Below are 57421 nucleotides of genomic sequence, written 5' to 3' on the forward strand. Positions count from 1 at the left end.
ACAGCCAACATGCGTCCCCGTCAAAGACAAATGATCCCGCAAAAAACCAGACAATAACGTCCGACCCTCAACATCACCGCTCACAGACAGACCATTCACAGTCAGCGATATTTTCATCACATTTTCCTCCCTTAAATCCGTAGCTCAACCGCCCAATACGCGCTTGAGCCAGCCTTTCTTTTCGGTTGCCTCTTCCGCTTGTTGTTCGGGTTCAGCTGCCGATTCGTCGGCGGGGGCCTCTGGCTCGACCTCGACCGCGCTTTGGAAATTCTGAAAGAACTGATCCGCCATTTTCTTGGCGAATCCGTCCACGACACGGCCACCCAGCTGGGCCAGCTTACCGCCCACGCGTGCGTCCACATTGTAGGTCAGCAAGGTGCCTTCGGGGACATCGGACAGCGTGACATCTGCTGCACCCTTGGCAAAACCGGCAGCGCCGCCTTTGCCTTCGCCCGACAGTTTCAGGCTTTCTCCGGACACCATGTCGGACAGGGTCACTTTCCCTTTGAACGTGGCTTTGACGGGGCCGACTTTCTGCACCACGGTGGCGTCGAACCCGTCCTCGGCGGTGCCGGTCATCTCCTGGCAGCCAGGGACGCATTCGCGCAGAACATCTGCCGACAGCAGAGCATTCCAAACCTCGGACCGTGGCGCGGCTATTGTGCGGCTGTCATGTAACTCCATGTCACTCCTCCAGAGTTTTTTCCAACCTAGGGCGTCGGGGCCGCAAAGCATATGCGACCTTGGGCGTAGTCAGCGCAGTTCCGGAGGGGTGTGCGTCAGCCCGTAATCCGCGAAGATTTTGGCGATGCGGCCATCCTGAAGCGCAGCATAGATCGCGTCATCGACCGCGTAGCTGAGGCCGCGATAGGCAAAATGCACGGCCACGCCGCTGGTCCAGGTGCTGACGGCAAAGCCGGGCAGCGGAGGGGTGTGGATATCCAGATCCGGGGTCAGCCCGGCCTCTAACTGGGCGCGGGGGCCCATCGCGGCCATCGTATCACCTGCGGCCAAAGCCTCCATGGCCTGATCTGCGGTTGGGAACCGGCTGACATTCTGCGACAATTGTCCGCCGGGAAAAGACGACAGGTAGAAATCGGCAATCGAATCGTTTTCAACCGCGACGGTGTCAAAACGGAAATAGGCCGGAACCGGAGGGTCTTCGGGATACGCATCGCGGCGAAAGGCGATGGCGATTTTCTCGTCATGATACTGGCCGGTGAACACCACCTGTTCGACCCGGCAGGCGAATTCGCTGTCATAGGGAATGTGCAGCATGACGTTGGCCACGCGCCCGTTGATCAGCGGGCCCTTCCAAATCCAGTTGCGCAGATCGGCCTCAAGGTTTTCTCCTGCCGCGACCAGATTGAACCGAGGCTCGACCCCCAGATCCTGCGCGATCAACTTGCCGATTTCGATGTCCACGCCCTGTATTTTGCCGTCCTTCTCAAAGGACCAGGGCGCGAAATCTTCATAGGCCGCGAACTCGATGTAGCCGCGCTCGACAATGGTATCGAGGTCCGCGCCGACGATATCGCGACTGGCATTCTGGGGTTTGGGTTGGGGCACATGGTCTTCACACCTGGCCAGAGCCGACCCGGTGAACAGGGCGGCGACCAACAGGGAGAGAATGAAATGGCGTCCGATCATGTGCCCCAGTCTGCCGTTCTATTGCGCGGCAGACAATCCGATAGTCAGCTGCTCCGCCGCTTGTGCAAAATCCGGGGCCTCGCCCGAGATCAGCACCGCAGCGCGCAGGGCCACCGAGTCGGCCACAGGCGCGCCTGAGCCGGTTTCGATTGTACCCGCGATCTCGGTCAGTTCGGATTGCAGGGCGGCAGTGTCCCCATCTGCGCCCTCTGCCATAGCGGCCAGCTCGTCGCGGATTTCCTTCAACCGGTCCGAATAATCATCCAACGCGCCGTCATCGGGGCGGGTTTCGATATAGGTGCGGATGGCCCAGGCCGCCTTTTGGCCCAGCAGATCGCCAAAGGCGGGCATCTTGGTGATACCGTTCTGGGTATAGCCCTCGCGGAAGCGTTCGATGTACCACTCATCGCCGTATTCCTCGGCCTCGAGGTAGCGCAGGTCAGGCGCCAGTCCGCCCGATACGACGCCCAGACCGTGGCAGCGCGCGCAGTTCTGGTTGTAGCCGGAATCGCCGATTTCGATTGCAGCCTGCCAGACCTCTTCGCCCTGATCGCGATAGGGGTTTTCGATCAGCCATTCCTCGCTCACGTCGGGAAGGGCATCCGTATTTACCGGCTGGGGCGCGACATCACCATGTGCCAGCGCCATTCCCGCTGTCACCATTGCCGCAAGCGCCGCGCTGTAAAAACCAAGACGCATCTCATCCTCCTATTGAAGCTTTCCCCGGTCATAGCGCAGGCAAAATCATCGCGACATTCGACCTTGGTTGCAGATGGGCGAAATCTGCGACTAAGGTCGAATGGCTTTCCCATTTTCGACCGGCTTTTACTTTTAGGGCCGGAGAGGAGGCGCAGACATGTTCAGATTTCCCTTTGTTCTTGCAGGTTTGGCGCTGGCAACTGGCGCTGCGCAGGCCGAGGTCGCGATTGCAGTGACCTATCTGCAGCAAGAGGTTGAACGTCCTCCTGTTCTGTCCAACCTCGACCCGATTCCCGAAGATCTGGGCATGGCAGGGGCTGAGCTGGGTCTGGCCGACAATCTGACGACGGCCAAATTTCTCGGTCACAAATATCATCTGACGGTGACCACGGTGCCCGAAGGTGGGGACTGGGCCCAAGCCGCGCGGCAGGCCTTGGCCAATGGTCCATTCGTCATTCTGGACGCGCCTGCGCAAGCGCAGCTTGAGGTCGCTGATCTACCCGAAGCGGCGGGTGCGGTGTTGTTCAACGCCTCGGCCCCCGATCTGTCGCTGCGCGAGGACGAGTGCCGCGCCAACCTGTTGCACACCTTGCCATCGGACGTAATGCGCACTGACGCTCTGGCGCAGTTCCTGGTCAAACGCCGGTGGGAAGATATCGTCCTGATCTCGGGCGAGCATCCGGGGGATCAGGCCTTTGCCGAGGCGCTGAAACGGTCGCTGCAAAAGTTCCGGTTGGAGTTGCAAGCAGAAAAGACATGGGTGTTCGATGCCGACCTGCGGCGCAACGCAGCGCAAGAAGTGCCACTGTTTACGCAGGATTTCGGCGACTATGACGCGCTGCTTGTCGCCGATGAGCTGGACGATTTCGGCCGCTATATCCCCTTCAACACATGGGAGCCGCGCCCCGTTGCCGGGTCAGAGGGCTTGCAGCCCGTCACTTGGTCGCGCGTGGTCGAACAATGGGGCGCCGTGCAGATGCAGAACCGTTTTGCCGATCAGGCAGGGCGGGCGATGCGCCCCAAGGACTACGCCGCCTGGGCGGCCTATCGGGCCTTGGGCGAGGCGGTGACGCGCACCCAATCAGATGATCCGGCGGTTTTGCGCGACTATATCCTGTCGGATGATTTCGAACTGGCGGGCTTCAAAGGCCGCGCGATGAATTTTCGTGCCTGGAATGGCCAGTTGCGGCAACCAATCCCGCTGGTCACGGATCGCGCCGTGGTGGCGATGGCCCCGCTCGAGGGGTTTCTGCATCAACGTACCGAACTGGACACGCTGGGCATTGATGAGGCCGAAAGCCAGTGTCAGGCATTTAAGGAGTAGTAGCGATGAGACTAGCAGCACTTCTGGCAGCGACCGCGCTCTGCGCTCCGGCCATTGCGGATGAAATCTGGATCAGCAATGAAAAGGACGACACGCTCAGCGTGATCGACATCGAAACGCTTGAGGTGATCCGCACCATTGAGACCGGCGAGCGCCCACGCGGGATCACGTTTTCCAAGGACTACTCAGTTCTGTATATCTGCGCGTCCGACAGTGACTCGGTTCAGGTAATGGACCCCGAAACGGGCGAGATTCTCCATGACCTGCCCTCGGGCGAGGACCCCGAACAGTTTGTGCTGCACCCAAATGACAAGCATCTCTACATCGCCAACGAGGATGACGCGATCACCACGGTGGTGGATACGGAATCGCGCACGGTGATTGCGCAGATCGACGTGGGGATCGAACCCGAAGGGATGGCCGTGTCGCCCGATGGCAAGATTGCCATCACTACGTCCGAAACCACCAATATGGCCCATTGGATCGACACCGAGACACAAGAGCTGTTCGCCAATACTCTGGTCGATTCCCGCCCGCGCCATGCCGAGTTCCTGAAGGACGGGACCGAGCTGTGGGTCAGCTCAGAAATCGGCGGCACCATCACCGTGTTCGACGTGGAAACCCAGACCGAAAAGGCCAAGATCGAGTTCGAGGTCGAAGGCGTCCACCCCGACCGGGTGCAACCCGTGGGTTTTGAGCTGTCCAACGGCGATGAGACAGCCTTTGTCGCGCTGGGACCGTCGAACCATGTGGCGGCGGTGAATGCCGAAACCTATGAGGTTGAGGATTACATCCTCGTGGGTCGCCGCGTCTGGCACATGGATTTCAACGCCGACAAGTCGCTGCTGTTTACCACCAATGGCGTGTCTGGCGATGTGACCGTGATTGATGTGGCCAAGCGCGAACCGATCAAGACGATCAAGGTTGGGCGTTTCCCCTGGGGCGCGGCCTTCCGTCCGACCAACTGACACGATTGAGGAGACTTAAGAGATGAAGCGACTGATATGCGCGGCCGCGATGTTGGCTGTGGCTTTGCCCGCTGCGGCTTTGGCCGACGATGATGATGACGACGGCTTTGGTCTGGCCGGTATCCTGTCGGCCAAGAACAAGGAAGACCTGCCTCCGATCATTCTCTCCGCCGGTGTCCCCTTGGCCGAGGCCCCGTGGGAGCTGAAATCCGGCACCTATTATGAGTTCGAAATTCAGGGCGACGGCAGTCAGGAACTGGCTCTGGTCGGGCCTGAGTTCTTCCGCGCGATCTGGGTGGATGAGATCGTTGTCGAAGGGTTGGAAATCAGACCTCTGGGTGTCGATTCCGTTGAGTTTGACGAGGCGGGCGAGATGGAAATAGGCTTTGTCGCGATCAAGCCGGGCAGCTACTATCTGAAAGTACCGGGCAGCACCGGCGAAACGCAGCGGCTGGAGATTACCATTAAGTGACAGGGCTTTCGGTCCGCAATGTCAGCTACGCCTATGGCGACAAACGCGCCCTTGATGACGTGAGCTTTCACGTCCCGCAGGGCGCGTTTTGCGCGTTGCTGGGGCCTAATGGCGCGGGGAAATCGACGCTGTTTTCGTTGTTGACCCGCCTGTTCACCACCGCGCAGGGGGTGATTGAGGTGGCGGGGTTCGATATCTCGAAACAGCCCCGTCAGGCCTTGGCGCAGATCGGGGTCGTGTTTCAGCAGCCGACGCTGGATCTGGACCTCACTGTTCATCGCAACCTCAGCTACTTCGCCGCTTTGCATGGCCTGTCAGGTCGCACAGCCGAGAGCCGCATCGCCGCCGCTTTGGAACGTCTGGATATGGCCGAGCGCGCAAGCGAACGCACCCGCGATCTGAATGGCGGCCACCGCAGACGGCTGGAGATCGCGCGTTGCCTGATCCATGCGCCCTCGGTCCTGTTGCTGGACGAACCGACAGTGGGGCTGGACGCAGCAGCCCGCAGCGCCATCACCCAACATGTGCATGATCTGTCGGCGCAGGATGGGTTGACCGTGTTATGGGCCACCCATCTGACCGATGAGATCACCCCCGACGATCAGCTTGCCATTCTGCATCGAGGCAAGATGCTGAAACAAGGCACCTGCCGGGACATCACCGGCGACCAACCCCTGCAACAGGTGTTTCTGTCGATGACCGGAGCCTCCGCATGACGGGCGCGCTGCTCGCCCTGCGCGCGATCCTGATCCGCGAGGCGCTGCGTTTTGTGCGTCAACGAAGCCGGTTCATCGCCGCTTTGGTACGCCCACTGGTCTGGCTGATCGTCTTCGCCGCCGGGTTCCGCGCGGCCTTGGGCCTGTCAATCACGCCGCCCTATCAGACCTATATCACCTATGAGATCTACATCGTGCCAGGCCTGTGCGGCATGATCATGCTGTTCAATGGAATGCAAAGCTCCCTCAGCCTTGTTTATGACCGTGAGATGGGATCGATGCGGTTGCTTCTGACCAGCCCTCTGCCGCGATGGTGGCTCTTGTTCTGCCGCCTGCTGGCCAGCACCACGATCTCGATTCTGCAGGTCTATGCCTTTCTGGCGGTTGCCGCGATCTACGGGATTGATATGCCTTGGTACGGATATCTGTGCGTCTTTCCCGCACTGATCATTGCCGGGCTGATGCTCGGCGCTCTCGGTTTGGCTTTGTCCTCGGCCATCAAGCAGCTTGAGAATTTTGCCGGGGTGATGAATTTTGTCATCTTTCCAATGTTCTTCCTGTCCTCGGCGCTTTACCCGCTTTGGAAGATGGCTGAAAGCTCGGCCCTGTTGCGTGATATCTGCGCGCTCAACCCCTTTACCCACGCCGTTGAGCTGATCCGCTTTGCGCTCTATGGTCAGTTCAACGGCCCGGCCCTTGGCTGGACCATCCTTGCCGGTATGGCGTTTTTGGGCCTCGCGCTGTGGGGCTACGACCCGGCCCGCGGGATCAAACGCCCCGGTCGCTAAGCCGTCTACGACCATGGCAGAGGTGAAATGCGCCCCTCGATGCGCTAGTATGCCTTTCAAACGGAGGGTTCATTCATGGTCCGTATCGCAATTGCATTACTGTTTTTGGGCACAGCCGCCTCGGCCCAGACGGTCGAGGATGAGTACGGCACGCTCAACCCGCAGGACACGGGATTTGGCCGTGTCATGAGCAATATTGACAATGGCGTCACCGATATGACGACCTGCGCGACCGGCTACTACATCACCAAATCCGGCCGGCACGAGATGGCGCGCAAGCTGTTCGAAAGCTGCGCCAATGCCGGGTATACCGGCGCGATGACATGGATGGGGCAGTTGGACAATAATGGGCTGGGCGGAGACTACGATCCCGATGCCGCCGCCGCATGGGACAAACGCGCCGCTGATTTGGGCGATCCGGTGGGCAAGTTTAACTACGGCCTCAACCTGCTGCGCGGCCACGGGGTGGCGCAAGACCCCGAGCTAGGCCGCGCCTATGTGGATGAAGCTGCTCGCGACGGCCTTAAAATCGCCAAACGTCTGCAAGATTCTGGCTATGATCCGAATGAGGTCACACCGGATGCAGATGAATGGAAATACGCGCCCTTGTTCTGAGTTTAGTGAGGTGACGTAGTCGGGCACTGGAAAAGGCGCAGGCGCCAGATGGTGCGGCGTTTCCCAAGCCGAAGCCCAACCTCTGATCAGTCGATCACGACCTGAGGCAGCCAGTGGCTATCGGGATCGGCCTCGTGGATATCTGCCTCAGATACGGGCCTCAGATCTCCGTCTTCGGGTGGGGCCGATAGGATGCCCATGTCCATTTCATGCAACTGTCCGATCAGGCGGTCGCCATCGCGCTGCAGGCGATAATAGACCCCGTTCCACATATCAATGCCGTATTCGGTGGCGCCCTTGTGGATAAACAGCAGGTCGTATTCCAGATCGGTCAGATCATCGTCCGAGACCTCGCGCCGCAGAGCATAAGGGTAGGGGACATGGCACCAGTGTTTGACCGCCCCCTCAAGGCAGCGAAACGGACGCATGGACAGGAAATGGTCTGCGAATGGTCCTGCGCCAAGATCGATATGATAGGCTAAGGCGTCGCCCTCTGGTTCGAAATACACGTTTCCTATCAATAGCTTGCTGCCATTTCCGTCTACTAGAGAAATTGTCTTTTGCCCGGACAGCGGATCGGCCAGCGCAGGCTGCGCGCAGATCAAAACCGCAGGGACAAACCAAGTGAAAAGCCGCCGCATCATCGCCTCGCGCATCAAAAAAGATGGCTCAACCTAGTTGAAATCGGCTGATAGCGCCCTACGACCAATGTGCAATTCCAACACCGGTGCCTGCCTGCGAATAATACTCTCGCCAACAATCCCGACGCGTCGGAGATTCGGCGTGGAGGAAAGACATAAGTCTAGGGAGGATACCGATGAACCGGTTTATCATGGCCGCCGCTGCGAGCATTGTCGCAACCGGCGCAGCCTATGCAGAAGTTACCGAAGACGATCTGGCCAATGACCAAACGATCACCACTCAGGTTGTGACCAATGGTATGGGGCGGCATTTGCAGCGCTACAGCCCGCTGGACATGCTGAACAAGGACAACGTCAAGAACCTGCTTCCGGCCTGGGCCTTCAGTCTTGGCGGAGAAAAGCAGCGCGGGCAGGAAACCCAGCCACTGATCTATGACGGGATGATGTATATCACCGGGTCTTATTCACGCCTCTATGCAATTGATCTGGAGACCGGCAAAGAGGTCTGGCAATACGATGCGCGCCTGCCCGAAGGCATTCTGCCTTGCTGTGACGTGGTCAACCGGGGTGCCGCCATCTATGGCGACAAGGTCATTTTCGGTACGCTGGACGCGCGGATCGTAGCGCTGAACAAGGACACGGGCGATGTGGTCTGGCGCGATAAGATTGCAGACTACAAGGCGGGCTATTCCTACACCGCGGCACCGCTGATCGTTGATGGCCTAGTCATCACCGGTAACTCGGGCGGTGAGTTCGGCATCGTCGGCGCGGTTCAGGCCCGGGACGTCAATACCGGCGATCTGGTTTGGGAACGCCCCGTGATTGAAGGTCACATGGGAACGCTGAATGGCGAAGAAAGCACCATGACAGGTGAGCTGAACGCGACCTGGCCCGGTGACATGTGGAAAACCGGCGGCGGCGCGACCTGGCTGGGCGGCTCTTACGATGCTGACACCGATACGCTGGTCTTCGGTGCAGGCAATCCGGCCCCGTGGAACAGCTGGCTGCGCAATGCCGGCACCCCCACCGAAGGCAACAAGGGCGACAACCTCTATGCCGCCAGCCGCATCGGGATCGACCCCAAGACCGGCGAGATCAAGTGGCATTTCCAGACCACCCCGCGTGAAGGCTGGGACTATGACGGTGTGAACGAAGTGGTCGCTTATACCGACCGCGAGGGTAACCAGCGCTACGCCACTGCCGACCGGAACGGGTACTTCTATGTTCTGAACCGTGAGGATGGTGGGTTCGTCTCGGCGACACCTTTCGTCAAGGATATCACATGGGCCGACGGAATTGATGAGACCGGCCGTCCGATCTTTGTCGAAAACAACCGTCCCGGTGACCCGGCCGCTGCGGCTGATGGCAACAAGGGTGAGGTCATCTTTGCCTCGCCGTCCTTCCTGGGCGGCAAGAACTGGATGCCAATGTCGTTCTCGCAGAACACCGGCAATTTCTATGTGCCTTCGAACGAATGGGGCATGGATATCTGGAACGAGCCGATCACCTACAAGAAAGGTGCCGCCTATCTGGGCGCGGGCTTTACCATCAAGCCGAACTACGAAGATCACATCGGCTCGCTCAAGGCCATCGACCCCGATACCGGCGAGTGGAAGTGGGAATATAAGAACGATGCCCCGCTGTGGTCGGGCGTGATGACCACGGCTGGTGGCCTGGTATTCTTCGGTACCCCCGAGGGCGAGTTTATCGCGCTGGATGACGAAACCGGTGAGAAACTGTGGTCGTTCCAGACTGGCTCCGGCATCGTCGGTCAGCCTGTGACCTGGGAACAGGACGGCGAGCAATATGTCTCGATCATCTCCGGCTGGGGCGGTGCGGTTCCGCTGTGGGGCGGTGAAGTGGCCAAGAAGGTCAACTATCTGAACCAGGGCGGTACCTTGTGGACATTCCGCCTGCCTAAAGAGCTGGCCTCGGCGAACTGAGGCGGGTTCTGACCCCAAAGATCGCGCGCTCGATATCCGGGCGCGCGTTTTCTTTGGTCTACGACCTTCCGCCAGTAGGCGTATGCTGACGGTGTTGCTAGACTCAGAGCAAAGAGAGTTTCATTGCAAAGGCGACCTTGATGCTTGCAGAACCCGCCAGACAGACTGACTTTGAGAATGTTCTGATTGTCGACGATCACCCGCTGTTCTGCGACGCCTTGTCGATGACCCTGCGCAGTGTGGCCGAGATCGGCGAAATTCACACCGCAGACCGTTTGGAAAACGCAATGGAGCTGGTGGCTAAAGGGCTGAAACCGGATGCGGTGATGCTGGACCTGAACCTGCCGGATGTGGATGGCCTGGATGGTCTCGTGCGTTTGAAATCCGCGGCGGATGCGCCGGTGATTGTTGTGTCCTCGCTGACCGACAACCGTGTGATCAGCCAGGTGATCAAGGCAGGTGCATCGGGGTATGTGCCCAAGCATAGCCAGCGCGATGTGTTCCGCACCGCGTTCGAGACGGTGCATGCGGGGGGGATCTTTGTCCCCGATGGCTGCGTTCTGATCGAAGATGAGGAAGAGGATGAACATAGCGATGCGGTCAACCGGCTTGCCGCGTTGACCAATCAACAGGGCCGCATCCTTCAACTGATCTGCGAGGGTAAGTTGAACAAGCAGATCGCCTATGACCTGTCGATTGCCGAAACCACGGTTAAGGCGCATGTCACTGCAATCATGCGGAAACTTGGCGTTCAAAGCCGCACTCAGGCGGTTCTGATTGCCAAGAAAGCATCCTTTGCCAGCGTATTGCAAGAATAGGGTCAGATACTCTAACCTCTCAGCAATCGTCGGGCTTTAGGGAGGAGTCGCGATGAACCAAGCATTCGGATGGGCCAGCGCCCAGTCCGTCAGGCCAGGCATCGTAAAGACGGCATTTGCGGAATGCAGCGCCGACAACACAGTCAGGGAACTGTCCAAGTCGTTGGGGGATGACCCCATGGCGCTTGTCATTCTGTTTGTCAGCCCCAATGCCGATCCTAAGGCGGTGATCGCCGAGGCTGAACAGGAATTTGCGCCCACGATGGTGGTCGGATGCACCACCGCCGGAGAGCTTGCCGAAGGTGGCTATAACGAGGATCAAATCGTCGCGCTTGCCTTGCCGCGCTCACATTTTGAAACGCGCACCATTCTGGTACCGGATCTGGATGTTTTTAGCGCGCAAGACATCATTGCCGAAATGATCCACAACCGAACGGCAATGACGCGCAGCTTTCCCGCTTGGGAAAACGAATTCACATTCCTGATGATCGACGGGCTGTCCACGAAAGAAGACGAACTGACATCCGAGTTGGCGATGGGGTTGGGGCCGGTGCCTTTGTTCGGTGGGTCAGCCGGCGACGGGACCGAGTTCGGCCACACCTATGTTCTGCATGGATCACAGGCGTTGGAGAACGCGGCCATTTTGGTGCAAGTACGAACCTCTTGCCCGATCAAGGTGTTCAAGACCGATCACCTTGTTCCGGCCGCGCATCGCATGGTCGTGACCAAAGCCGACCCGGTCAACCGCATCGTTCAGGAAATCAACGCGGAACCCGCAGCGCGGGAATATGCGCGCATCCTTGGCAAAGACCCCGAACAGCTGACCCCCTTTACCTTCGCGGCCCATCCGGTCGTCGTCCAGATCGGAGGTCAGCACCATGTGCGGGCCATTCAGCAGGTCGCGGGCAATGGCGATCTGGTGTTCTTTTCAGCCATTGATGAGGGGCTGGTTCTGACCCTGGCCGAACCGCGAGACATGGCGGTGCATCTGCGGGAAGAGATCGCAGCGCTGAACGAGAAGCAAAAACCCGATACGATCCTGGCCTGCGACTGTATCCTGCGGCGGCTCGAGGCGCAGGAGAAACAGAAGACGCACGAAATCTCGCGCATTCTGTCGGACAATCATGTGGTCGGGTTCTCGACCTATGGTGAGCAGTTCAACTCGATCCACGTCAATCAGACGATGACCGGGGTGGCGATCTATCCGCCCAAGGACGACTAGCGGATGATCGAGCATCTGACCGACCCGCTGGATCCGATCGAGCGCCAGAATGAAAAACTGCTGAGGATCGTCGAGGCGCTGATGCGCCGGGTCGAGGAATCCACCGATGCCTCGGGCGCTGCTTATGCGCAATTTCAGCGCGCCGCGGTCTTGGAACAAGAGATCCGCACCCGCACGGATGATCTGGAGCGCGCTCTGGACCTTCTGAACGCATCCAACGCGCAATTGGCCAAGGCCAATGAGGAAACCGAGGCTGCTCGGGCCAATTTGGCGAATGCGATTGAGGCGGTGCAGGATGGTTTTGCCTTGTTTGGGCGCGATGAAAAACTGGTTCTGTGTAACAGTCGCTTCGGGTTGCATATGCCCGATATCCAGGGCCGGCTGAGGCCAGGCCTGCGTTTTATCGAATACGTCGAGCTTGTCAGCCGGTCTAGCTCTCTGCTGCTGCCGGAGGGGGTTGCGCCTGCGGACTGGGCCGAGCTTCGGCTGACGCGTCATGCGGACGACCATGTGGTGTTCAATGTGGGATTGAGCGGAAATCGCTGGATGCAGGTCTCTGAACATCGCACGAAGGATGCGGGCACGGTTATCTTGCAGACGGATGTGACCGATATCATGCGGGTCGAGCGGCTGGAACGCGACCGCATTCTGGATGACAAATCGCGCCTGATCCGCGCCACGCTGGAACACATCGACCAGGGTGTCTGCATTTTTGACAACAAGCACCGTTTGATCGGCTGGAACAACCGGGCCAGCGAACTGCTGGCGATCCCGGTCGGGCAATTCCAGATGGGCACGCAGTTTGAAACGCTCTATGACCGGCTCGGTTCGAATATGAGTTTCCAACCGGGGATGAGCTGGGGTGATTTGTCCGACTGGACTAAGCGGCACACCTCCCGGCGTCCCTTGCGGTTTCTGCTGCATCGGGGGCGTTCGAAAATCCTGTCTGTCTTTGCGCAGGAAATGCCCGACAAGGGCTATGTGATTTCATTTACCGATGTGACGGCAGAACGAAAATCGGCGCAGGCGCTTCAGGACGCTAAGGAATTGCTGGAAAAGCGGGTTGAAGCGCGCACCGTTGAATTGGCCGACGCGCTGGGCGAGGCGGAACGGGCCAATGCGTCGAAGTCCCGCTTTGTTGCCGCTGCAAGTCATGATCTGTTGCAACCTTTGTCAGCCGCCAAGCTTTATGTGGCTTCGCTGAAAAACGGGTTGGATCAGTCGGAAACGCACGATGTGGCCACAAAGGCGGAAAGTGCGCTCAACAGCGTGGAACATATCCTTGAAGCACTACTGGATATTTCGAAGCTGGATTCCGGTAGCGCGACGGTCCACCTCTCGACCGTGTCGGTTGGTGATATGTTCAAGCAGATGGAGGACGCTTTCCGCCCGGTTGCGCAGGCCAAAGGGTTGGAATTGCGCGTGGTGCCGACCAGCGCGCTTGTGGCCAGTGATGCTAGCTACTTGCGGCGCATCCTTCAGAACCTGCTGTCCAACGCAATCCGTTATACCGACGCCGGCAAGGTTCTGGTCGGGGTGAAGCGGCGCAAAACCCGCGTTTCGATCGAGGTGCTGGATACCGGAATAGGCATCGCCGCCGATCAGCGCGACATGGTTTTTCAGGAATTCAAGCGGGTGCAATCCGACGCAAGCGCCGCCGAAGGTATGGGTCTTGGTCTCGCCATCGTCGAGCGCGCCTGCGGGTTGCTCAACCACCCGATTCATCTGCGCTCCGAGTTGGGAAAAGGCACGGTGTTTTCCGTCGAAATCCCTGTGGTGCAGGACCAAGGGCAGTTCAGTGAAGGCCGTCCCGCTGCTGCCGACAGGAAAACGGGTCAACTGGCGGATATGATCGTTTTGCTGATTGAAAATGACGCAAATCTCAGAAATGCACTGATGCTAACGCTCGAGTCCTGGGGCGTTCATGTGCTGGAATGTAGCAGTGAGGATCAGGCCGTGGACCTGCTGCGCGAGATCGGTATCACACCCGATGCGATCGTCGCGGACTACCAGCTGGATAGCGGAAAAACCGGGACTGAGGCGGTGCGTCGGATCAGCGCGGAATTCAGCGATGTGCCCGCCTGCATCATCTCGGCCAACCGGTCGCCTGAAACGGCGGAAGAATGCAAGGCGAACGGGTTGGAGTTAATACACAAACCCATCGACGCCAAAGAGCTTAGATACCAGTTGGTCAGCTTGATTTCGCTTTGATCCCTGCACGGGTCTGCTCGCGGACCGTGATAGCTGAATCTTGACGTTGATGGTGCTGAAGATCGACCCGCGCTGAATGAAGGACAGTTGGGTCGCCGAATGCGGTGCCGGTTCGATCATGGGGAGTGATGCATTGCGTGGTGTGAATTGGTGTTTGCCGAAATGGAGTATTCTGGCGCGATTCTCTTTTGGTAATTTTTGGTGAATAAAATCGCATTTAAGTTAAGAACCATTGAGTGTTTTTGAGTATCTCACTAGGGTGCGCGCCATGACCCAGACAACGAAAACAATCGGTACGACCTGCTATCGCCATCTTGGCAATGAAGGGCTGGAAACCGCCAAGTTCGATGATGAAACTTTCCTGCGGGTGTCGTCCGAGGCTATCAGCAATTTGACCTCAACCGCCTTTGCGGATGTCTCGCATCTGTTGCGCCCCAGCCATCTTGCCCAGCTACGCGAGATTCTCGATGACACGGATGCTTCGGCCAACGATCACTACGTGGCGCTGGAACTGCTAAAGAACGCGGTGATCTCTGCCGAGCGAGAATTCCCGAGCTGTCAGGACACCGGAACGGCCGTTATTCACGGTAAGAAAGGCCAGAACGTTCTGGTCCAGGGCGATCTGCATGCGGCGGTCGAGCAGGGGGTCAAGGACACCTGGGAAACGCGTAACCTGCGTTTTTCGCAAATGGCCCCGCTCAGCATGTACCGCGAACATAACACCGGTACCAACCTGCCCGCGCAGATCGACATCGAGGCCCTCAGCGGGGATGCTCTGGAGTTCCTGTTCATGGCCAAAGGAGGTGGCTCGGCCAACAAGACGTTTCTGTATCAGGAAACAAGGCGACTGCTGGAACCCGAGCGGATACTGGCATTCTTCGACGAAAAGATACGGACTTTGGGTACGACGGCTTGCCCGCCATACCATCTGGCGATTGTCATTGGGGGGCTTTCGGCTGAACACTGTCTGAAAACGGTCAAGAAGGCCTCGGCCAAGGAATTGGATGATCTACCCACGACCGGTAGCCCCGATGGGCGCGCCTTTCGCGATCAGGAGCTTGAGGCGCAGATATTGGAGCTGACCCGCAACACGTCGCTGGGTGCCCAGTTTGGCGGAAAATATTTCTGCCATGACGTGCGCGTCATTCGCCTGCCGCGCCACGGAGGAAGCCTGCCGGTTGGTATGGGTGTCAGCTGTTCGGCGGATCGCCAGATCAAGGGGCGAATCGACCGGGATGGGATCTGGGTCGAGCAGTTGGAACATGATCCGGCTCGGTTCCTGCCCGCGCAGGATGTCGCGGCGCAATCCGCAACGCGGATCAACCTAGACCAGCCGATGGATGATATCTGTGCCGAATTGTCCAAGCTGTCCGTCTCCAGCCCAGTTTTGCTGTCCGGCACCATGATTGTCGCGCGCGATCTGGTGCATGCTGAACTGGCCCGGATGATCCGAGAGGGTCAAGAACTGCCGGACTACATCCACAATCACCCGGTCTACTACGCGGGCCCGGCCAAGACGCCCGAAGGTTATGCCTCAGGCTCGTTCGGGCCAACCACAGCCGCGCGGATGGACCCTTATGTGCCGGAACTGCAAGCGCTGGGCGCGTCCCGTGTGATGATCGCCAAGGGCAACCGCGCGCCCTCGGTCGTGCAAAGCTGCAAGGAGCATGGCGGGTTCTTTCTGGGCTCGGTCGGCGGGGCGGCCGCGGTTCTGGGTAAGGACGTCATCAAGAACATCGAAACGCTGGATTTCCCCAACTTCGGGATGGAGGCCGTCTTTCGCATAAAAGTCGTGGATTTCCCGGCATTTGTGATTATTGACGACAAAGGAGGAGACTTCTTTACCCGCAAACCCGCCTTCTAGCGCACAGGAGCCGCGATGCCGCCGACTTCGGACAAGATTACCCTACGCCAGTTGCAGATATTTCTGGTGGCAATCGAAACGCGCAGCTTTGTGCGCGCGGCAGAGCGCCTTTCGCTGACACCGCCTGCGGTGTCGATGCAGATGAGCCGGTTGAGCGAGGAATTCGGCGCGCCGCTGTTCGAGAAATCCGGCCGTTCGGTGATCCCGACCGAGGTTGCCACTGCTTTGGTGCCCTACGCTGAGCGCATGACCGAAACGCTGGCCGAGGCGGTAGATGTTGTGCAGATCATGCAGGGCAAATTGGACCACCGGGTTCGGGTGGCGATGGTGACCACTGCGCGCAATTTCGGCCCGCATCTGCTGGCGCAGTTTCAGCAGGAACACCCGGAATGCGATCTGCAGTTCAAAATCGCCAACCGGCGCAGCGTGATTGAGATGCTGGATACCGATCAGATCGACCTTGCGCTCATGGGTCGCCCTCCGCGCCGGATAGAGACAACGGCACATCAATTCGCCAAACACCCCTATGTGTTGATCGGCCATCCGGATCATCCACTGGTGCGCTCCAGCCGCATCCGACGCTCGGATTTACCGCACCATCAGTTCATCGTCCGCGAACGAGGGTCGGGCACGCGCATGGTGCATGAGTTCTTTTTCTCGGACTCTGGCCTGCCGCAGCCGAAGGCGCAGGAAATGGACAGTAATGCCAATATCAAACAGGCGGTCATGGCGAATATGGGGCTGGCCTTTATATCGGCCCACACGATTGCGCTGGAGGCGATGGCCGGAAAGCTGAAAATCCTGAATGTCGAAGGGATGCCAGAATATCGCGACTGGTTCGTTTTGCATATGCGCAACAAACCGCTGCGTCCGGCGGCGCGGTCCTTTCGGGATTTCGTCGATCAGAAAGGCCCGGCCTTCATGGATGATTTCTTCAAAGACGCCGGGATTGCAACATAGAGTGCGCCCGCGCCACGATGGGCGGATCGATCATTTTGCCACCCAGCATGACGGCACCCAGCCCCTGCTGAGTGGCCCGATCAAAGGCTTCGACCACGCGGGTTGCTTGTTCGATCTCGGAGGCGCTAGGGGTGAAGACCGCGTTGACGATTTCGACCTGTCGCGGATGGATACACAGGACAGCGTCAAAACCAATCGCACGCCCAAGGTCGACACAAGCTCGGAAACTGTCCATGTCGTGGATCTCGGCAATGCTGCCCGGTAGGCCAATGGCCTGTAGGCAACCCGCCTTGGCCGCATGGATCAAGGACTGCGCCGGGCCCTTCAGCGCCTCGACCGAGGGCGCATGGCCGCAATCGGTCGAGAAGTCCTCAGTCCCGAATGCAAGCGCGGTCAGCCGAGGGGTTGCTTTTGCGATGCTCGCGGCGTTCATCAGCCCTTGGGCTGTTTCGATCAAGGCAATCAGTTTGATCTGACCCTCGGGAAATCTGGCCTGTCGCTCCAGCATCAACAGATAGTCCGCCACCAGATGCAGATGGTCGGCCCCGATGACCTTGGGCAGCATGATCGCGTCGACGCCGGGCAGGATGGCTGCCTCAAGATCGCGGACGCATTCGCCCAGATCGGCATTTACCCGTATCACAACGGGTACCGCGCGGGCGGTCAGCACAGAGACTGCCTCTGCCAGCCCGTCTCGCGCGGCTTGCTTTTGGTCGCGCGGTACGCTGTCCTCTAGGTCCAGCAGGATCGCATCCGCGCCCCGTTCATGCGCGCGGGCAATCAGCTCCGGTCGATGTGCCGGAGTGAACAGGTAGGACCGGATCATGCGGCGGCAGTCTCGGCGAATTCGGACCGAATGGTATCGGTATGTTCACCAAGCGCGGGCACACGGCCAAAGCGCGGTGTTTCCGGATCAAAGCTGTGGCGCACAGGGGCGGCGACCAGATGCGCCTCGTCCCCGTTTTCCAGCGTGACCTGCGTGCGGCGCAGCTGCGGGTGTTCGGCAAAGGTGCTGACCGAGTTCACGGCCCCATAGGCGATGGCTGCTGCAAACAGCTTGCCTTCCAACTCGGCGCGGCTGTGGCGGGCAAAGAACCCGGCCACGATGGCATCCAGTTCGGTGCGGTTGCCGACCCTTTGGGCGGCGTCACAGAACCGGGGATCGGTCGCCAGGTCGGGCTGCCCGATGACATCGGCGCAGAGGCGTTTCCACTCGCGTTCGTTCTGGATCGAGATCGCTAGAACCTCATCATCCTCGGTTGTAAACCCACCATAAGGCGCGATGGACGGGTGATGAAGGCCAACCGGCTTAGGGGCCTTACCCGCATAAACCGTATGCATCAAAGGCACAGTCATCCAATCGGCCGCAGTGTCGAACAGGGACAGCCTCACCGCGCTGCCCTTACCGCTGATGCCGCGCGCGATCAGAGCCTTCTGGATGCCGATGATCGCGTTCATGCTGGCGCCAATATCGCAGACCGATACGCCAATCCGACCGGGATGACCGGGCGCGCCGTTGACCGAGACCAGCCCGCTTTCGCATTGCACCAGAAAGTCATAGGCTTTCATGTCGCTGTACCGCCCATCCTCGCCATATCCGCTGATATCGCAGGTGATCAGGCGCGGGTTGCGTTTGCGCAGGACATCCTCACCAAACCCGGCGCGGGCAATGGCGCCGGGGGCGAGGTTCTGGATGAACACATCCGCCTCGTCCAGAATTCGGTGCAGCAGGGCGGCATCCTCGGGGTTCTTGATGTCCAGACACAGGCTTTCCTTACCGTGATTGGCCCAGACGAAATAGGACGCCGAGCCTTTGACCGCGCCGTCATACTTTCGGGCGAAGTCGCCGGTGTCACGCTCGATCTTGATGACGCGCGCACCGCCTTGGGCAAAGTGGCACGACGCAAGGGGGGCAGCGACGGCCTGTTCCAGAGATACGACCAGCAGGCCTTGGTAGGGTTTGAGTTGGGTATCGGTCATGCGGCAGCTCGTGTGTTCAAAAGCGCAAGGGTGCGGTGCATTTCGTTGGCGACGATAGTCATGCCCTCGTCAAAGCCCATGCCGGGTTTGACCAGCACGCGGTCGGGTCTGGTGGCCATAGCGGCGTGCAGACAGGCGCGGGCCGAGATGTCGGTCTCGTTACAGGTGCCGCCCTGATACGCCGCGACACCATTGGCTTTGCAGTAGAGCACCGCGTCGACCGTATTGTGCAGCGATCCCAGATCAGGGGTCTTGATCTGAACCATGTCACAGCAATCGGCATCGACGAAATCGACAACGTCCTGATAAGTGTTGCACCATTCGTCAGCCACGATTTTCACGTTGCTGCAAAGCGCCTGCAGAGACGCCCGGATGTCGCGCAGCAGGGTGATCTGCCCATCTTTTGAACCCGCATCGGCAGGCCCTTCGATATACAGATCAAAAGGGGCGGCGCGCTGTTCCAGCGTTGCCAGATAGTTGGCAATCTTCACCGCGTCATTGTCAAAGATCATGCCCACCGTGCCGTAGACATCGATATGCAGCACCGGATGATAGTTCTCATCCGTGCGCAGGTCCTGAATGCGGCGCGACAGCCATGTGACATATTCGGCCAGTTTCCCGCCCGTCTGGCCCAGTTTCTGAGGGATGTTGTTGATCAGGCCATGGGGCAGGGCGTCGACCTGTTTCAACACCATCTTGTCCACGGCCTCATAGCGGTTGTCGCCGCTCTGCCCGAACAGGCGCAGAGGTGCCGCGATGGCCTCAAGCCCCCATTCGTCGCAGATCACCTCGAATTTCATCTTGCCTTTGGCAATTGAGGCCGCAGACAGCAAAGCCTGCGACAGGCCATAGCGCACGGCGGTGTGCAGAGGTTGGCCATCCACGACCAGCGTATCGAAGAATTCCGCGCTTTCGCGGAAGCTATGCACATCATGCCCGATCAACTGCGGCGTCAGATGTTCCTGCAGGAATGGGATGACGAAGGAGGCCAGAAACAGCGGATCACGCCCGGCGGCTCCAGAATATTGCACGGCGGCGCAATCGCCCTCGGCGATTCGGCCGTTTTCCAGTTCAAGCAGGATCGAGACACTTTCCCCAAATTGTCGGACGCGGGCGAAGCCGTCAGTCTGGGCCTGCCCGCAATAGACAAACCCGTCCTGCTTGGCCCCCTGTTTGATCGCTGCCTGATCGTCGAAATAGTACGAGGCCAGCCCCGGCGCGAAAACAACGTTCTTGATCTTCATGACACTCTCTTTGCGTTAAGCGGCAACCGAAGGCCGACCGATGAGTTTGCTGGCCGAGATGGCGCGCACGTCGTCGACCACCATGTCAAAGGACACCCCGCGCCCCTCGGACCGGGCGCGTTCCGCGATGCGGTCCCGGTGAAATGCCATGACGTCCTTGGGCAGCGGCACATTTCCGGTCTCAAAGATCCGCAGCGCGCCGTGGTTGTCTCGTACCGGTGTCAGCTTGCCCGCGTTCCCGATGGCGGGGGCGAAGGGGATATCCATGACGCCGGATTCAAAGGCCAGAACGGCACCGCGCGCGATGTCGCCTTTGCCCAGTTTCATGACGGCGCGCATGACGGCGTGAACCTCGGCCTCGATTACCTCGACCTCGGTCAGGATTTCGTTGCCGTCATTGCGGTTCTGATCCGCGATCATGTTGACCATCTGACGGGTCGCCTTGAGCCCGGCCTGGTTCGCCTCAAGCGAGGGGATGCCGCTGGCCTCATGCGGGGTCTTCACGATGATCTTGGTGGCCCGCGCCTGTTTCGCGGCCAGCGCACCCAGACAGATCACGGCCGTTGCCTTGGCCTCATCCTCGGGGAAGCCGCCCATCCACTGATGGAACACAGTGGTCAGTTGGTAATCGTCATAGCCCGCGTTCTGGAAATAGTGATGCCCCAGCCGCCGAAGCGAGCGCAGCGCGGCGACGTCCTGCACCAGATTGCCCGCCTGACCGTAGCCCAGCGTGATACAGCGCACGCCTTGTTCTAGTGCCAGAAGGCCTTCGATGATCGCAACCACATGCGACACGAATGGCGGCACCAGCGTCCCGGTCAAGGGGCCGAAGGGTTCTCGGTTTATACGGATGCCATGTTCTTCGAACCGGCCCACCAGACGGTCGCAATATTGCCAATGGCGGATCGACTGTTCCAGCGGAATGTTCTTTGCGTATGGGATGTTATAGGAAATCCCGCCGCCCTCGTAAGACGAAAAACCTGAACTGAGTGTCACTTCAGCCAGCAGGCGTGCATCCGGTGTGCCGTGCCGGACCTGAATGGGTTTTGAGACGGCCTCGACCAACCGCGTGCAGCCTTCCACACCATGGTTGACCGCCGGGAACCCGTTAAGCAGCGAGGTGCCCGCCGCGCGGGACCGGTCGATGCCTTCTTGCGCCTCATCATATCGGTTGTGACGGGTATAGGCGTCGATGGTGGTGGGCAGCACATCGCAATAGGGGGCCAACCCCTCCATCAGCGCGGTGTGTTCGCGCAACAGCGCAACGCCCGCACGGGGTTGCAGCAGCGTCTTGCCGGTTTCATCCGCATCCGCCAAGGCCGCCGAGAACCGCTTTTCCGAGGGCAGCGCATGCTGACGAGCAAGGCCTGCGTCAAAATCCACCTCGGCACCGGTGTGCCAGGATTGCAGAACGCCCTCACGCTCGGCGTCAAAAACGGAGTCAGGCAGCTTGGAATTCGTGATTTCTGGCGTGCCGGTCATGTCACCATCTGCCTTTGCTAGATTGCGGCCCAATCGGCGAACCCAGATGCGAAAGCGCCCGAGTTGTGGCCGATATTGGGAAGGCGGTTCATGTCGATGTCGTCTTTCAGCAGCGCCACGACCTCGTCGATATTGGCCGAGGCCGGGAAGACGCGGTCATAGCCCATCTCTTTGAAACGGGTGACGACGGTCGCGAAATCCTGTTTGCCGATCACGAGGTTCCCACCGACATAGAGCAAGATGTTCCCGATCCCTGCAGCCTCGCACCGGTCGCGCAGGCCCTGGCAGTCGATCTCACCGTGCCCGTAGATGGATGAGACAAGGATCGCATCAGCTTTTTGAGCAACGGCTGCGGCGGCGAATTCGCTCTGGCTGACCATGACGCCGAGGTTAACGACCTCGATCCCGGCTCGGGTCAGCAGGCTGTCGAGGATCTTGTTGCCTACGGCGTGGCAATCTGCGCCGATCACTCCCAAAACAACTTTATGCGTGGTGCTGGCGTCGAACATCTCTCGCTCCTCCTGTATCGCGCTTTGGGGTGTCGTAGCCGTGATTCTCAAAACGGTAAAGAACAATGATGAACAACAAAAAAAAGATAAGAAAAAGTTACCTAATGTGCATCAGGCCGCTGTTAGAGCTTGAAACGTCAAAACGGCGACACTCTGATGGCATCTGTCGCATCTGAGATAGCTTCTGTCCGAAATCGACACTGAAAACGTGGGCGACCTGGGTGCATAAAGTAAGCTGCAACGAATAGGAGCCTACATGCGATTCTCGGCGCTGCGACTTTTCAAAGAGGCCGTAACCGGCCACAAAGGCTGGGGTCCGCAATGGCGCGACCCAGAGCCTGCGGATTCTTATGACTATGTAATCGTGGGTGGCGGCGGCCACGGCTTGGCCACGGCCTACTATCTGGCCAAGGAATTTGGTGCCGCGCGTATCGCGGTATTGGAAAAGGGCTGGATCGGTGGCGGAAACGTTGGGCGGAACACGACGATCATCCGCTCGAACTATCTGCTGGACGGGAATGAGCCGTTCTACGAGTTTTCGCTGAAGCTTTGGGAAAACCTCGAACAGGACTTCAACTATAACGCCATGGTCAGCCAGCGCGGTATTTTGAACCTGGTCCACACAGATGCACAACGGGATGCGGCGCGGCGGCGGGGCAATGCGATGATCCTGAACGGATCAGATGCCGAGTTACTGGATACCGCAGGCGTCCGTGCAATGTACCCGTTCCTGAATTTCGATGACGCCCGGTTCCCGATCAAAGGTGGCCTGCTACACCGTCGCGGCGGCACGGTGCGCCACGACGCAGTAGCGTGGGGATATGCGCGCGGTGCGGACATGCGCGGCGTGGATATCATTCAGAACTGCGAGGTGACGGGTTTCCGCATTGAAAATGGCAAGGTTCTGGGGGTCGATACCACCCGCGGATTCATTGGGGCCAAAAAGGTTGGCGTCTCTGTCGCGGGCAGTTCCAGCCGCGTGATGGAGAAGGCAGGGATGCGCCTGCCGATCGAGAGCCACGTGTTGCAGGCTTTCGTCTCCGAGGGTCTGAAGCCTTTCATCGACGGCGTTATCACCTATGGGGCGGGGCACTTCTATTGCAGCCAGTCCGACAAGGGCGGTCTGGTCTTCGGTGGTGACATCGACATGTACAACACCTACGCCCAACGGGGGAACTTGCCCGTGGTCGAGGATGTGATCGAAAGCGGTATGGCGCTGATCCCGGCACTTGGGCGTGCGCGTCTCCTACGCAGTTGGGGCGGGATCATGGATATGTCGATGGACGGCTCTCCGTTTATCGACAAGACGCATATCGACGGGCTCTATTTCAATGGCGGATGGTGTTACGGCGGGTTCAAGGCCACGCCCGCCTCTGGTTATTGCTTTGCGCATCTTCTGAAAACCGACCGTCCGCATGAAACCGCCACGGCCTACCGGCTGGACCGGTTCATGACCGGTCACATGATCGACGAAAAAGGGCAGGGCGCCCAACCAAACCTGCACTGAGAGGGCGTATCAGATGATTATCAATCACCCCTTGCTTGGCCCGCGCGACGCGCAGGAGTTCACCTATCTGGGCGATGCTTCGCTGATCAATCGTCCTGACTGGCAGTCCGAGGACGCGGTGCAGGTGTTTCACGATTACCTCTACCTCCGTGACAACCCGGCGGGCGAGCATCGCGAGCTTTGGTATCACGAACAGGGCGACCGGTCGTGGCTGGTGGTCACGCGCAACACGCTGACCCATGAAATCCTGAAGGTCGAACTGGCCCGTGACGTGGCCAAAGCGGCAGGGAAGGCTGCACAATGACACAGAGCAATCGACTGAATGGCGGGCTGACAAACCGGGACGCCAGCCTCAGCTTCACCTTCGACGGCAAATCTTATCAGGGCTATGAGGGCGACACGCTGGCTTCAGCCTTGCTGGCCAATGGCGTGCGCCTGATGGGCCGGTCGTTCAAATACCACCGCCCGCGCGGTCCGCTGACCGCGGGCAGCGAAGAGCCGAACGCTTTGGTCGAGCTGCGCTCGGGCGGGCGGCAGGAGCCGAACACCCGCGCCACTGTGGCAGAGCTGTATGAGGGGCTAAGCGCCAATTCCCAGAACCGCTGGCCGTCGCTGGAACGCGACTTCATGGCGATCAATGACCGGTTCTCGAATTTCCTGACCGCTGGTTTTTACTACAAGACCTTCATGTGGCCCAAGGCGTTCTGGGAAAAGCTCTATGAGCCGATCATCCGCAAGGCCGCCGGTCTGGGTAGCCTGACGGGTGAGGATGATCCCGATCTCTATGACAAGGGCTTCCTGCATTGCGATCTGCTGATCATCGGCGCGGGTCCGACCGGACTGGCGGCGGCGCTGACCGCAGGACGTGCGGGCGCTCAGGTCATTCTGGCGGATGAAGATTTCCGCATGGGCGGGCGTCTCATTGCTGAAACGGGCGCTTTGGTCGATATCTCCGGCGCGGACTGGGTCGATCAGGCTCTGGCCGAGCTGGCATCGATGAACAATGTGCGGGTGATGTCACGTACAACCGTGTTCGGGGCCTACGACCACGGTATTTACGGTGCGGTCGAACGCAACGCGGATCACCTGATCGCGCCCGAAGCAGACAAACCCCGCCAGACCCTGTGGCGGATCTACTCCAAGCGCGCTTTGATCGCGACCGGGGCCATCGAACGTCCCATCGCTTTTGAGAACAACGACCGGCCCGGCATCCTGCTGGCCGGAGCGGTGCGGTCCTACGCCAACCGCTGGGCCGCGACGCCTGCGCAATCGGTTGTGGTTTTTGCCAACAATGACGACGCGCACCAGACGGCACGCGATCTGATGGCGCAGGGTATTAAGGTCCCGGCCATTGTGGACACGCGCCCGGATGCTGCGGATGTCGAGGGCACCGAAGTTCTGAAAGGGGCCGAGATCATCAACACCTCGGGACGCTTGGGTTTGACCTCGGTCCAGGTGCGCACTGAGAAAGGATATACAACGGATATCTACTGCGAGGCGTTGGCGATGTCCGGCGGCTGGAACCCGAACCTGGGCCTGACCTGCCATCAGCGCGGTCGCCCGGTCTGGAACGCGGACATCCACGCCTTTGTTCCGGGTGAGGGCCTACCCGTTGGTCAGATCGTGGCAGGCGCGGCCAAGGGTGAGATGAGCACCGAAGCGGCGCTGCAAGGCGGTGCGGCGGCAGCAGTATCCGCTCTGAGCGATCTCGGCATCACGGCATCTCCCGCCGATCTGCCCGCAGCAGCCGATGCGCCGGTTTCGATCAGCCCCTTCTGGCACGTCAAAGGCGCAAAACGCGCATGGCTGGATTATCAGAACGACGTGACCGTCAAAGACGTTAAGCTGGCGCACCAAGAGAACTTCACCTCGGTTGAGCATCTCAAGCGCTATACCACGCTGGGCATGGCAACCGATCAGGGCAAGACCTCGAACGTGGGTGCCTTGGCGGTGATGGCGGAACTAACGGGCAAGTCCATTCAGGACACTGGCACAACCATCTTCCGCCCGCCTTATACGCCGGTGGCGATGGGGGCCTTCGGTGGCCGTGCGGTGGGTAAGGATTTCCACCCGACCCGTCTGACGCCCAGCCACAAATGGGCCGAGGAGCAGGGCGCGGTGTTTGTCGAAGTTGGCAACTGGTTGCGTGCCCAATGGTTCCCGCGCAAGGGCGAAACCCATTGGCGCCAATCGGTGGATCGCGAGGTGCTGCAGACCCGAAACTCGGTTGGGGTTTGCGATGTGACGACGCTGGGCAAGATCGACGTGCAGGGCGCGGATGCTGCGGCGTTCCTGAACATGGTCTACTCTAACGCCTTCGCCAAACTGCCCGTGGGCAAGGTGCGCTATGGCCTGATGCTGCGCGAGGATGGCATCGCCTATGACGACGGCACCGCCGCGCGCTTCGCCGAGGACCATTTCGTCGTGACCACCACCACCGCCAACGCGGTTCTGGTCTATCGCAACATAGAATTCGTCCGCCAATGCCTGTGCCCGGATATGGACGTGCAGCTGATCTCAACCACCGAGGCCTGGGCGCAATATGCCGTGGCCGGTCCCAACAGCCGTAAACTGCTGCAAAAGATCGTGGACCCCGAGTTTGACATCTCGAATGAGGCGTTCCCCTTCATGGGTTGTGGCGAGATTACCGTCTGCGGTGGCCTGCGGGCACGGCTGTTCCGGATCTCGTTCTCGGGCGAGCTGGCCTATGAAATCGCGGTACCCACGCGCTATGGCGACGGGCTGATGCGCGCGCTGACGGAGGCGGGCGAAGAGTTCGACGTTGTGCCCTACGGCACTGAGGCTTTGGGCGTCATGCGGATCGAAAAGGGTCATGCGACCGGCAACGAGCTGAACGGTACAACCACGGCACTGAACCTTGGCATGGCACGCATGGTCAGCGCCAAGAAGGACTGCATCGGCAATGTTCTAAGCCGTCGGGAGGGGTTGAACACCCCGGACGCGCTGGCGCTGGTGGGGCTGAAACCAGTGGACGCGAACGAGACCGTTACGGCGGGCGGGCACCTGATGAACGCGACCGGCCCGGTCGATGCGGCCCATGATCAGGGCTATGTCACCTCGGCTGCTTATTCGCCAATTCTGGAAAGCTCAATCGGGCTCGGATTTGTCAAAGGTGGCTCTGACCGGATGGGCGAAAAACTGCGTCTGGTGAACCCTCTGGAAGGCCAGGAAGTCATGGTCGAAATTGTCAGCGCTCATTTCGTGGACCCGGAAGGGGAGAAGCTTCGTGCATAAACTGAAACCCATCACGCCGCTGGGCGGCGACACGCCACGTGTCGATACGGTCGGTTCGATCACGATTACAGAGGTCGTGGATCAGGCGCTGGCGTCGGTCGCGGCCCGCAACGATCAGGCCGGCGCCGTGCAAAAGGCGCTGGCCGACAAGATCGGTCTGAGCTTGCCCGAGGTTGGTCAATCCGCCCAGGCCGCACCCTATGCTGCGCTCTGGATGGGGCCGGAGCAATGGATGGTCATGGCCCCGCATGGCAGTCACGAATTGCTGGCCGCCGAGTTGAAGCAGATCGTCGGTGACACCGCATCGGTCTCCGAGCAGACGGATGGCTGGTGCCGGTTCGACGTGCAGGGCGCGAGGCTGTGCGATCTGTTCGAACGGCTCAGCAACGCGCCGGTCCGCACAATGGGGTCGGGCACGGCGATCCGTACCACGGCGGAACATCTGGGTGTCTTCCTTTGGCGTCTGGCCGAGGATCACATGGCCGTTCTTGGTCCGCGCTCTTCGGCGGCGTCGCTGCATCACGGCCTGTTGGCCGCCGCGAAATCCATCGCTTGAGTCTAGGGTCCTGACCCTTAACCCGAGGGCAGCACATCGTCGCTGCCCACCCGCATCGAGTTCTTGGCACGCCGGTCGCTGATCGGCGTGACGCCAAACGTCTCACGATAGTGCCGCATGAAGGCACCCGGCGTGGAATAGCCCACCATATAGGCGACCTCGGCAATCGGGTCGTTCGTATAAAGTACCAATTGCCGCGCCTGATTCATCCGCATCCGCCGATAATACGTCAAAGGGCTGTGCCCCGTGGCCTTTTTAAAACTCCGCTCCAGTGACCGCGCCGAAAGACCCACGGCATCGGCGACTTCGCTGATCTGGATGGGGTTTTCGATATGTTCGGCAAAATGCTGAATGGCCTTTGCAACCTGTTTGGGCAAAAGATCCTGACTTTGCGCGGTTGAGATTGCGGGCACCTTTTGCGTAACGGTCCCGCTGCGAATGAAGGGATGCTGGAACCAACAGGCGACCTCGGCCATGACATCACCGCCAAGCCGTTTTTCGATTAGGGCCAGCATGTGATCGAACACGGCAGAGGCACCCGAGATTGTGCTAAAGGCCCCTTCTTCGCAGATCACTGTCCCATGGATCGGGATCTCGGGAAATTCAGCCTGAAAAGCGGCCTCGTAACACCAATGCACCGACAAAGGGTTGTCGCGGGTCAGCCGGGTGCGGGCAAGGGGGAAGACGCCGCCGCTGATTGCACCAATACGGGTCTTGTTCCGCATCAGACGCTGAAGCGCTGCGTTTGCCTTGGAGGGGTTGTCGAAAACGCTGTTCGGGCTTGAGGCAAACAGCAGATGCGTCAGGGATCGGGCGTCTGCCAAAGTGCTGTCCGGAAAAAAGGTGACCCCGGCTGAGGATTGGATCGGTTGGTCTTGCTCCGCAATGACATGCCAGCTGAACGCCTCCTGCCCCGAGATCTCATTCGCCGCGCGCAGCGGTTCGATACAGGATGTCAGACATGCCATCGGGAACCCCGGAAAGATCAGGATGCCCAGCGAAATTTTCTCGACCTGATCTTTCATGAGCGTTGATCTTTCACTAGGTCCTCGACAGTTTCGAGGATGTCATTTTCCAGTCTCCGGGCAGCGGGCGACAGCGCAGAATCAGCCTTGCGTATGAGGTGAATTTGCCGCTTGGCGGTCTTATCCGCCAGAGGGCGAAAGACCAGATCGGATTGCCCGGCCGAAATTGCCGCCATCTCGGGCAATAGCGTGACTCCGATTCCAGCCCGCACCATGCCCAGAATAGAGGTGATGTTATGTGCCGAAAACCGAGAGCCTGCGTGCAGTTTTTCCGCCTCGGGCCCGGGGATGCTTTCGGACAGGCTGTTGGCGATCAGCTGCTCATTCTCAAGCGCGTCCCAGTCGATGGGGCCGGTGTCACTGGCCAGCGGGTGGTCCGGTGTCAGCAGCACGCCGAACCAGTCGGTCAGCAAAAGCTGACTGTGCAGGCCCGAGCCGTTTCCACGCAGTGTCGCGATGCCAATATCAATGCGACCCCGCGACAGCTCGTGCAGGACGGACTTGGAATCCATGTCGCGCAGCTCAACCCTCACTTTCTCGTAAGCCTTGGTATTTCTGGAAAAAACGCGTGGTATGATCGTGCCGGCCACCGATGGAACCGTCGCAATTCTGACATGTCCCATACTGGCATCGGCAAAGTTTTCGATGGCCCGAACCGTATTGTCGAAATGCTGTAATTCCAGTTGCGATTGCTCAAACACGAACTCACCCAATGCGGTCAGCTTGTTCTTGCGGTCCGTCTCAAACAGCGGTTCGCCCAGATGCGTCTCAAACTGCTTGAGCATCATCGACACCGCCGAAGGGGTGCGTTTCAGGACAACGGCCGCGTCCGTCAGGTTGCCTGTGCGGGCAACCGCGACAAAGCCGCGAAGCATTTCGATCTTGAGTGTCATGCTAGAAACTTCAAACTTTCTGAAGTAAGCTTCAATAATTTTAGTTTGATTGATTGTTAAAAAAGAGTCCATACCCGCTCAGCAAATTCTCTATGGGGCAAACGGCTATGGCTGACATTCAAAAGAACTTGATCGCCGGTGAGTGGGTCACCGGTGAAGGTGAGATCGAAAACCGCAACCCATCGGACCTGAGCGATCTGGTCGGCATGTTTGCGCAGGCCAGCGCGGATCAGCTTGAGGCAACATTGGATCAGGCGCGTGCCGCTCAGCGTGAGTGGGCCGCCTATGGGCTGGAGCGCAAGCAGGCTGTTCTTAACGCGATCGGCAACGAGCTGATGGCCCGCGCCGAGGAACTGGGCACGCTGCTGAGCCGCGAAGAAGGCAAGCCCCTCGCCGAAGGCAAAGGCGAAGTGTTCCGTGCCGGTCAGTTCTTCACCTACTACGCCGCTGAATGTCTGCGTCAGATCGGTGAGAACGCGGATTCCGTACGCCCCGATATTGAGGTCGATGTCCGCCGTGAGGCCGTTGGCGTTGTGGCTATCATCAGCCCGTGGAACTTCCCCACTGCGACCGCGTCTTGGAAGATCGCTCCGGCGCTGTGCTATGGCAACGCGGTTGTCTGGAAGCCTGCCAACATCACCCCGGCCTCGGCAGTGGCGCTGACCGAGATCATCAACCGCCAGGACATCCCCAAAGGTCTGTTCAGCCTGGTCATGGGCTCGGGCCGCTCCATCGGTCAACGTCTGGTGGAAAGCCCCAAGGTCAACGCGATTTCCTTCACCGGGTCGGTTCCGGTCGGTAAGGGTATCGCCGCTGCCGCCATCCAGAACCTGACCAAGGTTCAGATGGAAATGGGCTCGAAGAACGCTCTGGCCGTCATGGACGATGCCGATCTGGATCTGGCTGTCACGCTGGCTCTGGGTGGCGCGTTCGGTGGCACTGGTCAGAAATGCACGGCGTCATCGCGGCTCGTGGTCCACTCTGCCATTCATGACGCCTTTGTCGAAAAGCTCGTTGCAGGTGCGCAGGCGATGCAAGTGGGCCACGCGCTGGAAGAGGGCGTTCAGATGGGCCCCGTCGTCAGCCAGCAGCAGTTGAGCGAAAACCTGGCCTATGTCGATCTGGGCAAGTCCGAGGGCGCGGAACTGGCCTGTGGCGGTGCGCGTCTCGAGATGCCGCATGACGGGTACTACATGTCGCCCGGCGTGTTCCTGAACACCACCAACGACATGCGCATCAACCGCGAGGAAATGTTCGCACCGCTCACCAGCGTTATCAAGGTTGGCAGCTACGACGAGGCGCTGAGCGTCGTCAACGACACCAACTTTGGCCTGACCTCGGGCATCGTCACCAAGTCGCTGGCCCGCGCCACGCACTTCCGCCGCAATGCGCGCACCGGTGTGGTCACCGTGAACCTGCCCACCGCAGGCACCGACTATCACGTGCCCTTCGGCGGCCGTGGCGACAGCTCTTACGGTCCGCGTGAGCAGGGCAAGGCGGCGGCCGAGTTCTACACCACGGTCAAAACCGCCTATATCAGCGCAGGCCCGGTCTGATGCTGATCGATTGCCTGCAATATGTGAACTGGTCGGAAAAGGTCTTCCGCCAGTTGCGCGAGGGGGGCGTGGACGCGATCCACGTCACCATCGCCTATCATGAGAACTTTCGCGAAACGGTGCTGAATTTCGAACAGTGGAACCGCTGGTTCGAACAATACCCAGACCTGATCATGAAAGGGCAGTGGGCCAGCGACATCGACGCGGCGCGGGAAACCGGCCGGACAGCAGTGTTCTTCGGGTTCCAAAACCCAAGCCCGATGGAAGATGATATCGGCCTGATCGAGATCCTGCACACGCTGGGTGCGCGGTTCATGCAGCTGACCTATAACAACCAGTCGCTGCTGGCGACCGGCTGCTATGAGGCCGAGGATTCCGGCATCACCCGCATGGGCAAACAGGTCATCAAAGAGATGAACCGCGTGGGTCTTGTTGTCGACATGAGCCACTCGGCCGACCGCTCGACCATCGAAGCGGCCGAGATCTCGGAACGTCCCATCGCGATCACCCATGCGAACCCCTATGACTGGTCGCCTGCCTTGCGCAACAAGCGGGACGCGGTGATCCGTGCGGTGACGGAAAACGGCGGCATGCTGGGTTTCTCGGTTTACCCGCACCACCTAAAAGACAAGTCCGACTGCACGTTGGAAAGCTTCTGCGGGATGATCGCGCGCACGGCTGATAAATACGGTGCGCAGCATCTGGGTATCGGCACCGACCTGTGTCAGGACCAGCCCGACAGTATCGTGGAATGGATGCGCGTCGGTCGCTGGACCAAGGAAATCGACTATGGCGAGGGCTCTGCCTCGGCCCCTGGTTTCCCGCCCATGCCGGGTTGGTTCAATGACAACCGTGACTTCGGCAACATCCGGTCAGGCCTACGTGCCACCGGCATGAATGACGATGAGGTTGACGGGATCATGGGAGGCAACTGGTACCGTTTCTTTGACGAGAACTTCAAACCGCTCGCCTGATACAGGTCAGCCAAACAACGAAGCTTTGGCCGCATTCCAGATAGAAACGGCCTGACTACTATTTACGGAGGAGAGATGTCTGAGGCATCTTTGAACACTGCCCCTGTGCAGGAAAGCCGCGTGAACAAACCGCTGTTCCTGATCTCTGGCGGTTTTATCGCGCTGTTTTGCATTGCTGCCCTAGTCGATCTAGACGCCCTTTCGGGTGCTGTGGACTGGGGGTTCAATGTCGCGGCCACCTATTTTGGCCTCTACTGGCAAGTCCTTTTGCTTGCCACCTTCCTGATCGGCCTGCTGCTGTGCGTTCTGCCGGGCGGGCGCGCCATCATGGGCGGCCTGGCCGCGCCCGAGTTCACCACCTTCCAGTGGGGCTCAATGGTCATGTGTACACTGCTGGCCGGTGGCGGCGTGTTCTGGGCGGCGGGTGAGCCGATTGCCCATTTCCTGTACCCCGCGCCGCTTTACGGTGGTGAAGGGGCAACGGCCGAGGCCGTGAACCCAGCCATCGCCCAGAGCTTCATGCATTGGGGTTTCCTCGCATGGGCCATTCTGGGGTCGCTGACCACGGTCATGCTGATGCACTACCACTATGAAAATGGTCTGCCGCTGGCACCGCGCACGCTGCTCTACCCGGTGTTCGGCGACAAGGCGATCAACGGGCCGATTGGCCTAATTGCGGATGCGTCCTCGATCATCGCTGTGGTTGCGGGCACGGTTGGTCCGATCGGTTTCCTGGGTCTGCAGGTGAGCTATGGTCTGGCCGATCTGTTCGGCTTTTCAGATACATTTGCCCTCCAAGCGACCGTGATTGCCGGGCTGGCTGCGATTTACACGATCTCGGCCATGACCGGTCTGTCGCGTGGAATTCAGGTTCTGTCCAAGGTCAACGTGATCCTGGCGGCTTTCCTGCTGCTGTTCGTTCTGATCGCAGGGCCGACCGGGTTCATCTTTGGCTCGTTCTTCTCGGGCTTTGGCACTTACGTGGGCAACTTCTTCCAGATGGCACTCTATCGGGGTGAGGCCAGTCTGTTCGGCGAACCCGGCTGGCTAGGCTGGTGGACCGTGTTCTTCTGGGGTTGGTTCATGGGCTATGGCCCGCTGATGGCAATGTTCATTGCGCGGGTGTCGCGCGGTCGTTCGATCCGGTCGATCATCATCATGCTGTCGATCATCGCGCCGATCGTGACCAATTTCTGGTTCACGATCATCGGCGGCACCGGCATCGCGATGGAGCTTGAGAACGCCGGCACAATCGCCACCGCATTCGAAGGCTTCAACCTGCCCGCCGCCCTGCTGGCAATCACCAACAACCTGCCGATGGGCTTCGTGATCTCGATCCTGTTCCTGATCCTGACCACGATTTTTGTGGCTACCACCGGCGACTCGATGAGCTATGTCATCTCTGCGACTATGAGCAACGAGAACAACCCACCCGCAGCGCTGCGCGTGTTCTGGGGCATTGCGATGGGCCTTATGGCCATCATCCTGATCTCGGTTGGATCGGGCGGTGTGTCCAAGCTGCAGAGCTTTATCGTGGTGACCGCTGTTCCGGTGTCTCTGATCTTGCTACCGTCGCTTTGGGATGCGCTGCGCATCACGCTGGTGAAGGGCAAAGAGAGCTAAACGATCCAAGCCGGGCCGGACCATCCGGCCCGCCAAAACGCCTGAAGGTTTCAAGAGAAGACCAGATATTAGCACCTGAGGAGGCACAACCGAATGACTGACGTTCCCCGTCGTGATCCGAACATGGTGATGCGCCTTGCCCGTCTTGGCTCCATGCATCAGTCGCGCCTTTCGTTCATGCGTATCCTGACGCGACGACTGGCTCGGGAAAACTGGCGGTTTGAAAAAACTGCGTTCGAAATTGACGGCACAGGAGTTGGCCATGCCGTCTATACCGCACATGGGCCCGAGCGGTCCTATTCCCTTATCGCCTATGCCCATGATCTGCCGCCCGAAAAACGCTCGGACCGGGTGATCGCCGAGGCCTGGGATGCCACCTTCACCCTGTTTGACGGTGTGCCCTCCGACGCCGATATCGAGCGTCTTTCACACAATATCCCCGTTCAGGAAGCCGGGCGTGTCACCGGGTCTGAGCTGTCCGTATCCCGCGCCAACCGCTCGGTGCGTTTGTGGGAGCATGTGGTGAGCGAATTGGCCGAAGGCCGTCAGCCCTCGACCGAGAAGATTGATGCGGTTGGTTACCTGATGCGGACCACTGCGGTTTACGGGTCCGGCAAGTTGGGCGCTGCGGATCGCGAAATGATTGCCGACCGTCCGGAATTCCGTGCTCCGTTCCAGGTTGAGATGCTGTCGGTCTACCTTACCCGCTGGTTCGTGACTGATCTTGTGCAATACATGGCTGATACCCGCGCTGCAGCCAACGGCGCGCAGGCCGCGAAGCTGGATGCTGGGATTGCCCGCTCGATGGGGATTGGGAACTCGACCGGTCTAGGAATGGCGCCGTTTTTGCTGAACCATCCGGTGCTGTTTAACAACTGGATGGCCGCGCGCGAAGGCGCAATTCAGGTCGTGCGTGGGGTAGAGAAGGCCGGCGATGCGGAAATTACGGTGTTCCGTGATGTGCTGCTGCGCAATATGCAGATCGTCGAGACCTGGCAGTCCGAACACCCGATCCAGATCGAGAAACTCGCCGCCCTGCGCGCCGATATCGCCAAGCTTCAGGACTATCTCTCAAGTGCGGATCTTGGCGCGGATCACCCATGGGATGCGCTTTATTCTTGGGCCGAGCAGTCACTGACCCTTGAGGGTCAAGAATGGATCGCCTCGCTGATGCTGGAACCCTACGGCGAATTGGTCGATGCCTTTGCCGAAGGTATGGCGGCAGACAACACCGCCACGTTCCGCATCGCCGGAGCGATGAAGATCGGCGACCTGCGGGCGCTTCTCAAGGATATCTATGGCTGGGCCATTGAGACCGATTGGGCCACCCCCGCCAGCAAGGCGCGCGCCTGGTATGTCTCGGAAGAAAAGCTGGAGCCGCGTCTGGGCGAACGTTTCGAGGAACCGATCGAGGAATACGAGCAGCCCTTGGCCCCCGGTCGGGACGCCGCGCAGTTGTTTCAGGCGCTGGCCCATTGGTCGGATGATGCTCAGGTCGCCGATTTCCTGTTGCGCCACCCCGAACACCGCCACGTGCTGCGTCGTGTTCAGATTGTAGGGCGCGCGCCCTATGCCGAGATCCGCGACAACACGATCTCGGACCGGGTGCTGCCCATCGACATGCTGCGCTGTAAGCTGTCCTTCTTCGGGGCGACCAAGTTCGACCCCCGCTCGGACCGTTGGGTGCGGATCTGCATGTATGGCAACGCGCCTTTGCCGCATGAATTGACATCTGAAAACGCCGATTTCTGGGTCTTCCCGGAACGTGAAGGGGCCGCTGCATGAGCCACTCTCTGAACGAAATCGAGGCCATGAGCAAACGCGCCGCGCGCGGCGCAGGCCTGTCTTGGGGTCTGGCGGAAGAGGCCGCCAAGGGAACGCGCTGGCTGTCGGCCTTCGGATTTTCGGGCGCCGAATTGCTAGCCGACCTGTTAGAGATGAACGATCGTATCCCGTCGATCGACGTCTCGCCTGTCTCGCTGAGCGCTGAGATCTGGCATGCTCCTACCCGTCGGATGAGTCCGCTGATCGCCGGGGCCTCGCTCAGCGACTGCGCGGTGCGTTTGATGGATCGCGGTTCTATCACGATGGAGAATGTCAGCCTGCCCTTGCTGGCCGTTCCCTTCATGGGCGGGGCTGCGCTGCGTTTGGGTGTACCGGTCGCGGCTGAATGGCAGGGCGCGCGTCTGGCAACGGATGGGCGGCAGATCTGCGTGCAGGCCACGCCCGAGGCGCTTGAGGCCCGTCACGCTGACAAGATGGTCTTCAGCGCGCCGGCCGAAATGACAGGCCGCCGCGAGCCACTCCTGCGCGCTGAGGTGTCCGATACAGATTGGAACAGGCTCGGTGCTTTTGCCCACCGCACATTCGCACCCGCGACCGAAGAAAGCCGCATGCGCGGTGCTGGCGCGGGCCTCAGCGACAACGACTGAAACTTCGCCCCTTTTGATGAGGGGTACATAGATACGAACGGAAAAGAAGAATGACCGCCACCGAAACCCTGACATTGGCCGAGATCGAAGATCTGGCCTTCCGCGCCCTTGTCAAAGCCGGAACATCTGAGGAAAACGCCCGTCCTCTGGCCGTTGCGACCGCAATGACCGAAGCGGATGGCGTTGCCTCGCACGGGTTGGCCTATATCCCGATCTACGCGCAGCACGTGGAATGCGGCAAGGTTGACGGGGCCGCCGAGCCCGTGGTCGCCCAGCCGCGCCCGGCAGTCGTGACCGTGGATGCGGCCACAGGGTTCGCGCACAGCGCGATCGATTTGGGGTTTGAAAAACTGATCCCACTGGCACGCGAGCAGGGCGTTGCGGTTCTGGCCATCAACAACTCGTATAACTGCGGTGTTCTGGGTGTGCATACCCAGCGTCTGGCGCAGGCAGGCCTGATGGGGATCGGGTTCACCAATGCGCCGGCCTCGATCGCGCCGTCGGGTGGGGCAAAGCCGGTCGTTGGCACCAACCCTTTCTCGATCTCGGCCCCCGACGCGGATGGAAACGCGGCGCTGCTGATCGATCAGTCCGCCAGCACCATCGCCAAAAGCGAAGTCATGAAACACGCCCGCGAAGGTAAACCCGTGCCCGAAGGTTGGGTTTTGGACGCCGACGGCCAGCCCACCACTGACCCCGAAGCTGGCCTAAAGGGCTCCATGGTCCCATCGGGCGGCTACAAGGGCGTGGGTATTGCCCTGGCGGTTGAACTGATGGCCGCTGCGATGACCGGCGCAACGCTTGGTTCGGTCGCCAGCCCGTTCTCGGGCACCGCGGGTGGCCCGCCTAAAACAGGGCAGTTCTTCATAGCGATTGACCCGCAGGCGACTTCGGGCGGAGCGTTCCAAGAGAAACTGGGTGAGCTGATTGCCGCGTTCCGCGACCAAGATGGCGCGCGCCTGCCGGGCGACGGCCGCCACACCTGCCGCGAGCGGGCAGCAACCGAAGGCGTTGCCGTAAACGCGGCACTGCTGGAAAAAGTGCGCGCGCTTCTCTGACGCGCACAGCATCACAAGTTTGAAGGGGCGCATGGTCTGATCGGGGCATGTGCCCTTTTTTGTATTCGTGATGGAGAACTCAGGCTTGCGGCTCTTGCAGCTACTGAAACCCGCCATCCCAATAGGCCAGAGGGTGGTTGTTGCTAACCTCCACACGCTCGACCTTGCCGATGAGAATGCGGTGAGAGCCGAAGGAAACCGTCTGGATTTGAAGACAGGCGAAAATGGCCGAGGTGTCCTTCAGGACCGGCAGGTGGGTGTGTTCATCCATGTCCCAGACATCTTCGGAAAATTTGCGAAGCTCCGAATGCGCAGGGTCAACGGCAAAAGCCAGCGTCATGTCGATGTGGTTTTGCGCGGCGAAGTTGACGCAATAGCCCCCATGCTCTTCGATCATGCCCAGAATGCGACTGTTTTTGTTCAGACAGATCAACACAGCAGGCGGAGTCGCGGTAAGCGAGCAGACAGCGCTGACGGTCGCGCCCTGGGGTCCATGCTCGCCCGGCGTAGTGACAATAGACACCGGTGTCGGGGCTTTGCGCATGGCCGAGATGAATTCAGTCGAGGTCAGCATCTTACGCTCCGGGATTGGGGTGCTCAGAGCTTGCATTAGGCAGGTTTTATCACAAGAATGAATTTCTTGCCGTCAGGCCAAGCCCTCCTTATGCAGGATCACCATGCGACGCGCTTTGAGAACACGATTGAACCAATTGGGTCCGGGTGCCTTGTCCCGGATGGAACCTGTCGGTTTTGATAGCAACCGAATGCGCCGGGGATTACCACCCCTGCAGACGCTGATCGCGTTCGAAGCGGCGGCGCGGTTGCAAAGTTTCACCCTGGCAGCGTCGGAATTGAACCTGACGCAACCCGCCGTTAGCCAGCAGGTAAAACTGCTGGAGGATCGCATTGGCATCCGGTTGTTTCGCAGGTCGAACAACCAGATCAGTCTGACCGAGCAGGGGGAACAGTTTGCCGATTCCGTCGGGGCGATGTTAGACAGCCTGAGCGAAAGCGTTCAGGATCTCGCGCCAGATGCAGGGCGCACCATGCTGACGGTCAGCCTGCTGCCCTCCTTTAGCTCGACCTGGTTTGCGACTCGTGCGACCCGACTTCTTGAGGCGCATCCGCAGATCGACCTGATCACCTTGTCCACCGTGGCCTGCACCGGTTTTGGGCAGGAAGACGCGGATGTCGCCATTCGCTGGGGGCCGGGCGGCACGCCGAATGTCTATCAGGAGCGCCTGTTCGGTGAACGCCATATCCTTGTGGCCTCAGCCGCGCTACAGGATCAGCTGGTCGATGTGAAACGGGTGGATGACCTGGCCGGGCTCCCGTTTTTCAAAGACACCAACCACAGTGAATGGCGTGCGGTGATTGAGCGCAATGGCGGCAACCCGGATTTGTTCGAAAATGGTGCCTATTTCGGCGATGCCAGCGCCACGCTCAACGCCATCGCTTTTGGCGGCGGGATCGGGGTCACCCGGGATGTCATCGCGCAGCATTTTCTGGACAACGGCACTCTGATCGCGTTGCCGTTCGAGGCGGTGGAAGGCCCGTTTGCCTATCATTTTCTTTGCCCCCACAGCCGCTTGAACCAGCCTCGCGTTCAGGCGTTTCTACACTGGTTGCGACAGGAGGCGTCAGGTGCATAAGAATTTCTTTGGCAATGGCCTAGGAATCGCCATTTGGAAGTTTGGCAGGATTGAGGAAATCTGGGGGAAACACATTCACCCGAATAGACTCGGAGCCTGCGGCCATGGAATTTTCGCTTTTCAACCTGATGACAAAACCCGTTGACGGGTCCACCCATGCCGACGTGTTCAACCAGATGCGCAACATGACGCAGATGGTCGACGAGGCGGGGTTCGATGTGGCCTGGTTTGCCGAGCATCACCTGTCGAACTACTGCATCTCACCGTCTCCGCTGATGACGGCTGCGAATATGGCCGCCCATACCAAACGCATCAACGTGGGCCCCGCCGTTGTTGTGATGCCCTTCTATGAACCTCTGCGTCTGGTCGAAGATATCTGCCTGACCGACCAGCTGACCGAGGGTCGCCTCGTGCTGGGTCTGGGCACCGGCTATCAGCCGCGCGAGTTCAAGAAATTCGGGTTCGAGATCAATGACCGCCTGATGCGCGGCCTTGAGATTTGGGATTGTATCGAACAGGGCGTCTATTCCGGCGTGATCGACTATCAGGGTGAACATATCCAGATCAACGATGCCGCGCTGTCGATCGCACCGGTACAGAATCGCATCCGCACCTTGGCGGTGGGCAACGCGCCCGAAATGCGTCAGAAGATGATCGACTATGGGGCCGAGCCGCTGACCACTCCGGCCATCGGGCCGAACTCGATCGTGTCGACGGCGCGGCGGCTTTACACCGAAACCCGCACGGAAAACGGGCTGAGCGGCAACGACTTCCCCTTTGCCGTGCAGCGCTATGTCTACATCGCCGAGGACAAAGACGACGCCCGCGCCGCGACCGAGCAGGTTCTGATCCATGCCCGCATGGCGAACAACATGCGCCGCCCCGAGCCGTTGATGCAGGGCGCGGATCTGAACATCGTGCCTTTCGACAACGAACCCACCCTCGACGAGGTGATGCAGCGGGCCATCATCGGTGACGTCGAAGAGGTCACCCGCCGGATCGTCGCCGAGACGCGCGAGTTTGGGATCACACATCTGAGCGTCTTCATGCAGATCGCCTCAATCCCGTTTGCCAACACATTGCGCTCGCTCGAGCAGTTTTGCGATCAGGTAATGCCCGCAGTAAAAGCGGCGCTTGAGGAAGACAAGAAAGCGCTTGCCTCCTGATGGCGGGGCTGTTCTCGCTGGCCGGAAAGCCGATCCTGATCACTGGTGCGGCGCGCGGGTTGGGGGCGGCTATGGCCATGGCCTGTGCGGATCAGGGCGCGCAGGTCTGGCTGCAGGATCTGAACGCCGAGGCCGTTGAGGGCACGGCGGAAGCGCTCAGAGGGCAGGGCGCCGATGCGCAGGCCACCGCCTTCGACCTGACGGATTTCGACGCCTGTCGGCAATGGGTGCAAGAGGTTGCAACCCAAGCCGGCAGCATCTGGGGGCTTATCAACAATGCGGGGATCACCAATCACGGGCTTGTCCTTGACCAGACAGTCGAGGATTATCGCAGCATCTATGAGCTGCACGTTATGGCCCCATTTGTGCTGTCTCAGGCAGCGGGCAAGGCGATGCTGGCCAATCCTGGCCCGCACCGGGGGCGGATCGTGTCGGTTTCGTCAATCGCTGCGACCCACCCGAGGCCGGGGGTTGGGAACTATGCGTCCTCCAAGGCGGCCATCGCGGGGCTGACGCGGTCTCTGGCCGCGGATTTCGGTGCCGATGGGATCTGCGCCAATGCCATTGCGCCGGGCTATGTGCTGACCGAGATGAACAAGAAAATCCTCAGTGACACGGGCTTTGTCCGCCGCATCGAAAACCGCACCCCGGCCGCGCGTTGGGCGGACCCTGCGGAAATCGCAGCGCCAGTGGCCTTTCTGATGTCCGAGGGCGCCTCTTACATCAATGGTCAGCTTCTTGCGGTTGATGGCGGCATGAACGCATTTTTACAATCGAACGAGGAATAACCCATGGCACGTCTGTCTGGAAAGGTCGCGCTGGTCACCGGTGCGGGCGCGATGAATGGGGGTATGGGCAATGGCAAGGCCACGGCCATTCGGCTGGCGCAGGAAGGGGCTACGATCTGCGCTTTGGACCTGCATCTGCCCGCCGCCGAGGACACCTGCGAGATCATCCGCGCCGACGGCGGTAGAGCCATCGCCCTGTCTGCGGATGTCACGCAAGAGGATCAGGTCAAGCAGGCCGTCACCGACTGCCTGAGCGCGTTGGGGCAGATCGACATTCTGCAAAACAACGTCGGCATCCTGAAGACCGGCGGGGCCATGGACAGCATGGTCGAGGATTGGGATGCGCTGGTTCATGTGAACATGAAGGCTGTTTTCCTGCCGACCAAACATGTTCTGCCCCACTTCGTGGATCGCGGGGCCGGGGTGGTGACCAATATCTCTTCGATTGCAGGGCTGCGCTATCTGGGCACGCCCTATATCGGCTATAACGCCACCAAGGGCTCGATCATTTCCTATACGCGCAACCTTTCGGCCGAGATGGCCCCGCATGGCATTCGCGCCAACGCGATCCTGCCGGGGTTCATAGACACGCCCATGGCGCGGGATATCACCGTTCAGAACTCGGACGACCCAGACGCCATTGACTGGGACGCGCTAGATCGTCAGCGAGCGGCGCGGATTCCGCTGGGCCGTGTGGGCACGCCCTGGGATGTGGCCAATGCGGCTGTGTTCCTGGCCAGCGATGAGGCGTCATACATCACCGGTACCGAAATCACTGTGGATGGTGGTGTGTCATGTCGCGTGTAAAAAGCCGCGCCGGGCGTGCTGCCCGTCTACAGGCTCAGAAATCGGTTCAGACCCGCCTGGCACCGGTGATGCGCAAGCTGCAGCCGCTTGAGGTTCTGAACGAGGCAGCATTGGAGCGCATCCACGATGCCACAACGGCGATCCTGGAAGAGGTCGGCATCGATTTCCGCGATGCCAAAGCGCTGAGCGATTGGGCAAGACCGGTACAAAGATTGGTGGCGACCGGATGAGGATCGAGCGCGTCCTGGTGATGGAGCTTGTCGCCAAAGCACCTGCACGTTTCGTGGTTCAAGGGCGCGGGCTCTAGACCGGGTTCACGATGGGCGGCGACTCCAGCGTGTTCTGCACCATGAAGGGCGCTCCGTTCACCCGTGATCTGGAGGGCCTCCGCCCGTTAACCACCGAGGCGGATGTGATCAATTTTGCGGGCCTGAATCAGGCCTGCCCAAGCCCTCACATGGCAGGCGGGGACACCTGCGAGCCAATGGATATCCCCGTTCCGCACCGCCATCTGACGATGATGCCCTGCGTTAGAGGTCTTTCAACAAGCGCAGGGCATCGTAGATCGCTGCGTGCGTGTTGCGCGCGGCGACGGCGTCTCCGATACGGAACAACTGGAAACGGCCATCTGGGTTCGCAACAAAGTTTTGCGGTAGACCGTTGATCAACGCTTCATGATCGACCTGTCCCAGATTTGACGAGAGGGGCTTGAGGTCGAAATACAGGTCAGCATTTGGCAATGTGCCATAGTTGAGAATAATCTGGTCATAGGGCCGGTCCTGCAATTTCGTGCTGTAATCTGATCCTATCTCGGCGATCAGGCGGTTTTTGTCCCGCCGCACGCCTTTAAGGCGGCGCGCCACGGTTAGGGTCACGTCCTTGTCTTGCAGGTTGGTCAGATACGGCGTGAGGTTCAGCCCCATCACGTCGGGGGCAAAGCTGCGGTCAGGGGTCATGATTTCGACCTGCGCGGTGTCTGCCGCAATCTCGGCGGCCTGCAGCCCAGCGTGATCGCCAGCCTCATCAAAGATCAACACATCGCCATAGGCTTTCACGTCACCCGACAAAATGTCCCACGAGGTGATGACGTGTGGCAGATCCTCAATCTGCTCATACAGCCGCATCTGAGGCAGCCCGCCGGTGGCCACGATGGCCAGGTCCGGGTTCAGGGCGGTGACGTCTTCGGCCTCGGCCCAAGTGTTGAAATGAAAACTCACATCCCGTGCCGCACATTGGGCCATGCGCCAGTCGATGATCCCGATCATCTCGCGCCGCCTTTGGGATTGCGCGGTCAGGCGTATCTGCCCGCCGGGGTCCGAGGCAGCCTCGAACACCGTCACGTCATGACCGCGGGCGGAAGCAACCCGCGCGGCCTCGAGCCCGCCGGGGCCGGTGCCGATGACCACAACCTTGCGCGGGGTCTCGGCCACTGGGATCAGATGCGGCATCGTCAGCTCGCGCCCGGTCGCGGCGTTGTGGATGCACAGTGCCTCGCCACCTTCGTAAATACGATCGAGGCAGTAGGTGGCACCGACGCAGGGCCGGATATCATCCTCACGCCCCTCGATGATCTTCTGCACCAAATGCGGGTCGGCCATATGGGCGCGAGTCATGCCCACCATGTCCAGACGTCCTTCGGCCACGGCGTGGCGGGCGGTGGCTACATCCGGAATGCGGGCGGCGTGGAACGTAGGCAGGCCGATCTCGGCCCGCATCCGTCCCGCGAAATCCAGATGCGGCGCCAAGGGCGACCCCTGCAGCGGGATCACTTTTGACAGCGCGGCATCACTGTCAATCCGCCCGCGCGTCACGTTGAGGAAATCGGTCAGCCCCTCATCCGTGAGAAGACGCGCGATGCGGAATCCCTCTTCCTCGCTCACGCCGCCGGGGGTGGTTTCGTCCATCGAGAAGCGAACACCCAGAAGGAAGTCTTCACCCACCTTGTCGCGCATGCTGGCCAAAACCTCACGCGCGAAACGGGTGCGGCTTTCCAGCGTTTGTGGGCCATACGGCCCCTCAAGTTCGTTCGTCAGCGGGGACCAGAACTGGTCGGGCAGGTGGCCATAGCATTCGATTTCCAGCCCGTCCATGCCGCCCGCCTTCATGCGCTCGGCGGCGTCCGCATAGTCCTGAATGACCCGCGCTATGTCCCAATCCTCCATGAGTTTCGGATTGAAGCGATGCGCGGTTTCGTGATGATGCGTCGGCGCGACCGAGGGCAGCCAATCCCCTTTGCTCCACCCGGTGCGGCGGCCCAGATGGGTCAGCTGGATCATCACCGCGCAGCCGTGATCATGCAGCTCATCCGTGAGGTTTTTGATCCAAGGCACCACCTCGTCACGATAAGCCAAAACGTTATTGAACGCCGGAGGGCTGTCTTTGGACACACAGGCCGACCCGGCCGTCATCGCCAGCGCAACACCGGCCTTGGCGCGTTCCGCATGATAGGCGCGGTAGCGATCCTTAGGCATACCGTCTTCGGGATAGGCGGGTTCATGACTTGTGGTCATAATCCGGTTGCGCAGGGTGAGGTGCTTTAACTGGTATGGCTGCAGAAGTGGATCGTTGCTCATTGCGATGCTCTCACGGAAAAGCTGACGAATGAAGAGATAAAGGCCCGCGTGGCTGCGAAGACGGGGCTGAGGGCTACTCCTTCGCCGTATCGTCTGCATTCAGGTTCAGAGCCGCCATACCGCTGCTGCCCAGGTCAACGGCTGCAAAAGGGCCGCCGTGATGGATGTTCGCGGGATCAAAGGGGTCAAGCGGGCCGTCCTTGGCAAAGATCTCATCGGCGAATTGCTCGGCATTGTCCTTGGGCCGGAAACCCAGATGCCGCGCCTTGGAGTTGTCAACGGGCGCGCGGTCATTGTCTGACACGCCATAGACGATGCTGAATCCGGTGACCGGGGTTTTGATCGCCTGTTCGACCATATGCACCAGATCATCATAGCTGAGCCACGTTCCCACCGCGCGACTGTTCGTGACCTGCGCGCAGGACAGGATGCGCAGGCAGACGGCCTCGAGCCCGCGCTTGTCCCAGTAAAGCGAGGCGAGGTCTTCGGCGAAGCACTTGGCAAGCCCATAGAACGTGTCTGGTCTGTGTGGCGCGTCGATTCCGATGAAATCGGTCTTTTTGTGCATGCCGACCGCATGGATTGACGAGGCGTAGACTACGCGCCTCAGATTATTGCGATGGGCGGCCTCCCACACGGTATATGCGCCGTAGAAGTTCGGGCCCCAAAGTACATCCATCGGGGCCTCATCCGCGATGGCGCCGAAATGAACCACCATATCCGCGCCTTCCAGAAGCTCTGTCATAGCTTCAAGATCGGCAAGATCGGCCTTCACATAGCTTTCGTTCGGCGCGAGGTTGGGCACGCTGTCGGCGATGTCCGAGGAGACCAGCTCGTCGCACAGTTTCGACAGCGGCCCGCGCAAGTATGATCCAAGCCGCCCCGCCGCGCCGGTGAGGACTAGTTTCTTCATGGGCGAACTCCTTTCAGATTGGCGACTGCATCAGAGATGCGGTTCAGGGCCGTGTTCAGAACGTTTTCGGACGCGGCGGTCGAAATGCGGAAGAAGGGCGACAGTTCATAGGCGCTGCCGGGAACAGCTGCCACACCGGCCGCGCTGAGAAGATAGGCGGTTACATCTGCGTCCGAGGTCAGAGTTGCGCCGTCGGGAGTCATAGCCCTGATCAGCCCCTTACAGCCGATCAGACCGTAGAACGCTCCGCCCGGCGGGTCGAGTGTCAGGCCGGGAATGTCGCGGATGCGTTCGACCACAAGGTCGCGACGAGCCTCGAACGCGGCACAGAAACGGCGCACCTCATCCTGCGGTCCGTTCAAAGCAGCCGCCGCTGCGGCCTGTGCGATCGAGCAAGCGCCCGAGGAAATCTGGCTTTGTACCTTGGTCATTGCTGCGATCAGCTCTTTCGGGCCTGCGCCATAGCCGATACGCCACCCGGTCATCGCATAGGCCTTGGAGACCCCGTTTACCGTCAGCGTCCGATCTTTCAGCTTCGGGCACAGGGCTGCGAAAGACCGGAAGACGCGATTGTCGAACAGGATGTGTTCGTAGATCTCATCGGACAGGATCAGGATGCGGTCCTGTTGTTCCAAAACCGCGCCAAGGGCCGCAATCTCAGCGTCCGAATAGACAGCGCCTGAGGGGTTCGACGGTTGGTTCAGCAACAGCCAGCGTGTCTTGGGTGTGATCGCGGCGGCCAGCCTGTCAGGGGTCAGGCGAAATCCGTCCTCAGCGGGGCATTCGATGGCGATTGGCGTACCGCCAAGGATGAGCACGATGTCCTTGTACTGCCCAAAATAGGGCGCGCAGAGCAGAACTTCGTCGCCCGGCTCGAGCGTGGCCATGAAAGCGTTGAACAGCACTTGCTTGGCCCCGTTCGACACGATGACTTCATCGGGTGCGTAGGTCAGATCGTTTTCACGCTGCAGCTTGTCGGCAACGGCCTTCCGCATGGTCAGGGTGCCGTTGGTGGGCGGGTACTTCGTCTCACCCGCCAGAGCCGCCTGATGTGCGGCTTCCTTGATGTGGTCGGGTGTGTCGAAGTCAGGCTCTCCGAGGCCCAGATCAATGACATCCTCACCCCGCGCGCGAGCCTCATTCGCGGCCTGGCTGACCCAAGCCGAGGCTGAGGGTTTCACAGATGCAAGGCGCGAGGCAGCAAAGTTCATTTCAGATGATCTTTCGTCTGGACCAGAGCCGTGTCAGCTGCACGCGCCAGAAGGCTCGTATCAATGGCGTTCGCAACGAAGGTGAACCCTTCGTTCAACAGTTCGGCGGCAAAGGCCGGGTCGGTGACCAGGGTGCCGACGGGCACCCCGCGCGCGATCAGTTTCTGCGCGGCCTTTCTGATCTCGGACCAGACCTCGGGATGCATGGGGTCGCCGACATGACCAAGATCGGCTGCAATATCCGCCGGGCCGAAGAAGATGCCGCTGACACCATCGACAGTGCCGATAGCCTCGGCCTGTTCCAAGGCAGCGCGGGATTCCACTTGCAGCAGAACCGTCAGCTCGTCTTCGCAGCGCGTCACATAGTCCTTGATCCGGCCAAAACCCGTTGCGCGGCTTGCGCCTGCCATCCCGCGAACGCCACGCGGCGGGTAGCGCGTGGCCGCGACGGCACGTTCGGCTTCTTCCACCGATTGGATCATCGGAAACAGAAGCCCCGGCGCGCCAAGGTCAAGTAGACGTTTGACCGCAACCGCATCATTCCATTCGACGCGGACAAGTGCGGTGGTCTGATACGCCTCAAAGGCCTGCAGCTGAGACAACACGCTGTGATAATCGTTCGCGCTATGCTCCATGTCGATCAGCGCCCAGTCATAGCCTGCTGTGGCTATGACTTCGGCTGCAGTGTTACTGCACAGGCTGACCCACACACCAACTTGTTTGTCGCCATTTGCGATTGCACGGGTGAAACGGTTGGGTGTGAGCTCCATCAGATCACTGCCTTTTCGACGATGGGTTGTCCGGCCGGGATACGTTCGTAGTTGAAGGGCGTCATGTCGAGCGCGCGGTATTCGCCATAGGTCAACCACTCGGCCGTGCCACGCCCCATCGCCGGAGATTGCTGCAGCCCGTGGCCCGAAAACCCGTTCAGGAAGATGAAGTTCGACAGTTCGGTATGCGGACCCATGATTGCGTTGTGATCGAAGGTGTTCATCGCATAGTGCCCGGCCCATTCGCTTTGTAGCTTGATTGCTTCGAATTGCGGGATACGGGTGGCGAGGACAGGCCAGACGTGGTTTTCCCAGAAGGCGTGGTCCATGTTGAAATCATCGAAATCTACAGCCGGGTCGATGTCGGTATGCCCGCCGCATTGATAGGTGCCGCCTCCGACCTCGCGCACGTGAACGCCCGAGGGATCAATGGTCAACGGCAAGTCACGGTCCAGCGGCTGTTCGGCCTTGAAAATCCAGGAATAGCGTTTGCGCGGTTCGACCGGCACGTCAATCCCAGCCATCTGCGCTGTTTTGGCGGCCCGAGGGCCGGACGCATTGACCACCTGTCCGCACGCAATGACTTCGCCCGAGGCGAGCGTGACGCTTTCGACCTTGGTGCCTGCGGCGTTTCGCGTGATCTCGACAACTTCGTTCTGGACCCATTCGACGCCCCGCTCGCGGCTTTGTCGCCGCCACCAGTGATCGAGGGCTGTGCCGTCGAAATAGCCTTCGTCAACCAGATTGATCGAGCCCAGAACGATGTCATCGACGTTGTAGAACGGGTAGGCGGCCTTGATCTCATCCGCGTTCATCAGCTGCGTTGCCGCACCTGCCGCCAACTGAACCTTCTGGTTCTCGCGCAGCACGTTGGCAAAGCCTTCGTTGTCCGCCAGATACATGTAGCCAAAGGAATGGATCGAAAGCTCGGGCACCCGGTCGTCTCCACCCATATAGCCGCGTAGGTTTTTCACGAAGTCGGCGGCAAACTGGCTTATCCGCACGTTCAGCTCGGCCGAGAATTGCTGCCGGATACAGGAATTCGTATGCCCGGTCGAACATGAGGCAAAGGTCATGTCGCGTTCGATCACCAGAACCGAGCCATTGAAATCGGTATTGTCCGACAAGAACCAAGCGGTCGAGGCCCCCATGATCGCGCCGCCTATGATCACCACGTCATAGCTTTGCCGGGCCGGGCTTTGGTTGCTCATTCGTATTCTCCTTTTGCAACGGCACGGTGGATCTGAGAGATCTCGGATGCCGTCAAGCCATAGTCGCGCGATGCTGTTTCGTCTGAAATATAGCCGAGCGCCAGATCACGCTTCACCATCTGTTTTGACCGTTCCGACGGGTCACCGTAGCCAGCACCGCCGGGGAACGCCATCACGACTTTGCGCCCGTGTGGTACAAACTGTTTACCTTTGACCCGCATGTCAGACCCGTCGTCTTGGGCAATCTTTGTTGGTGCCCCATTGCCTCCGCCTCGGCGACCGCGCGCGGGATGCTGGCTTCTGTCGAACATGGCCTGAATGTCGAACTCGTACCCCTCTTGCGCACCGACCTCCATATACTGTCCCAGCCCGCCACGCGTTTTCCCTGCGCCACCGCTGTCGGGGCGCAGTTCCTTGCGCCAGATGATGACAGGACCGGCGTGTTCGGTGGCCTCAATCGGCATGGTCATGACGCCCGAGGGGAAGGCGGTGGCGTTCATCCCATCATGATCGGGCCGCGCGCCGGACCCGCCCGAGTTGAAGGTCAGCACTTCGGACCGGCGGGCCCCTTCAGGGGCCGGAGCATCGGTGCGCGGGCGCAGGCTGACTTGAAAGTTGCACAAACATCCCGCACCTTCGGCGGGGACAAGGCCGGGAACGATCTTGTCGAACGCGTCATAGACCGCATCGGGCACGAAATGGCCCACAATATGGCGCAGTGCGACCGGAGCCGGGTGCAGCGCATTCACAATGGTGTTCTCGGGCGCGGTGATTTCAAACGGGGCCAGCGATGCGGCGTTATTGGGTATCTCGGGCGCGATTGCGACCTTAAGCGCGTAGCAGGCATAGGCTTTGGTATAGACCAGCGGGCAATTGATCCCTTTCTTGTCCACCCCTGAAGTGCCGGTGAAATCGGTCACGATCCTGTCGCCTTCGACGCTGATCCTGACCTTCAACGTGATCGGAGTATCAAACCCGTCCATCGTCATTTCACCCTCAGCGGTTTTCTGAGGCAGGGCGGCGATACGCTCCAGCGTCGCTCGGCGGGAGTTGTCGAGGATGAACGCGGCAATCCCATCGAGGGTTTCGAGGCCGAACTCCTCCATCATGTCGATCAGGCGGCGGTGGCCGATTTCGTTACAGGTGGTCAGAGCATAGATGTCTCCGATCAGCTGATCGGGCTCGCGCACATTGCCGCGAATGAGGCGCACCAGTGTTTCATCCACATCGCCACGGTCGGCAAACTTCATGATCGGGATGTATAGCCCCTCTTCATATACGCTTTGCGCATCGGCCCCAAAGCCGCGCCCGCCGATATCCACGATATGCGCGGTACAAGCGAAGAACCCGACCAGCGCGCCCTTGTGAAAGGATGGGGTGACCATGGTGATGTCATGCAGGTGGCCTGTGCCCTCCCACGGGTCATTGGTGATGTAGACATCGCCGTCATGCATGTTCTGCCGGCCAATTCGGCGAATGAAATGCGCGACCGCATCGGACATCGCGTTCACGTGACCCGGCGTACCGGTCACGGCCTGCGCCAGCATGTTCCCGTGCGTGTCATAGACCCCCGCCGACAGATCCCCGGCCTCGCGGACCGAGGTTGAGAACGCCGTCCGAACCAACGCCTGCGCCTGTTCCTCAACAACCGAGATCAGACGGTTCCACATGACCTGATAGGTGACTTTGGACTGCTCGTTGCTCATCACGTGGCTCCTTTGGTCACAACGTCGATACAGCCATCGGGCTGGCGGATGGCGTCCCGGCTGACGGGGACAACGATGGTTGTTTCATCCTCTGTTACGATTGCAGGCCCTTGGGCGCGCTGCCCCGTCTGCATGCTTGCGCGGTCGACAGTATCAGCGTCCAGATAGCGACCGGATGCAGCATCAAAGACCTGTCGCGTGCCGTCGGAAATGGCCGGGCCTGTTGCGCACGTGACGGCAATCGACGTGACCTCTTCAGGCGGGGTGCTGGCGTTGACCGACCAGACGGTAATCTCGATATCCATGCCCGCGACCGGGCGGCCAAAAAGCTTGGTGTAGCCTGCCTCAAACCGGGCCTGATAGGCGGCCGCGTCGGGGTTCATCGCCTGTTCTTCGGTCAGTTCGATCGGGATTTCCCAGCCCTGACCGGAATAGCGCATATAGGCTTTGAAATCGGTTCGGATCGGGCTGGTCGCATCGCAGGTTCGCACGAAGCCCGTTGTTTCGTCCCTCAGATCGGACAAAAGCTGTCTGATCCGTCCCGCATCAAAATCGCTGAGCTTCATGTAGACCGAGCGGTTGGCCTCGAAACTGAAGGGCGCGCGTAAAAACCCGATGGCCGAGCCGACCCCAGCCCCTGGCGGGACCAGCAGGCGTTCGACCCCGAGCTTTTCACACAGACGCCCGGCGTGCAGAGGGGCTGCGCCTCCAAAGGCGATCATGGTGTATTCGCTCAGGTCTTCGCCATTCTCGACGGCGTGAACGCGTGCGGCGTTGGCCATGTTTTCGTCGACCACCTCGGCCACGCCAAAGGCGGCCTCGACCGGGTCCATGTCCAGCGTGTTGCCAACGTGGACGGTCAGCGCAGATTTGGAGTTGTCCGGGTGCAAAACGATCGAGCCAGCGGCGAAGTTGTTCGGGTCCAGCTTCCCGAGAACCAGATCAGCGTCCGTCACACCGGGGCGCGTGCCGCCGCGTCCGTAGCAGGCCGGGCCGGGCTCCGACCCCGCGCTTTCCGGACCCACGCGGATCTGGCGCATCCCGTCCACATGAGCCAGGCTGCCGCCGCCCGCGCCGATTTCTACCATGTCGATAACCGGGATCGAAATCGGCATGCCCGAGCCTTTCTTGAACCGATAGGTCCGCGCGACCTCAAACACGCGGCTGGTTTTGGGCGTCTGGTTTTTGATCAGGCAGATCTTGGCCGTGGTGCCGCCCATGTCAAAACTCAGCACTTTGTCCAACCCGTAGCGCGCTGCGACATGAGCCGCGAAAACCGCGCCCCCAGCGGGGCCGCTTTCGACCAGCCGCACCGGGAAATCGGCCGCATTCTGGATTGAGATGATGCCGCCACCCGAATGCATCAGGAAGATCCGGCATTTGACACCTTGGGCGCGCAATTGATCCTCGAGCCGACCCAGGTATGAGGCCATCAGTGGCTTGATATAGGCGTTGGCAACCACCGTGTTGAACCGCTCATACTCACGCATCTGAGGCGAAACCTCGGACGAGATCGAAACCGAAACGTCAGGCAGTTTCTCGGCCAGAACCTCGCGCACCAGATGCTCGTGAGCCGGGTTGAGGTAGGAGTGGATCAACCCTACCGCCACCGATTCAAACCCAGCTTGCGCAATCTTGTCCACCACCGCTTCGACATCGGCGCGGGTCAGAGCAACCAGAACTTCGCCACGCGCATCGACGCGGCCGGGAACGGTAAAGCGCATGTGGCGTGGCAGCAGCGGGTCAGGCAGTTTGAGGTTCAGGTCATACTGCTCAAACCGGCTTTCGGTGCGCATTTCGATCACATCGCGGAACCCTTCCGTCGTGATCAGCGCCGTTTTCGCCCCCCGGCGTTCGATCAGCGCGTTGGTCGCAAGCGTGGTGCCGTGGATGATCTGGTCAATCTGGCCCGGAGTGATCCCCGCCTTGGCACAGACCTGCTGCATCCCATCGATGATTGCGTCTTCCGGCGCGGCATAGGTTGTCAGCACTTTGGTTGAAAATGTCTGTCCATCCTTTTCCAGAACGACATCGGTAAAGGTGCCGCCGATATCAACGCCCAGTCGGATAGAGTGTGAGGTCATGCCCGTGCCCGCTTGAAAGAGTACCTGTCAAACGCGACTAAAACCCAGCTCGGGACGAAAAATCAAATTGCTTTAATTTCTACTCCTGATCAGTTTTCTTTATCCTATCTGCGGCCTGAGCTGTGCGGCGATTTCCGCCGCATGTTCCACAAAACGGGCGGCCCGCGTTGGATCGTAGCGGGCGAAAAACCGCAGCGGCTCGGCCGTCCAGTCGGATTGAAGTTCCAGCAGGGCACCCGCGTCGATCTCACGCTGGACTAGCGGGCGTGGCAGCAACGCGATCCCGAGACCTTCTGAGACCATTGGAACGCAGGCGGACAATGCGTTTGAATGCACGATTTTCTGCGCATCCAGCCCACGTTCCTGTGCCATCGCATGCAGGCTGTGCCCTGCAATTGTGTGGCGAGCATGGGTCAGAACGGAGAATGCGAAAAACCGGTCGACGCTGCGCCCTTCGGGCAAGGCCGTGGCGAGTGTCGTATTGGCCACCCACACATAGTCTTCGCCGGTCAGCTCCCGCGTTCCGTCCAGGTCTGTTTTGAACGGCCCGTTCTGCACGGCAAGATCAAGCTGCCCCTCCAGCAGCTTTTCATCAATCGTGCCGGACAGGTCCACCACAAGCTCGACGCTCAGATTGGGATAGTGCTGTTTTAGGCAACGCAGAAAGTCCTGCAGCCATGTGCAGGCGACCAATTCGGTGACGCCAAGACGCAGCCGCTCCTGAATCAGATCTTGTCGATCGGCCTCTTCCAGCAGGGCTTCGGTTGCGCGGAGAACCGTTCTGGTTTTCTCCAACAGCGCCTCTCCCTTCGCTGTCAGACGCACGGACCCTGCATCGCGATGCAGCAGCTTTGTGCCTAATGCCTCTTCCAGCGTGGCGATGCGTGACGAGATATTGGGCTGCGTCGTCGCAAGCGCGTTGGCCGCGGCGCGGAAGGTTCCCATATCGACCACGAAGGTAAAGGCTTCGAGCTGTTTGAGCGTGACTTGGTTCTTTATCATTCAAACTTTTGAGCATCAGAGAAACTGATCGTCAATCGTTCAGGGCAAGAGCCCGTCCGTTTGATGTCTGGTCGGTAGAGAATTGGTTTGCCTGCGGCGGCGAATAGGGCGATCAACGGGGCGACTCGACCACGTGCCGGAAAACAGGAGGCAAACATGAGGCTTGGCTATCTTGGGTTTGGAACCATTGCGCGGGCCTGCGCCGAAGGTTTGGTCAGCGATGGGCATGACATTGTTGTCAGCGAAAGAAGCCGGGCCAACTCATCCGAGCTGTCGGCTCGCTTCGACACTGTGACCGTGGCTAACAATCAGGGTGTATTGGATGCCAGTGACGTGGTCTTTGTCGGATCGACCGCCGAACAGGCCGAGGCTATGCTATCCGCGCTGCAGTTTCGCGAAGGCCAACGAGTGATCTCATTCATGGTTGGCATCTCGCCGGAACAGGTTCAGGCCCTCGTTGCACCGGCCACGTTCGAGACGTTGATGATCCCGTTCCCGTCCATTGCCTCGGGCGGGTCTCCGGTTCTGGTCTTTCCCGCGTCGCCAACGGTTGAGGCCCTCTATGGCGGTTCAAACACTGTGATCACCATGAAGTCCGAGAGTGATTTCAACGAGTTTCTGGCCGCTCAAGCCCTGCTATCGGTTGTAGCGAAATCGCTGGCCGTTGGGATTGACTGGCTGGGCCATAAGACCGGCAGCGCCCATGAGGCCGAGAAATTCCTGCGTCTGTTGATCGGAGGGTCGATCATGGCCGCGCCGATGGAGACCGAGAACGCGATGGCCGATCTTGTCGAATCCCTAAACACGCCGGGCGGGCTGAACCAGCAATTGCGAGAGTACATGGCCGATCGCAACACCTATGACGATCTGGTCCAAGGGATCGAGGTCTTGTCGGCCCGCCTATCCGAGGGCTGATTACCCGTACTGTACGCGCGCGCGACGACATCATGTCGCTGATGCGGGATGCGTTTATCCGTTGGGATCGCCGCGACGACCGCTATGTTAAACTTTCGCGGTTTGACATTGGCCCTTTGGTCTGGTGATACCCCTCATCGGATCAGACGCTTTTGTCGACCGAAGCTGAAAAGGGTAATCAGGTGCGCGCCAAATCTACGTTCGTGACCCCGCTTCCAACCCAATGGGTTGGGCCGATTCTGTTCAGGGGGGATCTGGTGTCCGGAGAGGTCAGCGTCCCTCTGGCAACGTTCGAGACGCCCTTATGGCCCTCCACCGCGCGCGGTGCGGGTGTTTCGCGGCATGCAGGCGGCATTCAGGTCACCCTGGTTGATGAGCGGATGACTCGCTCCATCGCTGTGCGGGCGCAGGATGCGGCCTCGGCGCATCAAGCCTGGCAACGGATCGAGGCGCAGACGGACAAGGTGGCTGAGATCATATCCTCGACCAGCCGCTTTGCCCGCCTGATCAAGCTGAATCGCCAGATCGCTGGGAACTTGCTGTTTATTCGGATCGAGTGTTCCACCGGGGATGCCTCGGGTCACAATATGGTGACCAAGGCGGCTGAGGCGGTGTTGAACTGGGTCTTGGACGACCAACCGCATTTGGCCTACGCGTCGATCTCGGGCAATCTGTGTACCGACAAAAAGGCATCCGCTGCGAATGGGCTTTTGGGGCGGGGCAAATACGTCATTGCCGAAGTGGAAATCCCGGGCCGACTGCTGCGGCGCATGTTGCGCACAACGCCAGAGCAGATGGTTGCGCTCAATCTCGAAAAGAACCTGATTGGTGGCAATCTTGCGGGATCTCTGCGCAGCGCCAATGCGCATTTCGCAAACATTCTGCTGGCCTTCTATCTGGCCACCGGTCAGGACGCCGCGAATATCATTGAGGGCAGCCAAGGTATCGTTCATTGCGAGGCGCGCGGTGAAGATCTGTATTTCTCATGCACCTTGCCGAACCTGATTGTCGGTTCGGTCGGGGCAGGCAAAGGCAATGAGCAGGTCGAAGAAAGCCTGCGCCTGATGGGGTGCAAGGAGGAACGCGAGGCGGGTGAAAACGCCCGTCGGCTGGCTGGCATCTGTGCCGGTGCTGTGCTGTGCGGTGAGCTGTCTTTGATGGCCGCGCAAACCAATCCCGGAGAGCTGGTGCGCACCCATATGGAACTGGAACGATGACCAAGCCCAAACCCGCCGACCGCAGCGTGGCCGGGCGCAAGCTGGACCATCTGCGCGCCGTTCTGGAGGACCCCGACGTCGAACGCGGGCGCAGCGGGTTTGACGCGATCTCTCTGACCCATCGCGCCTTGCCTGAGCTGGATCTGGATGCAATCGACACCAGCACCCGGTTTCTGGAAAAGCCGCTCAGCTTTCCGCTGCTGATTTCGTCGATGACGGGTGGAACCGGTGATGAGATCGCAAGGATCAATCGCAACCTTGCAGAGGCGGCCGAGGCGACCAGGGTGGCGATGTCGGTCGGCTCACAACGCGTGTTATTCGCCGATCCTGCTTCGAAGGGTAGTTTTCAACTGCGCGATGCCGCGCCGAGCATACCTCTGATCGGCAATATCGGCGCGGTGCAGTTGAATGCGGGGCTAGATGCAAACCACTGTCTTCAGGCCGTTCAGGCGCTTGAAGCCGACGGGCTGTATCTGCACCTCAATCCGTTGCAAGAGGCCGTGCAGGTCGAAGGGGATCGCGACTTTTCCAACCTGTCTGGCAAGATCTCTGATCTGGTGTCGAAAATGTCGGTGCCTGTGCTGATCAAAGAGGTTGGTGCCGGGCTGTCCGGCCCTGATGTCGAGCTGGCCTATGACGCCGGTATACGCCATTTCGACGTGGCCGGTCGCGGGGGTACTTCCTGGAGCAGGATCGAATATCACCGCCGCGCAGACGAGCAGGACGATCTGGGGCTGGTTTTTCAGGATTGGGGCCTGACGACGGTCGAGAGTCTGCTTGAAACTCGGGACGTCTTGGTCAAAAAGACCGACCCAACAACACTCATCGCCAGCGGCGGTTTACGAGACGGTGTGGACATGGCCAAATCTATCATTCTGGGCGCAGATCTGTGCGGAATGGCCGCTCCGTTTTTGGCCGCAGCGCAGGAGTCGCGCATGCAGGTCATCCGTCAAATCGAAAAGTTACGTCGCGAATTTCAGACGGCGATGTTTCTTTTGGGCTGCGCCGACGTATCTCAGCTGAAGGCAAATGTCTCACTGATCCGATCAAGGTCAAAGTTTTGGTAATCTCTACTGGTATCAGCGCGATGAGCTTTTTTACGCCTCATCGCTATATTTCGCTGGACACTCTGGCCCAGCATCACGGCATCGACCCGGCCAAGTTCTCGCGTGGGATCGGGCAGGAAAAGATCGCCATGCCCGGGCATGACGAAGATGTTGTGACCTTGGCCGCCGAGGCCGCGAAGCCGATCATTGATCAACACGGAGCAGACGGGATCGACACCATCTTGTTTGCGACGGAAACAGGGATCGACCAATCGAAATCGGCGGGTATCTATGTGCAGCGGCTTCTCGGGTTGCCGTCGAACCTGCGCAATGTGGAACTGAAGCAGGCCTGCTATTCTGCCACCGCCGCCCTGCAAATGGCCTGCGCTCATGTGGCACGCAAGCCGGATCGTAAGGTGCTTGTGATCGCCTCGGATATCGCGCGCTATGATCTGGACAGCTCGGGCGAGGCGACGCAGGGGGCCTCAGCCGTTGCGATGCTGGTCACGGCCAATCCGACACTGTTGGAGATCGGCACTGTCTCGGGCCTTTTTACCGAAGACATCATGGATTTCTGGCGCCCCAACCACCGGCGCACACCCTTGGTTGACGGTAAGTACTCGGCGCTGCGTTATCTCGGGGCGCTGGTGGAGTCCTGGCGCGATTATCAGGCAAATGGCGGTTTGCCCTACGATGGGTTTGCGCAGTTCTGCTATCACCTGCCATTCTCGCGTATGGGCGAAAAGGCGCATCTGCGTCTGGCGAAAGAGGCAAAAGCCGAGGCTGATATGCAGGCCGCTTCGCCGGGGATGATCTACAATCGCCAGGTCGGGAACAGCTATACCGCGTCGATGTACCTTGCGATCCTGTCCACGCTGGAGAACATCGATAGCGATCTGGCTGGCAAGTCCTTGGGACTGTTTTCCTACGGGTCCGGCGCGACCGGTGAGTTCTTTGATGCCAAGGTGGTCGAAGGCTACCGCGATCATCTGTTTGCTCCCCGCCACCGGGAAATCCTAGAGGACCGGACCGCCGTCTCATATAATGAATATGTTGCCCTTTGGCACCCGATGAATGGCGAGGACGGGACAGATACGCCCATGCCCGATGAGGCAAAAGGGCGCTACAGACTGGCAAGCATTGACGACAACAAGCGCATCTACGTTGACCGCACCGCATGATAAAGTCTGGGCCCACGCGCCCGGTAAGCTGATCCTGTCCGGAGAGCATTCGGTTCTGTACGGCATGCCCGCGCTGGCAATGGCTGTGGCCCGCTATACCGAAGTGTCGTTTCAGCCGCTGGGCTTGGGTGAAGGCCTGAAGACCGCGTTCGAGAACCTGTCGTCAGGCGAATACTACCCTTTGAAACTGTTGT

At 59.8% G+C, this 57421-nt stretch carries 52 protein-coding genes and 2 pseudogenes (1 of these 54 cut by a window edge); 33 read left to right on the forward strand and 21 right to left on the reverse strand.

What is annotated here, in order from left to right:
- The 4 genes and pseudogenes from ACR0NO_RS13035 to pedF all read right to left on the reverse strand — a co-directional run.
- Nucleotides 1–117, reverse strand: a pseudogene (locus ACR0NO_RS13035) ((2Fe-2S)-binding protein); the annotation flags it as partial.
- 27 nt (nt 118–144) lie between these two features.
- Complete coding sequence (locus ACR0NO_RS13040; RefSeq protein ID WP_480724241.1) at nt 145–684, reverse strand: SRPBCC family protein; 540 nt, start codon at nt 682–684, stop codon at nt 145–147.
- A 69-nt stretch (nt 685–753) separates the two neighbouring features.
- A complete protein-coding gene (locus tag ACR0NO_RS13045) occupies nt 754–1650 on the reverse strand; it encodes a substrate-binding periplasmic protein (RefSeq protein ID WP_480724243.1) in 897 nt (298 codons plus the stop codon).
- An 18-nt stretch (nt 1651–1668) separates the two neighbouring features.
- Nucleotides 1669–2349 carry a cytochrome c-550 PedF gene (pedF, locus tag ACR0NO_RS13050; protein WP_480724244.1) on the reverse strand — a complete coding sequence of 227 codons (681 nt, stop codon included), beginning with the start codon at nt 2347–2349 and terminating at the stop codon, nt 1669–1671.
- Nucleotides 2350–2506: 157 nt separating this feature from the next.
- Here pedF and ACR0NO_RS13055 point away from each other — a divergent pair, with 157 nt between their 5' ends.
- The 6 genes from ACR0NO_RS13055 (at nt 2507) to ACR0NO_RS13080 (ending at nt 7232) form a co-directional block, all read left to right on the forward strand.
- On the forward strand, nt 2507–3673 hold the full coding sequence (locus ACR0NO_RS13055; protein ID WP_480724245.1) for an ABC transporter substrate-binding protein: 1167 nt from the start codon (nt 2507–2509) through the stop codon (nt 3671–3673).
- A gap of 5 nt (nt 3674–3678) precedes the next feature.
- A complete protein-coding gene (locus tag ACR0NO_RS13060) occupies nt 3679–4641 on the forward strand; it encodes a YVTN family beta-propeller repeat protein (protein WP_170675947.1) in 963 nt (320 codons plus the stop codon).
- Nucleotides 4642–4663: 22 nt separating this feature from the next.
- Nucleotides 4664–5113: a cupredoxin domain-containing protein gene (locus tag ACR0NO_RS13065; RefSeq protein ID WP_480724246.1), complete on the forward strand. Its 450-nt coding sequence runs from the start codon at nt 4664–4666 to the stop codon at nt 5111–5113.
- A complete protein-coding gene (locus tag ACR0NO_RS13070; protein ID WP_480724247.1) occupies nt 5110–5829 on the forward strand; it encodes an ABC transporter ATP-binding protein in 720 nt (239 codons plus the stop codon). The genes ACR0NO_RS13065 and ACR0NO_RS13070 overlap by 4 nt, the downstream gene beginning before the upstream one ends.
- Nucleotides 5826–6617: an ABC transporter permease gene (locus ACR0NO_RS13075; RefSeq protein WP_480724248.1), complete on the forward strand. Its 792-nt coding sequence runs from the start codon at nt 5826–5828 to the stop codon at nt 6615–6617. Before ACR0NO_RS13070 ends, ACR0NO_RS13075 begins: the two co-directional genes overlap by 4 nt.
- A 75-nt stretch (nt 6618–6692) precedes the next feature.
- The gene (locus tag ACR0NO_RS13080) at nt 6693–7232 is read left to right on the forward strand and encodes an SEL1-like repeat protein (protein WP_480724249.1); all 540 of its coding nucleotides are present in this window, start codon (nt 6693–6695) and stop codon (nt 7230–7232) included.
- An 86-nt stretch (nt 7233–7318) separates the two neighbouring features.
- On the opposite strand, the gene ACR0NO_RS13085 is transcribed toward ACR0NO_RS13080, so the two are convergent.
- Nucleotides 7319–7888, reverse strand: a complete 570-nt coding sequence (locus ACR0NO_RS13085; protein ID WP_480724250.1) for a hypothetical protein — start codon at nt 7886–7888, stop codon at nt 7319–7321.
- Between the two features lie 161 nt (nt 7889–8049).
- On the opposite strand from ACR0NO_RS13085, the gene ACR0NO_RS13090 reads away from it, so the two are divergent.
- The 6 genes from ACR0NO_RS13090 to ACR0NO_RS13115 all read left to right on the forward strand — a co-directional run bounded on the left by ACR0NO_RS13090 (nt 8050) and on the right by ACR0NO_RS13115 (nt 16891).
- Entirely contained in the window at nt 8050–9816 is a 1767-nt protein-coding gene (locus ACR0NO_RS13090; RefSeq protein ID WP_170658879.1) for a PQQ-dependent methanol/ethanol family dehydrogenase, read from the forward strand.
- 140 nt (nt 9817–9956) lie between these two features.
- Nucleotides 9957–10634, forward strand: a complete 678-nt coding sequence (locus tag ACR0NO_RS13095; protein ID WP_170378656.1) for a response regulator — start codon at nt 9957–9959, stop codon at nt 10632–10634.
- A gap of 52 nt (nt 10635–10686) precedes the next feature.
- Nucleotides 10687–11856 carry an FIST N-terminal domain-containing protein gene (locus ACR0NO_RS13100; RefSeq protein ID WP_170666740.1) on the forward strand — a complete coding sequence of 390 codons (1170 nt, stop codon included), beginning with the start codon at nt 10687–10689 and terminating at the stop codon, nt 11854–11856.
- Nucleotides 11857–11859: 3 nt separating this feature from the next.
- Complete coding sequence (locus ACR0NO_RS13105; protein WP_480724251.1) at nt 11860–14067, forward strand: hybrid sensor histidine kinase/response regulator; 2208 nt, start codon at nt 11860–11862, stop codon at nt 14065–14067.
- Nucleotides 14068–14335: 268 nt separating this feature from the next.
- Nucleotides 14336–15931 carry a FumA C-terminus/TtdB family hydratase beta subunit gene (locus ACR0NO_RS13110; RefSeq protein WP_480724252.1) on the forward strand — a complete coding sequence of 532 codons (1596 nt, stop codon included), beginning with the start codon at nt 14336–14338 and terminating at the stop codon, nt 15929–15931.
- Between the two features lie 15 nt (nt 15932–15946).
- A complete protein-coding gene (locus ACR0NO_RS13115; RefSeq protein ID WP_480724253.1) occupies nt 15947–16891 on the forward strand; it encodes a LysR family transcriptional regulator in 945 nt (314 codons plus the stop codon).
- Here the strand turns inward: ACR0NO_RS13115 and ACR0NO_RS13120 are convergent.
- From ACR0NO_RS13120 to glmS, 5 genes are read right to left on the reverse strand one after another with little or no spacing between them, the layout of a single operon-like run.
- A complete protein-coding gene (locus ACR0NO_RS13120; protein WP_480724254.1) occupies nt 16866–17717 on the reverse strand; it encodes an HpcH/HpaI aldolase/citrate lyase family protein in 852 nt (283 codons plus the stop codon). The two genes, ACR0NO_RS13115 and ACR0NO_RS13120, sit on opposite strands and share 26 nt — an antisense overlap.
- The gene (locus tag ACR0NO_RS13125; RefSeq protein WP_480724255.1) at nt 17714–18871 is read right to left on the reverse strand and encodes a CaiB/BaiF CoA transferase family protein; all 1158 of its coding nucleotides are present in this window, start codon (nt 18869–18871) and stop codon (nt 17714–17716) included. The genes ACR0NO_RS13120 and ACR0NO_RS13125 overlap by 4 nt, the downstream gene beginning before the upstream one ends.
- Nucleotides 18868–20115 carry a methylaspartate ammonia-lyase gene (locus ACR0NO_RS13130; RefSeq protein ID WP_480724256.1) on the reverse strand — a complete coding sequence of 416 codons (1248 nt, stop codon included), beginning with the start codon at nt 20113–20115 and terminating at the stop codon, nt 18868–18870. The genes ACR0NO_RS13125 and ACR0NO_RS13130 overlap by 4 nt, the downstream gene beginning before the upstream one ends.
- A gap of 15 nt (nt 20116–20130) precedes the next feature.
- Nucleotides 20131–21597 carry a methylaspartate mutase subunit E gene (locus ACR0NO_RS13135; RefSeq protein ID WP_480724257.1) on the reverse strand — a complete coding sequence of 489 codons (1467 nt, stop codon included), beginning with the start codon at nt 21595–21597 and terminating at the stop codon, nt 20131–20133.
- A gap of 17 nt (nt 21598–21614) precedes the next feature.
- Nucleotides 21615–22106: a methylaspartate mutase subunit S gene (glmS, locus tag ACR0NO_RS13140; protein WP_170767636.1), complete on the reverse strand. Its 492-nt coding sequence runs from the start codon at nt 22104–22106 to the stop codon at nt 21615–21617.
- A gap of 256 nt (nt 22107–22362) precedes the next feature.
- Here glmS and ACR0NO_RS13145 point away from each other — a divergent pair, with 256 nt between their 5' ends.
- The 4 genes from ACR0NO_RS13145 to ACR0NO_RS13160 are packed head-to-tail and all read left to right on the forward strand — an operon-like array spanning nt 22363 to nt 27424.
- Nucleotides 22363–23613: a sarcosine oxidase subunit beta family protein gene (locus ACR0NO_RS13145; protein WP_480724258.1), complete on the forward strand. Its 1251-nt coding sequence runs from the start codon at nt 22363–22365 to the stop codon at nt 23611–23613.
- A 13-nt stretch (nt 23614–23626) separates the two neighbouring features.
- Nucleotides 23627–23917 carry a sarcosine oxidase subunit delta gene (locus ACR0NO_RS13150; RefSeq protein WP_170639808.1) on the forward strand — a complete coding sequence of 97 codons (291 nt, stop codon included), beginning with the start codon at nt 23627–23629 and terminating at the stop codon, nt 23915–23917.
- Complete coding sequence (locus ACR0NO_RS13155; RefSeq protein ID WP_480724259.1) at nt 23914–26868, forward strand: sarcosine oxidase subunit alpha family protein; 2955 nt, start codon at nt 23914–23916, stop codon at nt 26866–26868. Before ACR0NO_RS13150 ends, ACR0NO_RS13155 begins: the two co-directional genes overlap by 4 nt.
- A complete protein-coding gene (locus tag ACR0NO_RS13160) occupies nt 26861–27424 on the forward strand; it encodes a sarcosine oxidase subunit gamma (RefSeq protein ID WP_480724260.1) in 564 nt (187 codons plus the stop codon). The genes ACR0NO_RS13155 and ACR0NO_RS13160 overlap by 8 nt, the downstream gene beginning before the upstream one ends.
- Nucleotides 27425–27441: 17 nt before the next feature.
- On the opposite strand, the gene ACR0NO_RS13165 is transcribed toward ACR0NO_RS13160, so the two are convergent.
- Both ACR0NO_RS13165 and ACR0NO_RS13170 read right to left on the reverse strand, forming a co-directional pair.
- The gene (locus ACR0NO_RS13165) at nt 27442–28449 is read right to left on the reverse strand and encodes a GlxA family transcriptional regulator (RefSeq protein ID WP_480724261.1); all 1008 of its coding nucleotides are present in this window, start codon (nt 28447–28449) and stop codon (nt 27442–27444) included.
- Nucleotides 28446–29342, reverse strand: coding sequence for a LysR family transcriptional regulator (locus ACR0NO_RS13170; protein ID WP_480724262.1), 897 nt, complete (start codon nt 29340–29342; stop codon nt 28446–28448). Before ACR0NO_RS13170 ends, ACR0NO_RS13165 begins: the two co-directional genes overlap by 4 nt.
- A gap of 107 nt (nt 29343–29449) precedes the next feature.
- Between ACR0NO_RS13170 and ACR0NO_RS13175 the strand changes: the two genes are divergently transcribed.
- The 6 genes from ACR0NO_RS13175 to ACR0NO_RS13200 all read left to right on the forward strand — a co-directional run bounded on the left by ACR0NO_RS13175 (nt 29450) and on the right by ACR0NO_RS13200 (nt 36985).
- A complete protein-coding gene (locus tag ACR0NO_RS13175; protein ID WP_480724263.1) occupies nt 29450–30898 on the forward strand; it encodes an aldehyde dehydrogenase family protein in 1449 nt (482 codons plus the stop codon).
- Nucleotides 30898–31872, forward strand: a complete 975-nt coding sequence (locus ACR0NO_RS13180) for a membrane dipeptidase (RefSeq protein ID WP_480724264.1) — start codon at nt 30898–30900, stop codon at nt 31870–31872. Before ACR0NO_RS13175 ends, ACR0NO_RS13180 begins: the two co-directional genes overlap by 1 nt.
- Before the next feature lie 75 nt (nt 31873–31947).
- Nucleotides 31948–33495, forward strand: a complete 1548-nt coding sequence (locus tag ACR0NO_RS13185; protein ID WP_480724265.1) for a BCCT family transporter — start codon at nt 31948–31950, stop codon at nt 33493–33495.
- 93 nt (nt 33496–33588) lie between these two features.
- On the forward strand, nt 33589–35280 hold the full coding sequence (locus ACR0NO_RS13190) for a hypothetical protein (RefSeq protein ID WP_480724266.1): 1692 nt from the start codon (nt 33589–33591) through the stop codon (nt 35278–35280).
- Complete coding sequence (locus tag ACR0NO_RS13195; RefSeq protein WP_480724267.1) at nt 35277–35927, forward strand: DUF3726 domain-containing protein; 651 nt, start codon at nt 35277–35279, stop codon at nt 35925–35927. The genes ACR0NO_RS13190 and ACR0NO_RS13195 overlap by 4 nt, the downstream gene beginning before the upstream one ends.
- A 50-nt stretch (nt 35928–35977) precedes the next feature.
- On the forward strand, nt 35978–36985 hold the full coding sequence (locus ACR0NO_RS13200; RefSeq protein ID WP_480724268.1) for an Ldh family oxidoreductase: 1008 nt from the start codon (nt 35978–35980) through the stop codon (nt 36983–36985).
- 100 nt (nt 36986–37085) lie between these two features.
- On the opposite strand, the gene ACR0NO_RS13205 is transcribed toward ACR0NO_RS13200, so the two are convergent.
- The gene (locus ACR0NO_RS13205; protein WP_480724269.1) at nt 37086–37595 is read right to left on the reverse strand and encodes a flavin reductase family protein; all 510 of its coding nucleotides are present in this window, start codon (nt 37593–37595) and stop codon (nt 37086–37088) included.
- Nucleotides 37596–37719: 124 nt separating this feature from the next.
- Between ACR0NO_RS13205 and ACR0NO_RS13210 the strand changes: the two genes are divergently transcribed.
- The 6 genes and pseudogenes from ACR0NO_RS13210 to ACR0NO_RS13235 all read left to right on the forward strand — a co-directional run.
- Nucleotides 37720–38637: a LysR substrate-binding domain-containing protein gene (locus ACR0NO_RS13210; RefSeq protein WP_480724394.1), complete on the forward strand. Its 918-nt coding sequence runs from the start codon at nt 37720–37722 to the stop codon at nt 38635–38637.
- A gap of 104 nt (nt 38638–38741) precedes the next feature.
- Nucleotides 38742–39803 (forward strand): LLM class flavin-dependent oxidoreductase, encoded by a 1062-nt coding sequence (locus ACR0NO_RS13215; protein ID WP_170549175.1) that lies wholly within the window; start codon nt 38742–38744, stop codon nt 39801–39803.
- Nucleotides 39803–40591 (forward strand): SDR family NAD(P)-dependent oxidoreductase, encoded by a 789-nt coding sequence (locus tag ACR0NO_RS13220; RefSeq protein WP_480724270.1) that lies wholly within the window; start codon nt 39803–39805, stop codon nt 40589–40591. The genes ACR0NO_RS13215 and ACR0NO_RS13220 overlap by 1 nt, the downstream gene beginning before the upstream one ends.
- A 3-nt stretch (nt 40592–40594) precedes the next feature.
- On the forward strand, nt 40595–41398 hold the full coding sequence (locus tag ACR0NO_RS13225) for an SDR family NAD(P)-dependent oxidoreductase (protein ID WP_480724271.1): 804 nt from the start codon (nt 40595–40597) through the stop codon (nt 41396–41398).
- Entirely contained in the window at nt 41386–41628 is a 243-nt protein-coding gene (locus ACR0NO_RS13230) for a trimethylamine methyltransferase family protein (RefSeq protein ID WP_480724272.1), read from the forward strand. The genes ACR0NO_RS13225 and ACR0NO_RS13230 overlap by 13 nt, the downstream gene beginning before the upstream one ends.
- 89 nt (nt 41629–41717) lie before the next feature.
- Nucleotides 41718–41912 (forward strand): annotated as a pseudogene (locus ACR0NO_RS13235) (trimethylamine methyltransferase family protein); the annotation flags it as partial.
- A gap of 16 nt (nt 41913–41928) precedes the next feature.
- Here the strand turns inward: ACR0NO_RS13235 and ACR0NO_RS13240 are convergent.
- From ACR0NO_RS13240 to ACR0NO_RS13275, 8 genes are all read right to left on the reverse strand, one after another.
- A complete protein-coding gene (locus tag ACR0NO_RS13240; RefSeq protein WP_480724273.1) occupies nt 41929–43971 on the reverse strand; it encodes an oxidoreductase in 2043 nt (680 codons plus the stop codon).
- Nucleotides 43972–44044: 73 nt separating this feature from the next.
- A complete protein-coding gene (locus tag ACR0NO_RS13245; protein WP_170643246.1) occupies nt 44045–44884 on the reverse strand; it encodes an NAD-dependent epimerase/dehydratase family protein in 840 nt (279 codons plus the stop codon).
- Entirely contained in the window at nt 44881–46095 is a 1215-nt protein-coding gene (locus tag ACR0NO_RS13250; protein WP_480724274.1) for a pyridoxal phosphate-dependent aminotransferase, read from the reverse strand. Before ACR0NO_RS13250 ends, ACR0NO_RS13245 begins: the two co-directional genes overlap by 4 nt.
- Nucleotides 46092–46865 carry an HpcH/HpaI aldolase family protein gene (locus ACR0NO_RS13255; RefSeq protein WP_480724275.1) on the reverse strand — a complete coding sequence of 258 codons (774 nt, stop codon included), beginning with the start codon at nt 46863–46865 and terminating at the stop codon, nt 46092–46094. Before ACR0NO_RS13255 ends, ACR0NO_RS13250 begins: the two co-directional genes overlap by 4 nt.
- The gene (locus ACR0NO_RS13260) at nt 46865–48076 is read right to left on the reverse strand and encodes an NAD(P)/FAD-dependent oxidoreductase (protein ID WP_480724276.1); all 1212 of its coding nucleotides are present in this window, start codon (nt 48074–48076) and stop codon (nt 46865–46867) included. The genes ACR0NO_RS13255 and ACR0NO_RS13260 overlap by 1 nt, the downstream gene beginning before the upstream one ends.
- A complete protein-coding gene (locus ACR0NO_RS13265; RefSeq protein ID WP_480724277.1) occupies nt 48073–49782 on the reverse strand; it encodes a hydantoinase B/oxoprolinase family protein in 1710 nt (569 codons plus the stop codon). Before ACR0NO_RS13265 ends, ACR0NO_RS13260 begins: the two co-directional genes overlap by 4 nt.
- A complete protein-coding gene (locus tag ACR0NO_RS13270; RefSeq protein ID WP_480724278.1) occupies nt 49782–51866 on the reverse strand; it encodes a hydantoinase/oxoprolinase family protein in 2085 nt (694 codons plus the stop codon). The genes ACR0NO_RS13265 and ACR0NO_RS13270 overlap by 1 nt, the downstream gene beginning before the upstream one ends.
- 99 nt (nt 51867–51965) lie before the next feature.
- A complete protein-coding gene (locus ACR0NO_RS13275) occupies nt 51966–52868 on the reverse strand; it encodes a LysR family transcriptional regulator (RefSeq protein WP_480724279.1) in 903 nt (300 codons plus the stop codon).
- A gap of 156 nt (nt 52869–53024) precedes the next feature.
- On the opposite strand from ACR0NO_RS13275, the gene ACR0NO_RS13280 reads away from it, so the two are divergent.
- The 5 genes from ACR0NO_RS13280 to ACR0NO_RS13300 all read left to right on the forward strand — a co-directional run.
- On the forward strand, nt 53025–53783 hold the full coding sequence (locus ACR0NO_RS13280; protein WP_480724280.1) for an NAD(P)-binding domain-containing protein: 759 nt from the start codon (nt 53025–53027) through the stop codon (nt 53781–53783).
- A gap of 182 nt (nt 53784–53965) precedes the next feature.
- Nucleotides 53966–55000, forward strand: coding sequence for a hydroxymethylglutaryl-CoA reductase (locus ACR0NO_RS13285; protein ID WP_480724282.1), 1035 nt, complete (start codon nt 53966–53968; stop codon nt 54998–55000).
- Nucleotides 54997–56067: a type 2 isopentenyl-diphosphate Delta-isomerase gene (gene fni / locus ACR0NO_RS13290; protein ID WP_480724283.1), complete on the forward strand. Its 1071-nt coding sequence runs from the start codon at nt 54997–54999 to the stop codon at nt 56065–56067. Before ACR0NO_RS13285 ends, fni begins: the two co-directional genes overlap by 4 nt.
- Nucleotides 56061–57227 (forward strand): hydroxymethylglutaryl-CoA synthase, encoded by a 1167-nt coding sequence (locus ACR0NO_RS13295; protein WP_480724284.1) that lies wholly within the window; start codon nt 56061–56063, stop codon nt 57225–57227. Before fni ends, ACR0NO_RS13295 begins: the two co-directional genes overlap by 7 nt.
- Nucleotides 57211–57421, forward strand: partial view of a GHMP family kinase ATP-binding protein gene (locus ACR0NO_RS13300; RefSeq protein ID WP_170675906.1) — the start only. It continues 920 nt past the right edge of the window; the window shows 211 of its 1131 coding nt (coding positions 1–211); the start codon lies at nt 57211–57213; its stop codon lies off the right edge, out of view. Before ACR0NO_RS13295 ends, ACR0NO_RS13300 begins: the two co-directional genes overlap by 17 nt.

It is taken from the genome of Ruegeria sp. CL3 (assembly GCF_056536505.1).

Coding starts and splice junctions, on each gene's coding strand:
- ACR0NO_RS13040 (WP_480724241.1), bottom strand. CDS start 684: ATGGAGTTACATGACAGCCGCACAATAGCCGCGCCACGGTCCGAGGTT.
- ACR0NO_RS13045 (WP_480724243.1), bottom strand. CDS start 1,650: ATGATCGGACGCCATTTCATTCTCTCCCTGTTGGTCGCCGCCCTGTTC.
- pedF (WP_480724244.1), bottom strand. CDS start 2,349: ATGCGTCTTGGTTTTTACAGCGCGGCGCTTGCGGCAATGGTGACAGCG.
- ACR0NO_RS13055 (WP_480724245.1), top strand. CDS start 2,507: ATGTTCAGATTTCCCTTTGTTCTTGCAGGTTTGGCGCTGGCAACTGGC.
- ACR0NO_RS13060 (WP_170675947.1), top strand. CDS start 3,679: ATGAGACTAGCAGCACTTCTGGCAGCGACCGCGCTCTGCGCTCCGGCC.
- ACR0NO_RS13065 (WP_480724246.1), top strand. CDS start 4,664: ATGAAGCGACTGATATGCGCGGCCGCGATGTTGGCTGTGGCTTTGCCC.
- ACR0NO_RS13075 (WP_480724248.1), top strand. CDS start 5,826: ATGACGGGCGCGCTGCTCGCCCTGCGCGCGATCCTGATCCGCGAGGCG.
- ACR0NO_RS13080 (WP_480724249.1), top strand. CDS start 6,693: ATGGTCCGTATCGCAATTGCATTACTGTTTTTGGGCACAGCCGCCTCG.
- ACR0NO_RS13085 (WP_480724250.1), bottom strand. CDS start 7,888: ATGCGCGAGGCGATGATGCGGCGGCTTTTCACTTGGTTTGTCCCTGCG.
- ACR0NO_RS13090 (WP_170658879.1), top strand. CDS start 8,050: ATGAACCGGTTTATCATGGCCGCCGCTGCGAGCATTGTCGCAACCGGC.
- ACR0NO_RS13095 (WP_170378656.1), top strand. CDS start 9,957: ATGCTTGCAGAACCCGCCAGACAGACTGACTTTGAGAATGTTCTGATT.
- ACR0NO_RS13100 (WP_170666740.1), top strand. CDS start 10,687: ATGAACCAAGCATTCGGATGGGCCAGCGCCCAGTCCGTCAGGCCAGGC.
- ACR0NO_RS13105 (WP_480724251.1), top strand. CDS start 11,860: ATGATCGAGCATCTGACCGACCCGCTGGATCCGATCGAGCGCCAGAAT.
- ACR0NO_RS13110 (WP_480724252.1), top strand. CDS start 14,336: ATGACCCAGACAACGAAAACAATCGGTACGACCTGCTATCGCCATCTT.
- ACR0NO_RS13115 (WP_480724253.1), top strand. CDS start 15,947: ATGCCGCCGACTTCGGACAAGATTACCCTACGCCAGTTGCAGATATTT.
- ACR0NO_RS13120 (WP_480724254.1), bottom strand. CDS start 17,717: ATGATCCGGTCCTACCTGTTCACTCCGGCACATCGACCGGAGCTGATT.
- ACR0NO_RS13125 (WP_480724255.1), bottom strand. CDS start 18,871: ATGACCGATACCCAACTCAAACCCTACCAAGGCCTGCTGGTCGTATCT.
- ACR0NO_RS13130 (WP_480724256.1), bottom strand. CDS start 20,115: ATGAAGATCAAGAACGTTGTTTTCGCGCCGGGGCTGGCCTCGTACTAT.
- ACR0NO_RS13135 (WP_480724257.1), bottom strand. CDS start 21,597: ATGACCGGCACGCCAGAAATCACGAATTCCAAGCTGCCTGACTCCGTT.
- glmS (WP_170767636.1), bottom strand. CDS start 22,106: ATGTTCGACGCCAGCACCACGCATAAAGTTGTTTTGGGAGTGATCGGC.
- ACR0NO_RS13145 (WP_480724258.1), top strand. CDS start 22,363: ATGCGATTCTCGGCGCTGCGACTTTTCAAAGAGGCCGTAACCGGCCAC.
- ACR0NO_RS13150 (WP_170639808.1), top strand. CDS start 23,627: ATGATTATCAATCACCCCTTGCTTGGCCCGCGCGACGCGCAGGAGTTC.
- ACR0NO_RS13155 (WP_480724259.1), top strand. CDS start 23,914: ATGACACAGAGCAATCGACTGAATGGCGGGCTGACAAACCGGGACGCC.
- ACR0NO_RS13165 (WP_480724261.1), bottom strand. CDS start 28,449: ATGAAAGATCAGGTCGAGAAAATTTCGCTGGGCATCCTGATCTTTCCG.
- ACR0NO_RS13170 (WP_480724262.1), bottom strand. CDS start 29,342: ATGACACTCAAGATCGAAATGCTTCGCGGCTTTGTCGCGGTTGCCCGC.
- ACR0NO_RS13175 (WP_480724263.1), top strand. CDS start 29,450: ATGGCTGACATTCAAAAGAACTTGATCGCCGGTGAGTGGGTCACCGGT.
- ACR0NO_RS13180 (WP_480724264.1), top strand. CDS start 30,898: ATGCTGATCGATTGCCTGCAATATGTGAACTGGTCGGAAAAGGTCTTC.
- ACR0NO_RS13185 (WP_480724265.1), top strand. CDS start 31,948: ATGTCTGAGGCATCTTTGAACACTGCCCCTGTGCAGGAAAGCCGCGTG.
- ACR0NO_RS13190 (WP_480724266.1), top strand. CDS start 33,589: ATGACTGACGTTCCCCGTCGTGATCCGAACATGGTGATGCGCCTTGCC.
- ACR0NO_RS13195 (WP_480724267.1), top strand. CDS start 35,277: ATGAGCCACTCTCTGAACGAAATCGAGGCCATGAGCAAACGCGCCGCG.
- ACR0NO_RS13200 (WP_480724268.1), top strand. CDS start 35,978: ATGACCGCCACCGAAACCCTGACATTGGCCGAGATCGAAGATCTGGCC.
- ACR0NO_RS13205 (WP_480724269.1), bottom strand. CDS start 37,595: ATGCAAGCTCTGAGCACCCCAATCCCGGAGCGTAAGATGCTGACCTCG.
- ACR0NO_RS13210 (WP_480724394.1), top strand. CDS start 37,720: ATGGAACCTGTCGGTTTTGATAGCAACCGAATGCGCCGGGGATTACCA.
- ACR0NO_RS13215 (WP_170549175.1), top strand. CDS start 38,742: ATGGAATTTTCGCTTTTCAACCTGATGACAAAACCCGTTGACGGGTCC.
- ACR0NO_RS13220 (WP_480724270.1), top strand. CDS start 39,803: ATGGCGGGGCTGTTCTCGCTGGCCGGAAAGCCGATCCTGATCACTGGT.
- ACR0NO_RS13225 (WP_480724271.1), top strand. CDS start 40,595: ATGGCACGTCTGTCTGGAAAGGTCGCGCTGGTCACCGGTGCGGGCGCG.
- ACR0NO_RS13230 (WP_480724272.1), top strand. CDS start 41,386: ATGTCGCGTGTAAAAAGCCGCGCCGGGCGTGCTGCCCGTCTACAGGCT.
- ACR0NO_RS13240 (WP_480724273.1), bottom strand. CDS start 43,971: ATGAGCAACGATCCACTTCTGCAGCCATACCAGTTAAAGCACCTCACC.
- ACR0NO_RS13245 (WP_170643246.1), bottom strand. CDS start 44,884: ATGAAGAAACTAGTCCTCACCGGCGCGGCGGGGCGGCTTGGATCATAC.
- ACR0NO_RS13250 (WP_480724274.1), bottom strand. CDS start 46,095: ATGAACTTTGCTGCCTCGCGCCTTGCATCTGTGAAACCCTCAGCCTCG.
- ACR0NO_RS13255 (WP_480724275.1), bottom strand. CDS start 46,865: ATGGAGCTCACACCCAACCGTTTCACCCGTGCAATCGCAAATGGCGAC.
- ACR0NO_RS13260 (WP_480724276.1), bottom strand. CDS start 48,076: ATGAGCAACCAAAGCCCGGCCCGGCAAAGCTATGACGTGGTGATCATA.
- ACR0NO_RS13265 (WP_480724277.1), bottom strand. CDS start 49,782: ATGAGCAACGAGCAGTCCAAAGTCACCTATCAGGTCATGTGGAACCGT.
- ACR0NO_RS13270 (WP_480724278.1), bottom strand. CDS start 51,866: ATGACCTCACACTCTATCCGACTGGGCGTTGATATCGGCGGCACCTTT.
- ACR0NO_RS13275 (WP_480724279.1), bottom strand. CDS start 52,868: ATGATAAAGAACCAAGTCACGCTCAAACAGCTCGAAGCCTTTACCTTC.
- ACR0NO_RS13280 (WP_480724280.1), top strand. CDS start 53,025: ATGAGGCTTGGCTATCTTGGGTTTGGAACCATTGCGCGGGCCTGCGCC.
- fni (WP_480724283.1), top strand. CDS start 54,997: ATGACCAAGCCCAAACCCGCCGACCGCAGCGTGGCCGGGCGCAAGCTG.